This is a genomic window from Streptomyces sp. BE303, from assembly GCF_036290945.1.
Taxonomy (GTDB): domain Bacteria; phylum Actinomycetota; class Actinomycetes; order Streptomycetales; family Streptomycetaceae; genus Kitasatospora.
Genome location: NZ_JAQYWZ010000207.1, coordinates 1 through 42,518, shown reverse-complemented (window position 1 = coordinate 42,518; position 42,518 = coordinate 1). Strand labels below are relative to the sequence as shown.

At 75.5% G+C, this 42,518-nt stretch carries 36 protein-coding genes; 16 read left to right on the top strand and 20 right to left on the bottom strand.

What is annotated here, in order from left to right; genetic code table 11:
* Window positions 1–135 precede the first annotated feature (135 nt).
* Window positions 136–714: a GNAT family N-acetyltransferase gene (locus PUR56_RS01355; protein ID WP_329947500.1), complete on the bottom strand. Its 579-nt coding sequence runs from the start codon at window positions 712–714 to the stop codon at window positions 136–138.
* A gap of 151 nt (window positions 715–865) precedes the next feature.
* On the opposite strand from PUR56_RS01355, the gene PUR56_RS01350 reads away from it, so the two are divergent.
* From PUR56_RS01350 to PUR56_RS01340, 3 genes are all read left to right on the top strand, one after another.
* Window positions 866–1,387: a hypothetical protein gene (locus PUR56_RS01350; RefSeq protein ID WP_329947495.1), complete on the top strand. Its 522-nt coding sequence runs from the start codon at window positions 866–868 to the stop codon at window positions 1,385–1,387.
* Window positions 1,388–1,605: 218 nt separating this feature from the next.
* Window positions 1,606–2,139 (top strand): DinB family protein, encoded by a 534-nt coding sequence (locus PUR56_RS01345; protein WP_329947494.1) that lies wholly within the window; start codon window positions 1,606–1,608, stop codon window positions 2,137–2,139.
* 641 nt (window positions 2,140–2,780) lie between these two features.
* Complete coding sequence (locus PUR56_RS01340) at window positions 2,781–3,149, top strand: hypothetical protein (protein WP_329947493.1); 369 nt, start codon at window positions 2,781–2,783, stop codon at window positions 3,147–3,149.
* A gap of 160 nt (window positions 3,150–3,309) precedes the next feature.
* Here PUR56_RS01340 and PUR56_RS01335 read toward each other — a convergent pair whose 3' ends face one another.
* The 4 genes from PUR56_RS01335 to PUR56_RS01320 form a co-directional block, all read right to left on the bottom strand.
* Window positions 3,310–4,581, bottom strand: coding sequence for an MFS transporter (locus PUR56_RS01335; protein WP_329947492.1), 1,272 nt, complete (start codon window positions 4,579–4,581; stop codon window positions 3,310–3,312).
* A gap of 257 nt (window positions 4,582–4,838) precedes the next feature.
* A complete protein-coding gene (locus tag PUR56_RS01330) occupies window positions 4,839–5,222 on the bottom strand; it encodes a VOC family protein (RefSeq protein WP_329947491.1) in 384 nt (127 codons plus the stop codon).
* 142 nt (window positions 5,223–5,364) lie between these two features.
* The gene (locus PUR56_RS01325) at window positions 5,365–6,384 is read right to left on the bottom strand and encodes a helix-turn-helix transcriptional regulator (RefSeq protein WP_329947490.1); all 1,020 of its coding nucleotides are present in this window, start codon (window positions 6,382–6,384) and stop codon (window positions 5,365–5,367) included.
* Window positions 6,385–6,498: 114 nt separating this feature from the next.
* Complete coding sequence (locus PUR56_RS01320) at window positions 6,499–7,317, bottom strand: SDR family NAD(P)-dependent oxidoreductase (protein ID WP_329947489.1); 819 nt, start codon at window positions 7,315–7,317, stop codon at window positions 6,499–6,501.
* A gap of 215 nt (window positions 7,318–7,532) precedes the next feature.
* Between PUR56_RS01320 and PUR56_RS01315 the strand changes: the two genes are divergently transcribed.
* From PUR56_RS01315 to PUR56_RS01305, 3 genes are all read left to right on the top strand, one after another.
* A complete protein-coding gene (locus tag PUR56_RS01315; RefSeq protein ID WP_329947488.1) occupies window positions 7,533–8,024 on the top strand; it encodes a hypothetical protein in 492 nt (163 codons plus the stop codon).
* A gap of 263 nt (window positions 8,025–8,287) precedes the next feature.
* Window positions 8,288–10,135 (top strand): hypothetical protein, encoded by a 1,848-nt coding sequence (locus tag PUR56_RS01310; RefSeq protein WP_329947487.1) that lies wholly within the window; start codon window positions 8,288–8,290, stop codon window positions 10,133–10,135.
* Window positions 10,136–10,437: 302 nt separating this feature from the next.
* Window positions 10,438–11,571 carry a serine hydrolase domain-containing protein gene (locus PUR56_RS01305; protein WP_329947486.1) on the top strand — a complete coding sequence of 378 codons (1,134 nt, stop codon included), beginning with the start codon at window positions 10,438–10,440 and terminating at the stop codon, window positions 11,569–11,571.
* A gap of 94 nt (window positions 11,572–11,665) precedes the next feature.
* Here PUR56_RS01305 and galK read toward each other — a convergent pair whose 3' ends face one another.
* The 5 genes from galK to paaK form a co-directional block, all read right to left on the bottom strand.
* Window positions 11,666–12,805: a galactokinase gene (gene galK, locus PUR56_RS01300; RefSeq protein ID WP_329947485.1), complete on the bottom strand. Its 1,140-nt coding sequence runs from the start codon at window positions 12,803–12,805 to the stop codon at window positions 11,666–11,668.
* Complete coding sequence (gene galT / locus PUR56_RS01295) at window positions 12,802–13,968, bottom strand: galactose-1-phosphate uridylyltransferase (protein ID WP_329947484.1); 1,167 nt, start codon at window positions 13,966–13,968, stop codon at window positions 12,802–12,804. Before galT ends, galK begins: the two co-directional genes overlap by 4 nt.
* A gap of 235 nt (window positions 13,969–14,203) precedes the next feature.
* The gene (locus tag PUR56_RS01290) at window positions 14,204–15,565 is read right to left on the bottom strand and encodes an MFS transporter (protein WP_329947483.1); all 1,362 of its coding nucleotides are present in this window, start codon (window positions 15,563–15,565) and stop codon (window positions 14,204–14,206) included.
* A gap of 189 nt (window positions 15,566–15,754) precedes the next feature.
* On the bottom strand, window positions 15,755–16,111 hold the full coding sequence (locus PUR56_RS01285) for an ArsR/SmtB family transcription factor (protein WP_329876794.1): 357 nt from the start codon (window positions 16,109–16,111) through the stop codon (window positions 15,755–15,757).
* 136 nt (window positions 16,112–16,247) lie between these two features.
* The gene (paaK, locus tag PUR56_RS01280; protein ID WP_329947482.1) at window positions 16,248–17,594 is read right to left on the bottom strand and encodes a phenylacetate--CoA ligase PaaK; all 1,347 of its coding nucleotides are present in this window, start codon (window positions 17,592–17,594) and stop codon (window positions 16,248–16,250) included.
* A gap of 340 nt (window positions 17,595–17,934) precedes the next feature.
* On the opposite strand from paaK, the gene PUR56_RS01275 reads away from it, so the two are divergent.
* A complete protein-coding gene (locus PUR56_RS01275) occupies window positions 17,935–18,918 on the top strand; it encodes an ATP-binding cassette domain-containing protein (protein ID WP_329947481.1) in 984 nt (327 codons plus the stop codon).
* A 152-nt stretch (window positions 18,919–19,070) separates the two neighbouring features.
* Complete coding sequence (locus tag PUR56_RS01270; protein WP_329947499.1) at window positions 19,071–20,684, top strand: hypothetical protein; 1,614 nt, start codon at window positions 19,071–19,073, stop codon at window positions 20,682–20,684.
* Window positions 20,685–20,781: 97 nt separating this feature from the next.
* Here PUR56_RS01270 and PUR56_RS01265 read toward each other — a convergent pair whose 3' ends face one another.
* From PUR56_RS01265 to PUR56_RS01250, 4 genes are all read right to left on the bottom strand, one after another.
* Window positions 20,782–21,705: a LysR family transcriptional regulator gene (locus tag PUR56_RS01265; RefSeq protein ID WP_329947498.1), complete on the bottom strand. Its 924-nt coding sequence runs from the start codon at window positions 21,703–21,705 to the stop codon at window positions 20,782–20,784.
* Window positions 21,706–21,800: 95 nt separating this feature from the next.
* Entirely contained in the window at window positions 21,801–23,342 is a 1,542-nt protein-coding gene (locus tag PUR56_RS01260; protein WP_329947480.1) for an MBL fold metallo-hydrolase, read from the bottom strand.
* Entirely contained in the window at window positions 23,339–24,547 is a 1,209-nt protein-coding gene (locus tag PUR56_RS01255; RefSeq protein WP_329947479.1) for a sulfite oxidase, read from the bottom strand. Before PUR56_RS01255 ends, PUR56_RS01260 begins: the two co-directional genes overlap by 4 nt.
* Window positions 24,544–26,775, bottom strand: coding sequence for a BTAD domain-containing putative transcriptional regulator (locus tag PUR56_RS01250; protein ID WP_329947478.1), 2,232 nt, complete (start codon window positions 26,773–26,775; stop codon window positions 24,544–24,546). Before PUR56_RS01250 ends, PUR56_RS01255 begins: the two co-directional genes overlap by 4 nt.
* Before the next feature lie 220 nt (window positions 26,776–26,995).
* Between PUR56_RS01250 and PUR56_RS01245 the strand changes: the two genes are divergently transcribed.
* The 4 genes from PUR56_RS01245 to PUR56_RS01230 all read left to right on the top strand — a co-directional run bounded on the left by PUR56_RS01245 (window position 26,996) and on the right by PUR56_RS01230 (window position 30,874).
* Window positions 26,996–27,343 (top strand): GntR family transcriptional regulator, encoded by a 348-nt coding sequence (locus PUR56_RS01245; RefSeq protein WP_329947477.1) that lies wholly within the window; start codon window positions 26,996–26,998, stop codon window positions 27,341–27,343.
* Window positions 27,340–28,368, top strand: coding sequence for a DUF1648 domain-containing protein (locus PUR56_RS01240; protein WP_329947476.1), 1,029 nt, complete (start codon window positions 27,340–27,342; stop codon window positions 28,366–28,368). The genes PUR56_RS01245 and PUR56_RS01240 overlap by 4 nt, the downstream gene beginning before the upstream one ends.
* A gap of 250 nt (window positions 28,369–28,618) precedes the next feature.
* Window positions 28,619–29,629, top strand: coding sequence for a permease (locus PUR56_RS01235; protein ID WP_380362040.1), 1,011 nt, complete (start codon window positions 28,619–28,621; stop codon window positions 29,627–29,629).
* A 345-nt stretch (window positions 29,630–29,974) separates the two neighbouring features.
* Window positions 29,975–30,874 carry a TIGR03943 family putative permease subunit gene (locus PUR56_RS01230; protein ID WP_329947474.1) on the top strand — a complete coding sequence of 300 codons (900 nt, stop codon included), beginning with the start codon at window positions 29,975–29,977 and terminating at the stop codon, window positions 30,872–30,874.
* 138 nt (window positions 30,875–31,012) lie between these two features.
* Here PUR56_RS01230 and PUR56_RS01225 read toward each other — a convergent pair whose 3' ends face one another.
* Window positions 31,013–31,846: a LysR family substrate-binding domain-containing protein gene (locus PUR56_RS01225; RefSeq protein WP_443034419.1), complete on the bottom strand. Its 834-nt coding sequence runs from the start codon at window positions 31,844–31,846 to the stop codon at window positions 31,013–31,015.
* Window positions 31,847–31,904: 58 nt separating this feature from the next.
* On the opposite strand from PUR56_RS01225, the gene PUR56_RS01220 reads away from it, so the two are divergent.
* Entirely contained in the window at window positions 31,905–32,339 is a 435-nt protein-coding gene (locus PUR56_RS01220) for a DUF5997 family protein (protein WP_329876817.1), read from the top strand.
* Window positions 32,340–32,797: 458 nt separating this feature from the next.
* Window positions 32,798–33,526: a transglycosylase family protein gene (locus PUR56_RS01215; RefSeq protein ID WP_329947473.1), complete on the top strand. Its 729-nt coding sequence runs from the start codon at window positions 32,798–32,800 to the stop codon at window positions 33,524–33,526.
* Window positions 33,527–33,637: 111 nt separating this feature from the next.
* Here the strand turns inward: PUR56_RS01215 and PUR56_RS01210 are convergent, their stop codons facing one another.
* Window positions 33,638–34,111 carry an SgcJ/EcaC family oxidoreductase gene (locus tag PUR56_RS01210; protein WP_329947472.1) on the bottom strand — a complete coding sequence of 158 codons (474 nt, stop codon included), beginning with the start codon at window positions 34,109–34,111 and terminating at the stop codon, window positions 33,638–33,640.
* 69 nt (window positions 34,112–34,180) lie between these two features.
* Window positions 34,181–35,245 carry an MBL fold metallo-hydrolase gene (locus tag PUR56_RS01205; protein ID WP_329947471.1) on the bottom strand — a complete coding sequence of 355 codons (1,065 nt, stop codon included), beginning with the start codon at window positions 35,243–35,245 and terminating at the stop codon, window positions 34,181–34,183.
* A gap of 216 nt (window positions 35,246–35,461) precedes the next feature.
* Between PUR56_RS01205 and PUR56_RS01200 the strand changes: the two genes are divergently transcribed.
* Together PUR56_RS01200 and PUR56_RS01195 are read left to right on the top strand one after the other, a co-directional pair.
* Window positions 35,462–36,295 (top strand): helix-turn-helix transcriptional regulator, encoded by an 834-nt coding sequence (locus PUR56_RS01200; protein WP_329947470.1) that lies wholly within the window; start codon window positions 35,462–35,464, stop codon window positions 36,293–36,295.
* A 110-nt stretch (window positions 36,296–36,405) separates the two neighbouring features.
* Window positions 36,406–37,239 (top strand): GNAT family N-acetyltransferase, encoded by an 834-nt coding sequence (locus PUR56_RS01195; RefSeq protein WP_329876827.1) that lies wholly within the window; start codon window positions 36,406–36,408, stop codon window positions 37,237–37,239.
* 136 nt (window positions 37,240–37,375) lie between these two features.
* Here PUR56_RS01195 and PUR56_RS01190 read toward each other — a convergent pair whose 3' ends face one another.
* From PUR56_RS01190 to PUR56_RS01180, 3 genes are all read right to left on the bottom strand, one after another.
* On the bottom strand, window positions 37,376–38,683 hold the full coding sequence (locus PUR56_RS01190) for a M64 family metallopeptidase (protein ID WP_329947469.1): 1,308 nt from the start codon (window positions 38,681–38,683) through the stop codon (window positions 37,376–37,378).
* 160 nt (window positions 38,684–38,843) lie between these two features.
* Window positions 38,844–40,745, bottom strand: coding sequence for an amino acid transporter (locus tag PUR56_RS01185; RefSeq protein WP_329947496.1), 1,902 nt, complete (start codon window positions 40,743–40,745; stop codon window positions 38,844–38,846).
* A 365-nt stretch (window positions 40,746–41,110) separates the two neighbouring features.
* Window positions 41,111–42,518 (bottom strand): heavy metal translocating P-type ATPase (locus PUR56_RS01180; RefSeq protein ID WP_329947468.1); only part of this gene is annotated, 1,408 nt, incomplete at its 5' end.

Sequence of the window (42,518 nt, the reverse complement as noted above, 5' to 3'; positions counted from 1 at the left end):
TCCGCGGCACCGATGCGAACACCTCAGCCACGAACGCGGCCAACTCGCCACGGAGTTGCTCAATCTCCCCCAAGTTCACGCCGACCAGGATGCCCGACAGGCCGACCAAGATCAATACAAGTTAACGAAGTACTACTAGGGCTTGCGGATCGGCGGCCGGCGGATGGCGGGTGCGCCATGGGCCCAGGTGTGCCAGGAGTAGGTCCGGCCGTTCCCCTGCACGCGCTCCGGCTCGTCGCCGGTGGGGCGGAAGTCCAGGGCCCGGGCGATGGCAATGCTGGGGGCGTTGTCGCTCTCGATCTCCAGCAGCAGCCGGGGCAGTTGAAGGGCCTGGTGGGCGTAGTCGGTCAGGAGCCGCATGGCTCGCAGGGCCAGGCCCCGTCCACGGTGGGCGCTGCCGACGGCGTAGCCCATGGTGCCCCGGGAGAGGTTGAGATGCACTGCTCCCAGGGGCTGGTGGCCGTCGGCCGTGATCGCGAGATGAAGGCGTTGCCCTTCGGCACGACTCCGGTCGATCGTCTCCAGGTACGCGCACGCCGCGTCCAGGTCGAAGGGCGAGCGGAGCGTGGTGCGGGCGGCGACGTCGGGCTCGTCGAACAGCTCGACCATGGCCGGCAGGTCCGCGTGCACCCACTCCCGCAGGACGAGGTCGTTTCCGGTCAGCAGCACGGGCGAGGCGGGCAGCGGCATGGAGCACTCCAGGAGACTGAGCACCAAGTGCCGCCGGTCCGGCGCTCGGTGGGGTTCACGGGGTCGGTGAGGTCACACGGGCAGAGGGCCCCCGGTAGCGGTCCGGGACCTCTGCGGACGAGCCTGCCCCGATGTGCGGCCCGCCGTCCACCGCTCAGTCCACCAGAATGACCGCATGACGGAGAACGAAGCGGATCTACGGGCCCTGCTGCGCGAACTCGACGACCCGGACTGGCTGGAGTGGCCGCAGCACTACGACCGAGCCGCGCAGGCGGCCCGGCTGGGCGAGCTGGTGACCCGGCTCGACGGTGACTTCGCGACCCGGTGCGAGGCCGGGACCACCCAGGACTCCAGCGAGTTCGGCCGGGTCGTCGTGCCGGGCGGGGCGACGGCGTGCGGGACCCGGATCGTCGTCTGCCTCAGCAACTTCGGCTCCCTGGCCGTGATCTGCGCCGAGAACCCGGGGGCCTTCTTCGGGACGGAGGACGCCCGGGCCGAAGGAGCGCTGGACGACGCCGATCTCGCCACGGCGACCCGGGCCCTGGTCGACCTCGGCTACGTGGTGGTTCCCGAGGAGTTGATGGAGAGCGACTACGACGGCCCCAGTCAGCTGCCCTGTCACGTTCAGCGGGGCAGCTGGTCACACCGGTTCTTCGGCACCTACTTCGGCCCGTCCCTCCACGCCCACCCGCGATGACGCCCACCCCCGACGACGCCCACCCGCGACGACGCCCGCAGCGGGATCCTCCACGGTTGGCCCCCACTGCTTGAAGGCGCTCTTCGTCCAAGGTGGTTGGGCGTCATATGCGCTCCCTCCATGGTGACATCACATCCGGCGAGTCGGTCGGGGCGCCCCGACGGGCGGCAGCCGCCCTTCCCCCGCGAGACCCTCCTCCAGGCGCCTACACTGCCCGCATGTCGAACCAGAACCCGGTGGCCGGCTCCCTGGAGCGCCGTTGGCCGTCGACGGTGGCCGATGACGAACTCCGCCTGCAGTGGGAGTTCCTGTCCTTCCTCCGCACCACGGTCGTCAACAAGGTCGCGGGCCTGGACGCAACCCTCGCCGCCGCCACCCCGCTCCCGACGTCGCCGTTCATGAGCCTGGGCGGCATCGTCAGGCACCTCACCGCGGTGGAACGCTTCTGGCTGTCGATCGTCGGCGGCGGATCGGACCTGCCCTCGCTGTGGGTGAAGGAGGACGTCCACGCGGAATGGCGGCTGGACGGTCGCGGCACCCCGTCCGGTCTGGTCGCCGCCTACCGGGAGGAGTGGCTCCGGTCCGAACGGGCGCTGGCCCACAGGACCGCGGACGACCGCGCGGCCCGGAGCGTCGACGGAAAGGACTACACCGTGCGGTGGCTGCTCGGTCACGCGATCCAGGAGACGGCCCGTCACGTCGGCCACATGGACGTGCTCCGGGAGTTGGCCGACGGCGCCCGCGGCGAGTGACCGGCCGGCCGGGCCGGCCCCGGCGCCCTCGGCAAGCATCCACCGTCCACCCTCCGGAATGAGAGCTTCCGGCTCCCCGGATGCGTCTGCATTCTTGATCATGACGTGGAACGGGGGTGTCACGACGGGATTTCCGCCTTCGTCACGAAGCATGGACGTCGGACGGGGGAATTGACATAACTGCATCACGAAGTGCCGTGACACTTCGCAGCAACGGGTACAACTCCGGTTCCGCCGTTGAGTGATCCTGGATCCGCCTCGTTCTCGGACTGACCGCCGCGGCGCGCCCGCGCACAGGCCGCGGACGGCCCGGCAGGTGACGACCCGAACCCGGCCGGTTCCGGCGGCGACCCTTCGGACGGCGAACCCCGCACGGTCCGCACCGATCAGGAACTCCGGGGAATTCACCCGCGGGACTCCGCCCACCTGCCGCCCGATCGGCCCGGCCCGACAATTCGGCCCCATCAGGTCAACAGCTCTACGGAATACGAGCTTGACGCTCAGTCACCTAAAATTCGACACTCCGATTGATTCCAGCGCCCGGGGATTCCGTGGGGTTCGAATGGAGAGCACATCACCGATGCGCCGACCAAGCCCCCCTGCTTTGCACACCCATCGATCAACTGACAAGGGGATTTCCCATGACCATCCGCACGAAGGTCGCCGCCGGCGTGATGTCGATAGCCGCACTCGGCCTCGGCGCCGTCTCCGCATCTCCCGCAGCCGCGTCGAGTGGATACTGCGCCAGCTACGACGCCTGCCTGTACTACAGCCCCAACTTCCAGGGCGCCTTCTTCGGCGACGGTTCCGGCACCAGCCAGGGCTACGAGACCTACCAGGACGACTCCGCCTACACCTTCGGGGGCGGTGGCGCCGGAAACGGCCAGTACGTCAGGAACAACGCGGCCTCGGTCATCAACAACAACACCACCTACAGCCTGACGATCACTACAGCCCGGGCGGCTACGGCATCAGCCAGTACTTCAAGCGCGGCACCTGCGGAAACCTGATCCCGGAGCCGCGGAACAACAACGCTTCGCAGTACCAGGATGCGGAGGTCCGGACGAACCTGCAGCACCTGCAACTGGTCAGGAAGTCCATCGACACCGCGCTCAGGAATGCCGAGGCGGTCACCGGCGGCGGCGCGTCGCAGTCCCCGTGACACGGTGATCAGCCGGACGGGCGTGGGCGGATCGCGGAGCGCAGGAGGAGGGTGGTGGTCACACTGCTCACCCCGGTCAGGGCGATGGCGAGGCCGACCGGGAGGAACTCCGCGAAGACGCCGAAGACCAGGGGTCCGACCCCCTGGATGGTCATGGTGGTGGTGTTGAGCAGGGCGAAACTCTGTCCCTGGAGGTGGGACGGGACCGCCTCCAGGAAGCGCCGCTGAAGGCCGAGCAGGTAGGCGGACCCCACGCCGGTGATCACGTACGCGGCGGCGACCGCCGGATACGGCAGGTCCAGCACGAGCGTGACCGGGGGCGCGCCCATCACCAGCAGCAGGGGCAGGACGAGTCGTTCCCGGGTGGCGGGCGCGAACGCCCGCCCGACGACGACGTCGCCGATGAGCATGCCGACGGACGTGGCGGCCAGGAGGGTGCCGGTCTCCGTCGGGCCGAACGCGCGCTGCGCGGCGTACGGGATGAGCAGGCTCCCCGCCGCGGCCAGGTACGCGGCGGGCAGGCACTGGACCATGATCAGCTTGAGGACCCCGGGCGCGGCGACGAGCGCGGCGTTGCCCTGCAGGGTCCTCCGCACGATCGACCCGCCGGCCACCAACGATCCGCCCACCGCCGCCGACCCGGCCGCTGCCGACCCGCCCGCCGTGGACTCGCCCGTGCGGACCGCCTTCGGTCCCGACAGGTACAGGCGGCTGATCACCGACGCGATCAGGTGCGCCCCTGCGGTGACCAGCATCGTCCGCTCCACACCCAGCCACACGACCAGCGCCCCGCCGGCGGCCATGCCCACCATCTGCGCCGAGACCGCGACGAGGTAGGACAGCGAACGCCCCAGCACGTAGGTGTCGCCGGTGAGGATCTCCGCCAGGACGCGGCCCGCAGCCCCGGTGGTGACGGGTGTCAGGCAGGCCACGGCCGCGACGAGCGCCAGGGCCGCCGCGACCGGGAGGTGGCCGAACGCGAGCACCAGCCCGACTGCGCACTGGAGTGCGTAACCCGTGCTGATGAGGGTCCGCGGCGAGAACCGGTCCGCCATCGCGGCGAGGAACAGGCCGCCCACGGCCTGGGGGAGGAAGCCGATCGTCAGCGTCATCGCCGTCAGCAACGGCGATGCGGTCCGGTCGAACACCAGCACCGCCAGTGCGACGGACCGCAGGGTGTCCGACAGGACGCCGAGCAGCCGACCGGCGAAGACGGCACGGAACCGGGTGACCGCGAAGACCTGGCCGTAGGTGGCCTTCGTCGTGAACTCATCGATCACGAGCAGGATGCTCCCGTCCGTGCGTGCGCATCCGGGCGAGCGGCTCCTCGTCGGTGTCCTGGCACGCCGGGAACGGAATCAGCGCCACGTCGCCCTCCCCTTGTCCGTCGAATGGGAAAAGGATCAGTCGGAAACGTGACGCCTGCAACTGAGATATTCCCGCGGGGCCGGTGTGACCACGGCGCCGAATCGCTCCTTCACGGCCTCTCCCGATCAAGCCGTCTGACGATGCGTCGGTTCGAGGCGGCGGGACGGCCTCAGGGTTCGCGGTGGACGATCCGGCGGACCAGGTCCGGCACCCACTCCACGTACTCGACCTCGGCGCCGTCCGCGTGCCGGGCGTAGAGGAAGCGACCGGTCGGGGAGGCGGTCTCCGGCGTGGTGACGACGGCCCCGGCGGCGGTCAGCGTGTCGCTGAGCTCGTCGAGGTCGGAGACCACGACCGTCGCCGAGGCGTGCGCGTACTTGGCCCGTTCGGCGGGCGGTCCGGCGATGACCAGGAAGTCGCCGATGGCGGCCAGTTCGATCTCGTGGAAGCGGAAGAGCAGGTCGGGTTCGGCGCCGGTCAGGGTGCGCAGGAGGGGGAGGGCCTGGTCGAGGCCGTCGGACCAGAGGCGGGCGTAGGTCTTGAGGATGGTCATCGGTGATCCCTGGTAGCTGTCGGTTACCGGATCACCGTATGCGGGTGAACTCCCCCGCAGAAGAGCGCACTTTGGGGTGCGTGGGGTGCCGTTCGGAGACCGCGTGACCGGGCCGGGCCGGACCGGTCACGCGGTCCCTGGCCTACGCCGCCGGGCCGGTGCCGCCGTCGGGCCGAGCCAGGCCCGGGGCACGGTCGGCGGAGCGGGGGGCGGCGCGGTCGGCGAACGGGGCCCCGCCACGGGCCCGCTCCGGGTTCGGGGAGCGGTCGCGGTCCTGCACCGGCTCCCGGTCGGCGTTCCAGGCGATCAGCATCCGCAGGGCGTCGTCCGACGGGCTGCCGCGCTCGGCCGTGTACGTGACCAGGGCCTGGTCCGGGTCGTCCGCCGAGCGCAGCGTCTCGTAGACCAGTTCCATCCGCCCGACCAGCGGGTGCCGGAACCCCTTCCTGCCGGACGTCTTGTCGCGGACCGGGTGCTCGGCCCACCACTGGCGGAACTCCGGGCTGCGCATGGACAGTTCGCCGATCAGCTCGGCGAGCCTGGGGTCGTCCGGCCGGCGCCCGGCCTCCAGGTGCAGGAAGGCGGCGTTCTCCCGCGCGCAGCCGACCCAGTCCTCGTACAGCTCGCGCGAGGCCGGATCGAGGAAGGTGATGCGGGCGATGTTCCGCTCGGCCGGGTCGAGTGCGCCGTAGTCGCCGAACAGGGCCACGGCGGCGCGGTTCCAGGCCAGGATGTCCATGCGCCGGCCCATCACCACGGCCGGCACGTCGATCATGGCGTCGAGCAGCCGGGCGAGCGTCGGCCGGACCCGTTGCGGGGCCGCGGCGGCCCGGGCCGCCGACGCCCTGGCCGCCGACGCCCGGCCGCTGCCGCCACCCGGCGCGGTGCGGGCGAGCCGGTGCAGGTGCCGGGCCTCCTCCGGGTCGAGCCGCAGCGCGCGGGCGACGGCGTCGAGCACGGCGTCCGAGGGGTTGCCCACCCGCCCCTGTTCGAGCCGGGTGTAGTAGTCGACGCTCACGCCGGCGAGCTGGGCGAGTTCCTCGCGGCGCAGCCCCGACACCCGGCGGCGACCGCCGTAGTCCGGCAGGTCGACGTCCTCGGGCCGGAGCCGGGAGCGTCGGGTCCGCAGGAACTCGTTGAGGCTGATCGCTGTGCTGCTCATAGGACGATTCTCTCTGCTCGGGGCTCCCTCAGCCTGGTCCTGCCGGAACCAGGCTGAGGGAGGGGTCGGGCCTCCCCGGCGCGCACGCGGCCCGGGCCGCCCCCTGCAGCGGCCTCACCAACTGCCGGCGACCGCCACCACGCCGCCGTCCACCACGAAGTCCTGCCCGGTGATGTAGGAGGAACGGGACGAGAGCAGGAAGGCCACCGTCTCCGCGATGTCCTCGGCCTCGCCCAGCCGGCCCAGCGGCACCTGCGCCAGCACGGCGTCCTTCGCGGACTGTTCGGTGATGACCGCGTCGAACATCTCGGTGACGATGTAGCCCGGGCTCACCGAGTTGACCCGGATGCCGCGCCCGGCGAACTCGCTGCCCAGGGTGCGGGCCAGGTTGTGGACGGCCGCCTTGGTCGCCGCGTACACCGGGGCGTTGGGCAGGCCGCGGTGGAGCGTCCAGGAGGCGTTCAGGACGACGGACCCGCCGCCGGCGGCCTCCAGCAGCGGCAGCGCGTGCTGGACGGTGAAGAAGACGCCCTTGAAGTTGACGTCGACGGTGTGGTCGAAGGACTTCTCGGTCACGTCGGTCGGCAGCTCGAAGATGCCGACGCCGGCGTTGGCGAAGACGCCGTCCAGCCGCCCGTGGCGCTCCCCCACGAGGTCGGCCAGGCGGGCCAGGTCGGCCGGCTTCGCGGAGTCGGCGCGTACGGCGAACACCCTTTCCCCGGAGGCCAGTTCGGCTTCGGCCCGGCGCAGCCTGGCCTCGTCACGGCCGGTGATCACCACCTCGGCGCCGGAGGCGAGGAGGTGGCGGGCGGTGGCGAGGCCCATGCCGCTGGTCCCGCCGGTGATCAGCACGGTCCTGCCGTCGAATTCGCCGGCCGATCCGGGGGTGCGGTGGTCGTTGCGGTTGGTCTTGGATCCGTCGTTCTCGGTCATGGCTCCACCTTCGCGGCGACCCGCCTGTCCCAACCAGGCCCGATCCGACCCCGGGTCCGGCAGGACCACCCTCGCCGCCCGGACACGGGGTGACGCGGGACGGGTGACGTCGGCCCCGGGTACTACACCGGGGTTGGCCCCCCGGTGCCACGACGCAGGGAACCCGGGGACGGGAGGGTGAGGACATCAGCCGCACGAGGGCGAGGAGCCCACCGATGTCCCCGATCCGCCGTACCGTCCGCCCCGCCCTCAGCAGCGCCCTCAGCACTGCTCTCCGCCCCGCCCTCAGCAGTTCCCTCCGCACTGCGGCCGGCGCCTTCCTGGCGCTGCCGGTGGGCCTGGCGGCGGTCGCCCTGACCCTGACCGGTCGGCCCGGGCGGGCCGCCCACTGGCAGGGCCGGCTCTCCGGCGGCCGGGGGTGGACCGGCGGCCGGGTGCTGGGCCGCGCCGCGCTCGGGCTCCCGCTGGACGTGGCGGCCTTCGCGCTGATCGGGTACGCGCTGTTCAACTCGGTCCGGAACTTCGGCTACCCGGTCTGGTACCTGGGCAGCGACTACCACCAGGCCTGGGGCGGCCCCACCATGGCGGGCGTCTGGGCGGTGCACGCGGGCGGGTGGCTGCTCTGCCTGGCCGTGCTGCTGCACTGGCCCGTGCGGTGGCTGGCGCGGGGTCAGCGGGCCGTCGGCCGCCGGATCACGGGCGAATGAACGACGGGTGACGGGCCGGGCGTCCGCCCGTGATCCGTCGGCCGCCGCTCCGGGGCACTCCGCCCTGCCCCTTCGGGAGCGGCTCCGACCGCCGGTCCCGCCCGCCGCACCTTCCGGATCCGCACGATCCACATATGCAGGTGAACGACATATATAGTCATCCTGCGTACGTGGGCCGCAGAGGCCCGCGCTACGGTTCGACGCACCCGCCGTACCCCGGGGAGCGGGATACGGCCAGGTCGGCCTGGGAGGAGCAGAGTTCGATGGGGCAGGTCACCACACCCACCGCGAGGACCGCGGGAGCGGAAGGGACGGCGGACGCCGCCGAGGCGCCGCGGGAGACCCGGGACGGGTCCCCCGCCGCCGTACCGCCGACCGGACTCGCGGGCCGGGCGATACGGCGGTTGGCGGTGCTCCGCCTCCGCCGCTGGTTCTGGCCCGCCGCGCTGGCCGCCGGGTACCTCGTCCAAGTCCTCTTCCGACTCGTCCTCGTCCGGCACCTCGACTACCCGTCGGTCCACCCGGACGAGGAGTCGTACCTGATCCTGGCACGCGTCCTCGCGGGCCGCCCCACCACCGAGATGCCGGTCGGCGTGGTCATCCCCGGCGGCTACGCGCTGCTGATCTCCCCCGCCCTGCGGATCGCCGACGACCCGGTGACGGCGTACCACCTGGTCCTCGGGATCAACGCCCTGGTCAGCGCGCTGGTCCTCCCGCTCGCCTACGCCGCCCTGCGGCGCCTCGGCCTGCAGCGCGGCGCCGCGTACGCCTTCGGCGCCGCCACCGCGCTGCTGCCGCCGGTGGTCTTCTACTCGCAGTTCGCGCTCACGGACGCCGTCCTGCCCGCGCTGATCCTCGCCTGGCTGCTCTGCCTGCACGGCTGGCTCACCGACGGGCCGGCGCGCGGCCGTACCAGGTACGCCGCCGGGGCGGGTGCCGCCGCCGCCTACGCGATGGCCACGCACGACCGCGGCGGCGTGGTCGTCGCCCTGACGGCCGCCGTGTTCGCCGGCGTCCTGCTGTTCCGCAAGGCTCCGTGGCGCACGGCCGTCGCCGGCCTCGGGGCTCTGGGGGCCGGCGCGCTCGGCACCGAGTTGCTGGCCCGCTGGCTGCACGCGCAGTTCACCGTCGAGGACAGCGACGTCGGCGGCTTCCTGTGGAAGGGCCTCACCGACCCGGAGGCCACCCAGCGGACCCTCACCAGGACAGCCGGCCAGATCTGGTACTTCACCGTCTCCACCTGGGGAATCGGCGGACTGGCCGTCGTCGCCTGCCTGTTCGCCGTGTTCAGCCGCCGCACGCCGCTCCCGCACCGCATCACCGGCGGCGTCCTGGTGGCGCTCCTCGTCGGCACCGCCCTGGCCTCCGCCGCGGCCCTTCCGGACGACGGGCGCATCGACAACTGGGTCTACGCCCGCTACACCTCCTACCTCGTGCCGGCGGCCTTCGTGACGGGCGTCGCGGTCGTCGCCCGCTGCGGCCGGCGCGCACTCGGCAGGTCCGCGGCGGCGACGACCGGGCTGATCGCGCTCCTCGCCGTCCTGGTGATCGGCTCGGCCGGCTCGAAGCTGCGGACCCAGGGCTTCGTGCTCTGGACGCTGCCGGACGTGTCGTTCCTCACCGCGGACTGGGGCCGGCTCTCCATGGTCCGGGCCAGCACGGCCGCACTCGTCATCTTCTGCGCCGTCCTCCTGATCCGGACCGCCGGGGGCCGCAGGGCCTTCTGGGCGGTCGGCGTCTCCCTGGTCCTGTTCGCCGGGTTCGCCACCGCGACGATCACCGAACGCGTCTCCCAGCCGCACTCGGCCTGGCGCAAGCCCCTGGCCACCGGCTTCACCCACAGCGCGGGGCTGAAGCCCGACGACAGCGTCGTCTTCGTCTGGGACCTCGAATGGACCCTGCGCACCACCCAGACCTTCGAGGTCTACCGGGGCCGCGTCTGGTACCTCGACCCCCGCTGGCAGCCGCTCCCCCCGGCGGCCACCGCGGTCGTCACCCCCCTGCCCGGCCAGGGGCAGGAGCCCGAGGCCTACTGGCCCGCGCACCCCGCCGGCTGGTACGTCGACCGGACCGACACCCAGCAGAACTGGGCGCTTTGGCGCAAGCGCTGAGGCAGCGCCGCGGACGCTTCGAGGGCAGTCCCGGGGGTGCCGCACGCGCAGTCCCGAGACCGCTCCGAGGGCAGCCGGAGCCCCCTGCCGGGGGCATCGGGGGCCGCGGACACGGCGGAGGCCGTCAGCGGTCGTCGGGCTGCGGACCCTAAGGGTCTCCCGCACGCCCCGCCTCCGGGGCGGGTCGTCCGCGGGGACGGTTTGCGCGCGGACGGACGGCCCGCAGGAACCCCCGGTCCCTGCGGGCCGTCCACGTGTTCGGGGGCGGGGGACGAGGGCTACGGACCTCAGGAGAGATGCACATGACTCGGCACAGCGCGCTTCGGCGCGGGGTGGGCGTTGCGACGGCGGCCTCGGCGGTGGTGCTCGGAACGGCCCTGCCCGCGGCGGCGGCCGGATCGGGACGGGGCGGGGCGGAACGCGACGGGACGGTGGCCGCGATGGAGGCGGCCGTGCGGACCGAGGGATTGCCCGGGATGATCGCCACGGCGACCCGTCCGCACGGGAGCCGGTCGGTGGCGGTCGGGACGGCCGACACCGCGACCGGGCAGCCGCGGTCGGCCCGGGAGCGGTTCCGGATCGGGAGCGTGACGAAGATGTTCGTCGCGACCGTCCTCCTCCAGCTCCAGGCGGAGGGGCGGCTCGACCTCGACGACGCCGTGGAGACGTGGCTGCCCGGGGTGGTGAGCGGGAACGGGAACGACGGCTCGGCGATCAGCATCCGGCAACTGCTCGACCACTCCAGCGGGCTGTTCGCCTACGACGACGACCCCGGAATGGCGGCGGTGCTGTTCACTCCGCAGTTCCTGAGCCACCGCTACGACACCTACACACCGGCGGAACTGGTGCGGCTCGCCGTGTCGCACCCGCCCGTCTTCGCGCCGGGGACGAAGCGCGAGTACTCCAACACCAACTACGTCCTGGCCGGGATGATCGTCGCCGAGGTGACCGGACGCCCGTACGGCACGGAGATCGAGCGGCGGATCATCCGGCCGCTGGGGCTGGGCGGCACCAGCGTGCCCGGCACCGCGACCGCCGTGCCACGGCCGCACGCGCGCGGCTACTCGAAGCTGTTCGGCGGCTCGCCGACGCCCGTGGAGACGACCGAACTCAACCCGTCGATGGCCGGGGCCGCCGGGGAGATCATCTCCACGACCGACGACCTCACCCGCTTCCTCTCCGCGCTGATGCGCGGACGGCTGCTCCCGCCGGCCGAGTTGGGCGAGATGCTCACCACGGAGGGCGCCGGCGGGCTCGGCATCGGCGGCGGGACGCTGTCCTGCGGGGTCGCCGTCTGGGGGCACGACGGCGGCATCCACGGGTCGTCGACCCTCGCGCTGACCACCCGGGACGGCCGGCACGCCGTCGCGTTCAACGCCAACGCCGACTGGTTCACCGGCAAACTCAAGCTCGCCGAGGCCGAGTTCTGCGGCTGACCGGCAGCCGGGCCGCCGGCCTGCAGCGCAGGCCGGCGGCGCAGCGCGGCCGGGCGGCCCGGCCGAGGGGCCGTCGGCCGGGCCGGGCCGGGCCTCACGCCAACCGGCGGGCCCCCTCCGAGGGGATCACCGTGTAGAGGTGCGGCTCGGCATGGCCGGCGGCCGCGAACGCCGCGACGACCTCCTTGGCCACCGCCTCCGCCACTCCCGTCTCCACCAGGGCGATCACCGAGCCGCCGAAGCCCCCGCCGGTCATCCGGGCCCCGAGGGCCCCGGCGGCGACGGCCGTGGCGGCGGCGAGGTCGGTCTCGGCGCAGGACACCCGGTAGTCGTCCCGCAGGGAGGCGTGTCCGGCGGTGAGGATCGGGCCGAGGGCGGCCGGGCCGTGCCGCTCCAACTCCGCGACGGCGTGCTCGACCCGCTCGTTCTCGGTCACCACGTGGCGGACCAACGGGCGCAGCTCGTCCGGGAGTTGTTGCAGTGCGAGCGGAAGGTCGAAACCCGAGAGGTCGCGCAGCGCCGCCACCCCGAGCAGGACGGCCGCCCGCTCGCAGCCCGCCCGCAGCGCGGCGTAGGCGCCGTCGGCGAGGTCGTGCTGCACCCGCGTGTCGATGACGAGCAGGGCCAGGCCCGCACCCGCGAGGTCGAGCGGGACGTGCCGGACGGAGAGGTCGCGGGCGTCCAGGTGGAGTGCGGCCCCGGCGCGACAGGCCATCGAGGCCATCTGGTCCATGATCCCGCACGGCACGCCGACGAACGCGTTCTCGGCCCGCTGGGAGAGCAGCGCGAGCCGGCGCGCATCCAGGCCGAGCCCGTACAGGTCGTTGTAGGTGAGGGCGACCGCGCATTCGAGCGCGGCGGAGGACGAGAGGCCCGCGCCGGCGGGCACGTCGCTGTCGATCAGCAGGTCGGCGCCGCCGACGGGGTGACCGGCCTCCCGCAGGGTCCACACGACCGCGGCGGGGTACGCGGCCCAGCCCGCCACTCCGCCGGGCTCCAGCGCGGCCACGTCCAGCTCGACGATCTCGCCCGGGGTCCGGGAGGAGTGCAGGCGCAGCAGGGTGTCGGGGCGGCGGCGGGCCTGCACGCGGACGGCCTGCGGCAGGGCGATCGGCAGGACGAACCCGTCGTTGTAGTCGGTGTGTTCACCGATCAGGTTGACCCGGCCGGGCGCCGCCCAGGCGCCGTCGGGGGCGTGGCCGAACAGCTCGGCGAAGAGGGTGGTCGTGGTCATCGCTGCTCTCCACCGGTGGTGGACGCGACCTCCCGCAGACGCCGGGCGGCGTCCTCGGGGGCGACGTCGTTCATGAAGGCTTCCATGCCGGACTCGGTGCCGGCCAGGTACTTGAGCTTGTCGGCGGTCCGCCGGACGGTGAACAGTTCGAGGTGCAGGCCGAGTTCGTCGCCGCCGACGACCGGGGCCTGGTGCCAGGCGGAGATGTACGGGGCCGGGACGCGGCGTTCGCCGTCGCCGAAGAGGCGGTCGAAGCGGCGCAGCAACTCCAGGTAGATACCGGGGAGTTCTTCGCGTTCGGCTTCGTCCAGCCGGGTGAGGTCGGGGACCCTGCGGTGCGGGTGGAGGTGGACCTCGTAGGGCCAGCGGGGCGCGAAGGGGACGAAGGCCGTCCAGTGCTCGCCGGCGAGCACGACCCTCTCCCCGTCGGCGCGTTCGGCGGCGACGAGGTCCTCGAAGAGGTTGCGCCCGGTGGCGGCGCGGTGCCGGGCGGCCCGGTCGATCATGTGGGCGGTGCGCGGCGTGGTGAACGGCAGCGCGTAGATCTGGCCGTGCGGGTGGGCGAGAGTGACGCCGATCTCGGCGCCCCGGTTCTCGAAGCAGTAGACCTGCTGGACGCCCCCCAGGGCGGAGAGTTCGGCGGTGCGGTCGGTCCAGGCGTCGAGCACCAGCCGGGCGCGGTCCTCGTCGAGGTCGGCGAAGGAGGCGTCGTGGTCGGCGGTGAAGCAGACCACCTCGCAGCGGCCGGCCCCGGGGCGGGTGGCGTGCAGCGGGTCGCCGAGACTGGGTCGGACGGGGTGCGTGTCGGGGTGTCCGGCCAGCGAGGGGAACCGGTTCTCGAAGACCGCGACCTGGTAGTCCGAGGCCGGGATCTCGCTGAGCCGCCCGTCGCGCGAGGGGCAGAGCGGGCACTGGTCGGCGGGCGGGTGGTAGGTGCGGACCTGGCGGTGCGCGGCGACGGTCACCCAGGCGCCGGTCAGCGGGTCGAGCCGCACTTCCGAGGACGGCGCGGCGGCTTCGAGCGGCCGCCGGTCGACCGCGTCCCGGCCGGCGGGGGCCGCCCCGCGGTCGAAGTAGATCAGTTCGCGGCCGTCGGCCAGCGTGGCGACGGTCCTGGTGGTCGAGCCGGCCAGGTCGGTCTCCCCGGTCACCGTTCCGGCCATGTCCTGCTCCCTTGCATGGAACTCCCCTTCAACAACATGGCCAAACAATATCGAACATTTACCAACATTGCTGCACCCATCGTCGCACGATCCGGTTTCACCTCGGGCAAGGGCCCGTGGCGAAGGCGCACGGACGGGACGCCCGGCGCGACGGGGCCCGCCGGTCAAGACGTTCCGCACGCCAGGGGGCGAGGGAGGAGACGGGTAGCGCGGCCGGGCCCCCACCGCAAGACGCTCAACGCGGGAGCGACGCGCCGGACGCGGGCCGGTGGCGGTGGACCGGCCGGACGGCGCGGGCCGGACCGGCGCTCACGCCGGGGCGAGCCGCCGCGACCGGGGCCGGGCCGGTGACCGTGGCGGGCCGGGAGTCCCGGGCGGGGCGCCAGGCACGGACCGCCAGAAAGGCGGCGGCCAGGGCCAGGGCCGCGAGGGCGAGGACGGCGGCGGGGAGGCCCGCGGTGGCGCCGAGCCAGCCCGCCAGGGGGTAGGCGAGCAGCCAGCAGCCGTGCGACAGCGAGAACTGGGCGGCGAACGCGGCGGGCAGCTCCGCCGCCGGCACCGCGGCCCGCAGCAGCCGCCCGCCGGGGGTGAGGATCAGCGAGCCCGCCGCACCGAGGCCCGCCCAGACGGCGAGCAGCACGGGCCAGCGCCACCCCCCGCCGCCCGTCGAGGTGAGGACGGCCAGGGCGGCGAGCAGCCCCGCGATGCCGAAGGCGGCCGGGACCATGACACTGCGGTCGGCCACCCGGTCCAGGACCCGGGGCAGCAGCAGCGCGACCGCCATCGACCCGCCCCCGTACGCGCCGAGCGCGATCGGCACGTCACCGGCGGGGCGGCCGAGCTGGTCGCGGACGTAGACGACGGTGTTGACGATCACCATGGCGCCGCCGGCGGCGACCGCGAGGTCCAGGGCGAGCAGGGCCCGCAGGCGCGGGACGGAGAGGAAGAGGCGCAGTCCTTCCAGCGACCGGGCCGCGACGGACGGCGCCCGCGAGCCGCGCGCGCCGCCCACCGCCCCGCGCGCCGCCGCGACCGGCAGGACCACCGAGACCACCAGGACCGCCGAGGCGAGGAACCCGATCACCGTCCCCCAGAACAGCCAGCGGTAGCCGACCAGGGCGAGCAGGCCGGCGGCCAGGGCCGGGCTGACCAGGCTCTCCGTGTCGTAGGCGAGCCGGGAGAGGGAGAGCGCGCGGGTGTAGTCGCGCTCGTCGGGCAGCACCTCGGGGATCACCGACTGGAACGCCGGCGTGAACGTCGCGGAGGCCGCCTGGAGGACGAAGATCAGCAGGTAGACCTGCCAGACGCCGGTGACGAAGGGCAGTGCGAGTGCCACCGCCGCGCGGGCCAGGTCGGCCGCGACCAGCAGCCGCCGGCGGGGGATCCGGTGGGCGAGCACGGCGACGACCGGGGCGATCCCCACGTACGCCGCCATCTTGATCGCCAGGGCCGTCCCGAGCACGGCACCGGCCGAGGCACCGGCCAGGTCGTAGGCCAGCAGGCCGAGCGCCACCGTGGCCAGGCCGGTCCCGGCGAGGGCGACCACCTGGGCGGTGAGGAGGTGTCGGTAGGTGCGGTTGCGGAGCACGGAGAGCATGGGAACCCCGATCGACTCGGCGCGCAGACGGGTACGGCGCGAACCAGGGACGTCTCCTTCAGGATAGGACAACATGTGCATACGTGTGCACTCATTGGAGAGGGGGAGGCCACCGAAAGCCCGGCACCCGGCCGTCGGGCCGTTCCACCGGCCGCTCCACCGACCACTCCGGCCGGTCCGCCGACGGCTCTAGTCGTGCGGCGGCAGTCCGCTGATCTGGTGGTCGGCGACGTTCAGCGCCTCGTGCACCAGCCGCCGCAGGTGGCCGTGCCGCAGCGTGTACACCACCCGCCGACCGTCCTTGCGGGTGGCCACGAGGCCGGCCAGCCGCAGCTTGCTCAGGTGCTGACTCACCGACGGCCGCGCCGCGCCGCAGAACTCGGTCAGTGTCGTCACGTCCGCCTCGCCCTCGCTCAGCCGCTGCATCAGGGCGAGCCGGGTCCGGTCCGCGAGCAGCGCCAGGACACCCGCGGCCACGTCGAGCCGCTCGTCCGTGCCGGACGCCTGCGACACGTGCGCACCTGATACCTGGAGGCTCCCGCTCATGGCCTCATCGTAGAGGGCGCGCGGCCCGCCCTCACCCGCCGTGAGGCCACTGATCCGCGCCGCACCGCGCGCCGCACGCCGCTCCCGCACGCCGCTCCCGCACGGCCGCCGGCCACGGGGCGCGCGGCCCACCCCCTCACTCCCCCCGGAGGTCGGCGACCCGGCGGATCTTGCCGACCGACCGCTCCAGGCTGTACGGATCCACGACCTCGACGTCCACGCTCACCCCGACCCCGTCCTTCACGTCGCGCGCGATCGCCGCCACCGCCGCCTCCCGCTGTCCGGGCCCGGCACCGGGCCGCGCCTCCACCCGGACGGTCATGTGGTCCAGGCGGCCCCGGCGGGTCAGCCGGAGCTGGAAGTGCGGCGCGACGGCCGGGGTCCGCAGGACGATCTCCTCGATCTGGGTCGGGAACACGTTGACCCCGCGCAGGATGATCATGTCGTCGCAGCGCCCGGTGACCTTGGCCATCCGGCGGAACGCGGGCCGGGCGGTGCCGGGCAGCAGCCGGGTGAGGTCGCGGGTGCGGTAGCGGATCACCGGCAGCGCCTCCTTGGTGAGCGAGGTGAGGACCAGCTCGCCGCCCTCACCGTCCGGCAGCACCCGGTCCGTGAACGGGTCCACCACCTCCGGGTAGAAGTGGTCCTCCCAGATGTGCAGGCCGTCCTTGGTCTCCACGCACTCCTGGGCGACGCCCGGACCCATCACCTCGGAGAGGCCGTATATGTCGACGGCGTGGAGGCCCGTCCGCCGCTCGATCTCCGCCCGCATCTCCTCCGTCCACGGCTCGGCGCCGAAGATGCCGACCCGCAGCGAGGTGGCCCGCGGGTCGACCCCCTGGCGATCGAACTCGTCGAGGAGGGTGAGCAGGTAGGACGGGGTGACCATGATGATCTCGGGCCCGAGGTCCTGGATCAGCTGCACCTGACGCGCCGTCATGCCGCCCGAGGCGGGGATCACCGTGCAGCCGGCCCGTTCGGCACCGGCGTGCGCACCCAGCCCGCCGGTGAACAGCCCGTAGCCGTAGGCGATGTGCACCGTCTGACCGGGGCGCCCGCCCGCCGCACGGATCGAGCGCGCCACCACGTCGGCCCAGACGTCGAGGTCGTGCTCGGTGTAGCCGACCACGGTCGGGCGGCCGGTGGTACCGCTGGAGGCGTGGATCCGGCGCACCCGCTCCCTCGGGACGGCGAACATGCCGAACGGATAGGTGTCGCGCAGGTCCGCCTTGGTGGTGAAGGGGAACCGGGCGAGGTCGGCGAGGGTCCGGCAGTCCGCGGGCGCCACACCGGCGGCGTCGAACCTGCGGCGGTAGAGCTCGACGTTGTCGTAGGCGTGGTGCAGCGTGGCCCGCAGGTGCTTGAGCTGGTGCGCCTTCAGTTCGTCGGCGGTCATCCGCTCCCCGGCGTCCAGCAGCGCGTCCGGGAGCGGCTCCCCCAGGCGCGTCCGCGAGGCGGCCGGACCGGCCCCACTGCTGCTCATCAGGTCTCCTCCGCGCCGTGACGCCCGCCGCCCTGCCGCCTTGCCGCCCTGCCGTCCTGCCGCCCCGCCGCCTCGCCGCAGGGGGGAGGCGACCCGCGGGCGGGCCGACCGATCATTCGGTTGCCGCCGGGCACGGCCATTGACTCAGCACCCGAACCACGTGTCAAGGCTCGCCGCGCAGGCCGGGACGGCCGACCGGGCCGGAGGCCGGCTGCCGGGCCGGTTCGCCGCGTTCCGCGTGCGGATCTCTGCCGAACGGCAGATGGCAGCGGCCCGCCGGTCCGGAAGGCTCGACCACGTCACCTTCCCCACCCTCCGACCGGCCGGGAGAGCGGAGCCCATGCCCCATCTCGCACACGAACCAGCACTCGACCTGATCGACGTCACCAAGGTCTACCGGGGCGGCCAACGCGCCGTCGACGGCCTCACCCTCCGGCTCCGCCCGGGCCTGCTCGGCCTGCTCGGCCCGAACGGGGCGGGCAAGTCCTCGCTGATGCGGATCGTCGCCACCGTCACCCGGCCCACCGCCGGCCAGGTGCTCTACCGGGGCGCCGACGTCCTCGCCGAACCCGACCTGCTCCGCCGCCAACTGGGCTTCCTCCCCCAGGATTTCAGCGTCCACCCGAACCTCACCGCACCCGCGTTCCTGGCCTACCTGGCCGCCGCCAAGGGCCTCCGGGCCCGCGCCGCCCGGGCCCGGATCGACGAGCTCCTCGCCCTGGTCAACCTGACCGGGGCGGTCCGACGGCCGCTCGGCGCGTACTCCGGCGGCATGCTGCGGCGCGTCGGCATCGCCCAGGCGCTGCTCGGCGACCCGCAGGTCGTCGTCGTCGACGAACCCACCGCCGGGCTCGACCCGGAGGAACGGGTCCGCTTCCGCAACCTGCTGAGCACGCTCGCCACCGACCGTGTCGTGCTGCTCTCCACCCACATCGTCTCCGACATCGAGTCGGTGGCCGGGGACATCGCGGTCGTCGCGGGCGGCCGGCTGCTGCGCCGGGGCACCCCCGAGGAGTTGCTGGGCGACCAGGCCGGCCGGGTCTGGGAGGTGGCGGTCGACCCCGCGGCGGTGACCGCCGTCCAGGAGCGGTACGTGATCAGCCGGATGGTGCGCACCGCCGACGGCCGGGTCCGGCTGCGGCTGCTCGCGGACGGCGCGCCGTCCGCCGACGCCGTGCCGGTCGCGCCGGACCTGGAGGACGCGTACCTGGCGCTGGTCCGCCCGACGGGCGCCGCCGGCGCTCCGGGCCGGGGCGCGGGAGCGTTCCCGGACCCGTCGTCCGGTCCGGTGGCCGGGCCGCACGGGCCGGAGGTGCGGCGGTGACGGGGCACGGCGGACGCGGCGGACGCTCCGGACGCTCCGGGCTCGGCGGCGGAGACGGCCCGGGCCTCGGGCTCCGCAGGGGCGGCGGGCAGGACCGGCGGCCGGGAAGAGACGGCCCGGTCGGGTCCGGTACGCCGGGCCGGCTCGCCCGGCTGGCTCTCGGCGACTTCCGGGACCGGGTCCGGCGCCCCGCCTACGCGGTGACCCTGCTCGCCGCCGTCGGCCTCGGCCTGCTCGCCGTCCCGCCCGCCGACGGGCACTGGGCGATCCTCGCCCTGGGCAGCCACCGGGGCGAGTACAACAGCGCGTACGTCGGCACGGCGACCGCACTCGCCGGGGCGCTCTGGCTCACCCTCGGCGGGTTCTACGTGGTCCGCAAGGGCCTGGGCCGCGACGAGGAGACCGGCGTCGGCCTGCTCCTCGCGGCCACCCCGCTGCGGACCGCCGACCTGCTGCTGGCGAAGTTCCTCGGCAACCTCCTCGTCCTCGGCTCGATGCTCGGCGTCCTCGCGCTCACCACGCCCGCCCTGCAGCTCGTCCGGGGCGAGGACCGGGCCGTCGACCCGCTCGCCCTGCTGACGCCGTTCCTGGTGCTGACGCTGCCCCTGCTGGCGATGACGGCGGCCGTGGCCGTCCTCTTCGAGACCGTGCCACTGTTGCGGACCGGCCTCGGGAACGTGGCCTGGTTCGTCCTCGCACCGGCCCTGCTGATCGCCGGAGAGTCTCCCGGCGCGCCGTTCGGCGGGCTCGGTCTCGGCCCGGCCGCGGCGTCGCTGAGCGACGGTCTGGCGGCGCGGGGGGTCGAGCTCGGCGGCGAGGAGTTCAGCCTCGGCCTGACGAGGGTGGACGCGCCGCTGGAGCCGTTCCCGTGGGACGGCGCGGCCTTCGGGGCCGGGTTCCTGACGCAGCGGCTGCTGCTGGTCGTGCTCGCGGTCGGGGTCGCGGTGCTGCCCGCGCTCTGGTTCCACCGGTTCGACCCGGCGCGGGGCGCGGGCCTGGGCGCGGACCGCGGCGGTCGGGTGCCCCTCGGCACGGGGGCGGTCCCGGCCGGACCGACCGCGCCGGCCGCACCGGCCGGCGCCCCCGTCCCGGCACCGGCCCTGCGGCCGCCTGTCGGGACGGGGACGACGGCCGACGGATCCGGCAGCGGGTTCGGCGCCGGGTTCGGGCGCCTGCTCGCCGGAGAGGTCCGGATCCTGTTCGGCGACACCTCGCGCTGGTGGTGGCTGGGCGCCGCCGTCCTCGGCCTCGTCGGGCTCGCGGTCCCGCCCGAGGTGGGCGTCGGCGTGCTGCTCCCGGCCGCCTGGGTCTGGCCGGTGCTGCTCTGGTCCCGGCTGGGCAGCCGGGCGGCCGAGTACGGGCTTGAGGTCCTGCTCGGCGCCTACCCGGCCGCCCGGTCGAGGCTGGTGGCCGAGTGGGCCTCGGGCGTGGTGCTCACCGCCCTGGTCGGCGCGGGGGTGCTGGTCCGCCTCGTCGCGGCCGGCGACGCCGACGGGACGGCGGCCTGGGCCGCGGGCGCCCTGTTCGTCCCTTCGCTGGCCCTCGCGCTGGGTGCGCTCTCCCGGACCCACCGGCTGTTCCAGGCGCTCTACCTGCCGCTCTGGTACTTGGTGGTGAACCAGGTCGCCGCGCTGGACTTCATGGGAACCGTCCGGCGCGCGGGTCAGCCGGCGGGGCCCTCCCCGCTGCTGGTCGCCGCGGCGGCACTGGTCCTGCTGGGCGTCGCACTGCTGACCTCCTCGGCCCGGCGCGCCGCCCGCGCCTGATCCGGCGGCGGCCCTCCACCCCCGCGGAGGGCCGCCGTCCGGGTCTGCGGCGCCCGCCGCCCCCGGGGACCCGACCGGGGACGGCCCGCCGGACCGCTCACCACTCCCGCGCCGAGGCCAGCAGCCGCTCCCGGACCAGGGCCACCGCCGGGCCCACCACTCCCGGGCGCTGCACGAGGTAGGCGGTGTTGATCGGCGGGTCGACCGGCTCGTCGAGCAGAACCAGTGCCCCGGACGCCAGCCCGGACGCGCCCAGGTAGCGCGGCACGACGGCGAAGCCCGCGCCCGCCGTGACGGCGGCGATGACACCGCGCAGGTCGGGCACGGTGAGCGCCGGGCGACAGCTGAGACGGCGGCCGAAGACGTGGCGCCAGTACCGGCGCACGATGGGCAGGTCCTCGGCGTAGGCGACGAGCGGCACCCCGTGCAGGGCGGAGGGCCCCTCGACGGCGAGCCGGCCGGCCAGGCGGTCCGCCCACACCGGTGCCGCGACGAGGACGAACTCCTCGTCGCCCAGCGGTACGGCGGTCAGCGCACGGCCGCGCGGGCGGTCGGTGGCGATCACCAGGTCGTGCCGGCCGGCCCGCAGCTCGTCCAGCAGCGGCTCCGTGAGGCCGGGCGTCACCCGCAGCCGGACGCCCTCGGCGATCAGCGGGGCGAGGGCGGGCAGCACCAGGGTGCAGAGCAGTTCGGCCGGGCCTCCCAGGTGGACGGGCTCGGCGGCGGACGGCGGCCCGGTCCCGGCGCCGGTGACGGCCGCGAGCGCGTCGAGCGGATCGGCGATGCGGGCGGCGAGTTCGTCGGCGGCGGGGGTGGGGGTGACGCCGCGCGGCTGTCGTTCGAACAGCTCGCGTCCGGTCTGGCGCTCCAGCGCGCGGATCTGCGAGGTCACCGTCGGCTGGGAGAGCCCGACCAGCCGGGCGGCGGCGGTGAACGAACCGGACCGGTGGACCGCCAGGAAGGTCCGCAGCAGGTTCAGGTCGGCGGGCACCACGGTGTCGGCTGCATGACCCGGGCTCACACGATTCCGGCTCTGGCTCTGGCTCTGGCTCACGCCGTCAGCCTAGGCCGCCGCACCTGCCCGCAACCGCCGCCGGGCGGGGCCGGCCCCGCAGCTCACGCCCAACGCACCAGGTCCGCCGCACCTCCGCTGACCACCGCGGTGACCGGCAGACCCGCCGCCGCCAGCAGACCGGCCGCGACCGTCGCCCGCCGGCCCCGCCCGCAGACCGTCCAGTACTCCCGGTCCGGCGGCAACCCGGTTATCCGGTCGGGGAGTTCGGTGAGCGGGACGGCGAGGGCGCCGGGCACCGGCGGGTCCGGGAGCGCGCGGACGTCGAGGACCTGCACCGGTCGGCCCGGGACGGCCGCGCGGGCGCCGGGCACCTCGGAGACGTCGGCCGTCCGCAGCGCGGCGAGTTGCCGGCCGGTGGCGTGCCAGCGTTCCACCCCTCCGGTCAACTGGCCGACCAGGCGCGCGTCGTAGCCGATCCGCAGCAGCTGGACGACAGCCTCCCGGGCGGCGTCGGCGGCCGGTTCGGGCAGCACCAGCACCAACGGGGTGCCGAACGGGACCACCTCGCCGATCAGGGCCGCGAAGGAGCCGTCCAGCTCGACGCCGAGCGATCCGGGGAGATGGGCGTCGGCGTACGCCCGGCGGTCGCGCGCGTCGACCACCGACGCGCCACGCCAGCGCGCCTGTTGGACCTCCTCGGCGGTGAGCGGCAGCAGCGGCGGCGGGCCGCCGAGGACGGGCGGGCCGGACCGGTTGAGCGGGCCCATCCGCCGGTAGTAGGCGGGCGGCGGGGGCAGTCCGCGCAGCCGGGCGGCCACGAACGCACCCTCGTCGTCGACGAGCAGCGCCGGATTGGCCCGCCGCTGGTCGCCGACGGTGCTGGTCCTGGCGGTGCCCGAGGCGGTCGCACCGGACACGGTCGTGCCGGACGCGGACGCGGACGCGCCGGGCCCGGACGGACCGCGGGCCGGGGCGGAACCGGGCGGGGGCGCGCCGATCGCGCAGGAGCTTCCGGCCCCGTGCGTGGGCAACACCCGGGTGTCCCCGGGCAGTCGGGAGAGCCTGCGGATCGACCGGTACTGGGCCCGGGCCAGTTCGGCGGTCCGGTCGGGCCCGGACAGGTCGGTGCGGCCGGCGCTGCCGACCAGCAGGCTGCCGCCGGTGAACACCGCCACCGGACGGCCGCCGTCCGGGCCGTCGTCGAGCACCAGGTAGGCGGTGTGCTCGGCGGTGTGGCCGGGCGTCTCCAGCGCCTGGACGCGTAGGCCGCCGACGGTGATCTCGTCGCCCTCGGCGAGCGGGAGGTGGTCGAAGCCGTACCGGGCGCGGGCCGGTCCGGCGACGGTGGCGCCGGTCGCGGCGCGCACCTCCAGGGCCCCGGAGAGGTAGTCGTTGTGCACGTGGGTCTCCAGGACGTACCGCAGCCGCAGGCCGCGCGCCGCGCAGGAGGCGAGCAGCGGCCAGCAGTCCCGCTGCGGGTCGACCAGCGCCGCCTCGTCGCCGGACGTCAGCAGGTAGCTGGTGTCGCCGAGGGCCTCGGTGGTGACCGGTTCGACGGTGTTCCCGCTCGGAGCCGCGTTCGCCGTCGCGTCCGTCGTTGCCTTCGTCGTTGCTTTCGTCGTTGCCTTCGTCGTTGGGTTCATCGCCGCGCTCCTCGCCGCCCTGCCCGGCCCCCGACGACGCCGTCGCCGCTCCGGTCGCTTCCGTCACCGTTTCCGCCGCCGCTTCCGTCACCGTTTCCGCCGGGCCGGTCGCCGTCCCGTTCCGCCGGCCGCTCGCCGTCCGGGGCCGCGACGACCTCCACCGCCACCCCCGTGACCGGGTTGCAGCCGTACCCCTGCTCGTTCCAGGGCGCCCGCATCGGCTGGGTGTGCCCGTCGGCGTCAGTGGCCCGGGTCTGGAGGACGCGCCGGCCGGGCACCCGCGGGGTCCACTGGTACCACCACTCGGCCCACGCGTACCGCCCGCCCGCGGGTACCAGCACGGCCTGCCGCCAGTCGGCGCCGCCGATCCGCACCTCGACCTGGCAGACCGGTACGCCGCCCGACCAGGCCCGCCCGCGCACCACGCAGGCGCCGCCGGCCGGCAGCCGGGCGCCCGGCGAGGGGGCGGTGATCAGCGACCTGACCCGGATCTCACCCACGGGCCCCTCGGGCGTGCCGTCCGGCATGCCGCGCGAGCCCCGGTAGAGGTACTCCTCGGCCTGGAACGGCCCGTGGAACGGTTCGGCCACCGCCCGCACGCCGACCAGCCACTTGACGTCCGCCACCCCGTACCGGCCGGGGACCACGAGGCGGACGGGCGCACCGTGGCCGGGGCTGAGCAGGGTGCCGTTCATGCGGGTGGCGAGCAGGGTGTCCGGGTGCCGGGCGAGGTCGACCGGGAGGCTCCGCTCGAAGGCGGTGCGGCGGCCGTGCAGTTCGCCGAAGTCGGCTCCGGTGAAGACGAGTTCGACGGCTTCCGGGCGCACTCCGGCGCGGTCCGCCAGCACCGCGAGCGGCACGCCGGCGAACCGGGCGCAGCCCACCGCCCCCTGGTCCCAGGGGAGCCCGGGCGGCCGGGGCCGCATCAGGCTGCGGCCGTTGCCCGCGCACTCCACCACCACGTCCAGTTCGCGCACCGGGAGCAGCTCCAACTCTGCATAGGTGAGCGAGAGTTCTCGCTCCACCAGGCCGTGGATCCGCAGCCGCCAGCGTTCGGGGGTGAGCCGGGGCACGCCGAAGTGGTCACGGACGAAGAACGCGCCGGTGGGGGTGAGTGGTTCGGCCAGCGCGGCCGGCGGTGTCTGTGCGTTGTAGGGCCGCTCGGTGACCGTGTCGGGGCGCCACCGCGTCCGGCTCCCGCTCATCGCGTCCCACCGCCCGCCCCGACCCCGGGCGCACCCGCCACGCCCTGCCTGCCCGCCACGCCCGGCGCGCCCTCCCGGAGTCGGGCCAGCGCCCGGTGGGCGCCGAGCGCCTCGAAGACCGCCGCCGCCTCGGCCCGCAGCACCCGGTCCGGCTCCGCCGCGCCCGGCCGGGCGACCACCGCCCGGGCCTTGGCCCGGGCCGCCCAGTACGGCTGCCGGGCCCGCTCGTACAGCGCGGCCGCCGCCAGATGGCGGGCCCGGGCGCCCCGCGGGTCGCCGCGCGCGGCGGCCAGCGAGCCGAGCGCCGACTCGGCCATCGCCCGCCACGCCGAGCCGGCGGACCGGGCCGCCACCCGCCGGGCGGCGGCCGCGTGCTCGGCCGCTCCCGCCGGGTCGCCGAGCGCCGCGAACGCTTCGGCCGCCACCGGGTAGAGCAGCGCCGTGCAGGTCGGGCACTCGCCGCGCAGGGCCGCCGACGCGGCGGCGGCGTGTGCCGCGCGGACGGCCTCGCCGGGCTCGCCGCGTTCCACCGCGTCCAGCGCGGCCGTCGCGTACAGCCGCCCGACGGCGTGCCGGGCCGCGGCGGACGGGGCGGACTCGGCGGCGGCCGTCCCCAGCCGGAGGTGGGTGGCGGCGTCCGCACTGTCGCCGCGCGCCGCCGCGTACTCGGCGAGCCGCTGCCGGGGCAGCGCGCCGGAGCGGCCGCCCAGTTCCTCGTACAGGTGGGCGCTGCGTTCCAGGCAGCCCGGCGCCTCGTCCCAGCGGCCGCGCAGCAGCAGCGACTCGCCGAGCAGGCACCAGGCGAAGGCCTCCGCCCGGCGGGCGCGCCGGGCGTGCGCGAGGTCCAGGGTCTGCCGGGCGTACTCCTCGACGCTTCGGCTCGGGCCGTCCCCGTACAGCTGGTACTGGGCGAGGCAGGAGTGGATGTCGAGGGAGCGGGCCAGCCTGCCGTCCTCGTCGGCGGCGGCGCCGAGCCGCTCGATCTCCCGGTGCAGGCCCTCCCGCCAGGTGCCCCCGGCGTGGTGGACGGCGGCGAGCGCCTCCCCGGCGGCGGCCAGGTCCTCGTCGTCGCCGTGCTTCTCGGCGAGGGCCAGCCCCGCCTCGGCCGCCTGCCGCGCCTCGTCGAGGCGGCCGGCGCCGCGGAGCCGGTCGGCCCGCGCCCGCAGCAGCCGGCCGGCCTCCGCCGGGTCGCCGCCGGCCGCCGCGAGGGCCCGCTCGGCGGAGCCCAGGTGCGGTTCGGCGGCGGACGGGTCGCCGCCGCCGGCCAGCAGCGCGACGGCGGCCTTGCGGTGCAGCCTTGCGGTGCGCAGGCCGTCCCGGCCGGACGGCGGGGTGAGCACCCCCGGGGAGGCGGGCAGGTCGACCACGGCCGGCTCCAGCGCCGACCCGTACGCGACGGTGGCACCGGCGGTGTCCCCGGAGCGCATCCGCAGGTCCCCGACGTTCTCCCAGAGTTCGCCGGAGAGTTCGGCCCGGACCTGTCCGCCGGTGCGCACCTGCTCGCGCAGCCGCTGGGCGGCCGGGCCGGGCCGCTCGGTGCCGTCGGAGGCGCGTTCCAGCGCGGCGGCCAGCCGGTCGTACGCGTGCAGTGCCTCGTGCCGCCGGCCGGCCAGCGTGTGGACCCGCATCAGCGCGAGCGAGGCCTCCTCGTGCAGCGGGTCCGCGGCCACCGCCCGGCGCAGCGCGGCGGCGGCGCCGTCCAGGTCGGCGTGCGCCTCGCGCAGGGCGCCGAGCTCGACCAGCAGGGCCAGGTACTCGGCGTGCAGGGCCTGTTCGCGATCGGCCGCCCACTCCTCGTAGCGGTCCTCGGGCAACAGGTCGCCGCCGTACCGGGCGACCGCCCGCTCGTACGCGTCCGGGTCGCGGGCGCGGCGGGCGTGCAGGGCGGCCTGTTCGAACTCCTCGACGTCCACCCGCAGCGGGGCGCCGCGCAGGGTGAGCAGTCCGCCACCGGAGTCGAGGTGGGCGCGGGCACCGGCCCGGTCGGGGCCGAGGACGCGGCGGGCCTCCTGCACGGCCCTGCGGAGCTGGTCGGCGCCGGCCCCGGGGGCCTGGTCCGGCCAGAGGCGGCCGAGCACCTGCTCGCCGTGGAGCCGGTGGCCCGGGGCGAGCGCGAGCAGCTCGACCAGGTTCCGGGACTTCCGCAGGCGCCATCCGCCGTCGGCGATCTCCCGATGGCCCACGTGGACCCGGAAGCCGCCGAGGAGCCGGATGCGCAGTGCGTGCATGCGCCGGTGCCTTCCCCGTGCGGACACTTCGAACGTACGTCGGCAGCGGCCCGTCGGCGACTTCCGGGCCGGTCCCCGCCCCGTCGTGGTCCGTCCGCGGGCGGACCGCGGGCCGCCCGCGAGCCGATCCGGGGGCCGTCCGCGGCGGGGCGGGGGGCCGTCCGGTGGGGCCCGGGGCCCCACCGCCCCGTTCCACGATGGTGCTACTGTCGCTAGCACCATGCTGCTGAAGCCGGACGCCGCGGACTCCCGCCCGCTGCACGAACAGGTCGCCGGAGCAATCCGCCGCGCCGTTGCCGAGGGCGCGTGCACCCCCGGGGAACGCCTTCCGCCCGCACGGGAGTTGGCGCGGGCCCTGGAGGTCAACGCCAACACCGTGCTGCGCGCCCTGCGGGTGCTGCGGGACGAGGGCGTGCTGGAGTTCCGCCGCGGTCGCGGCATCACGGTCGCCCGGGGCGCCGACCGGCGCTCCGAACTGCTGGACTCGGCACGGCGGTTGGTCGCGGACGCGGCGAACGCCGGCTACAGCAGGGAGGAGCTCGTCGAGATGATCAGGGGGCTGAAGTGAGCGACGGCGTGAACGGCGACAGGCAGGGAGCCGGGGCCGGAACCGGCGGGACGGGCAGCACGGACACGGCGAAGCGGGCCTCCCGGGCCGCCGCGGCGCTCTGGGCCGCCACCGTGGCGGTGCTGCTGCTCGCCCTCCCGTGGGTGGCGCACGGCCGCCTCCCGGACCCCCTGGCCACGCACTGGGACGGCCGGGCGGCCGACGGCTCGATGTCCCTGACCGCGTCCGCGGCCTTCCCGGCGGCGTGCTGGGCGGTCGCGCTCGCCGCGGCGGCCGTCGCCCGGCGGTGGGCCGGAGCGCCCGCGCGGACCTGGGTGGGCGCCGGGCTGGGCTTCGGGGGCGTGCTGCTCGTCGGCGCACAGGCCGCGATCGTCCACGCCAACCTGGACCGCCCGGACTGGCAGCACGCGCGCCCCCTGGGCCCGGAAGTGGCGGCGGTCCTGGCGGCGGCGGTCGCGGCGGGCCTGCTCGGCCCCTGGCTCGCCCACCGGGGCGGCCGGGGACCACGGCCGGCGACGGCCGCCGACGGCCCGCGGCTGGACCTCCCCGCGGGACAGCGGGCGGTCTGGCTCTCCCGGACGGTCAATCCTTGGCTCGGACTGCTCGCCGCCGCCTCCGGGCTCGGCGCGGCCGGGTCCGCGCTGGCCGCGCTCGGCGGGCTGGGCGGCCCGGCGTGGGCGCTCTTCGCCCCGTGCGCGGTCGTCGCGGTCACGGCGGCCGGCTGCTCCTCGGTGCAGGCCCGGGTGACCGAGCGGGGTCTGGACGTGACGTTCGGCCCGTTCGGCTGGCCGGCCCGGCACTGGTCGCCGGCCGACGTCGCGGCCGCCCGGATGGAACGGCGCACCCCGGCCCAGGTGGGCGGCTGGGGCTACCGGCTGAGCGGCCTGGGCACGACGGTGATGCTGCGGCGCGGCGAGTGCCTGGTGGTCCGCCCGCACCGGGGAGTCGAGTTCGCGGTCAGCGTGGACGACGCCGAGCGGGGCGCCGCGCTGCTGAACACCGTGGCCGCCCGCCGGGCCGGCTGACCGGCGCACCCGCAGGACAGCCGTCGTCCCGACGGCCCAACCGGCAACCGGGCACAGCAGGTTGACGCCCCGCCGGCTTCCCGGAGGAGCCCCTCCGCGAACGGGACACTACCGGAGCGGGGCCCCCGGGTGAAGACCTAGATGAAAGTGATTATCAACGCTACTCTGCCTCCGGGCTCGCCACATGACGGTGAGCAGACAGGACTTGCCGCGCACCCCGCGGCGAGCGGGCTGAGGGGCGGTCACCGTGGTGGAGACGAGTCTCGGCAGCGTCCGGAAGACCCCGGTACCGCAGGCGGCGACCTCGCCCCCGCGCCGGGGCTCCGGCCTGCTGACCGGAGCGCTGGTCGTCGCGGCGGTCACCGCCCCGGTGCTGGCCTGGACGTGGGACTCCGGCGGCGTGCGCGCCTGGCGGACCCTGCTGGTGGCGATCGTGGTGCAGGGGCTGCCGTTCCTGGTGCTCGGCACCGTCGTCTCGGCGGCGATCGGCGCCTTCGTACCGGCCCGGGTCTTCACCCGGGTGCTGCCGCGCAACCCCGCGCTGGCCGTCCCGGTCGCCGGGGTCGCGGGCGCCGTGCTGCCCGGCTGCGAGTGCGCGTCCGTGCCGGTGGCCGGGAGCCTGATGCGGCGCGGGGTGGCTCCGGCCGCCGCGCTGGCGTTCCTGCTCTCCGCGCCCGCCATCAACCCGGTCGTCCTGGTCTCCACCGCCATCGCCTTCCCCGACGCCCCCGAGATGGTGCTCGCCCGGCTGGCGGCCTCGCTCGGCACCGCACTCGTCATGGGCTGGCTCTGGGTCGCCTTCGGCCGTCCCGACTGGCTGCGCCTGCCCAAGGGACCGGCCGAACGCGGCGCCGGACGCAACCCGCTGGACGAGTTCCGGCGCGGCCTCCAGCACGACTTCCTGCACGCCGGCGGCTTCCTCGTGGTCGGTGCGGCGGCAGCCGCCACGTTCAACGTGCTCGTCCCGCCGTCCGTGCTCCGCACCTTCTCGGACTCGCCCTGGCTGGGCGTCCCGGCGCTCGCCGTGCTCGCCGTCGTCCTGGCCGTCTGCTCGGAGGCGGACGCCTTCGTCGCCGCCTCGCTCACCGGCTTCTCCCCCACCGCCCGGCTGGCGTTCATGGTGGTCGGCCCGATGGTCGACCTCAAACTGATCGCCCTCCAGTCGGGATCCTTCGGCCGGGCCTTCGCCGTGCGCTTCTCCTCCGCGACCTTCGTGGTCGCCGTCGTCGCCAGCGTCCTGACCGGGGCCGTCCTGCTCTGACCCCGCCGACGCCCTCGTCCGTGCCCGCGCCCGCTCCGGCGGGCCCGAGCACCCGGGGCCGACGACGGACCGACGCACGCCGAACCGCTCACCGCTGCCCCAGGCCGAAGACCGCAGACCCCGGGCCCGGACCCGCATCCTCCACCGGGACCGCCCGCCCGGGCCGCGCCGGCGAAGCGCGCCGGCCCGGCGAAACGCGCCGACCACGCGTCGGCCAGATGCGACAGGAGTACCGAAGGTGCACACCATCGACCCGCCGGGCCGCACCGCCCGGCGCCCGCACCCCCACGCCCACGGCCCCGACCCGCTGCACGCCTCCCCCGCTCCGGGCCGGGGAGGACGGCGGTGAACGCCCCCGGCCGAACGCTGCGCGCCCGCGTCCGAGGGCTCGCGCCGTCGCTCCTGCTGGCTCTGGTCGGCACCGCCCTGCTGCGGATCACCGTGGGCAGCGACGTCTTCCTCCAGTACGTCAAGGAGGAACTGCGGATCCCGCTGGTCGCCACCGGGGTCATCCTGCTCGCGCTGGGCATCGCCGGGACGGCGGTGCGGCTGACCGAGCGGCGCCGGGAGCCCGTCCTGGAGTTCCGCCGGGACGCCGAGGGCAACGCCCAGTGGCACCGGCCGGCCTCGGGCCACGACCACACCGGCCGGGACGGCACCGGGGGCGGGGACGACCCCGGGCACGAGCACGCCCACGGCCACAGCCACGAGCACGGGCCGCGGGTGGCCTGGCTGCTCACCGTGCCGGCCGTGCTGCTGCTCTGCTTCACCCCGCCGGCGCTCGGCTCGTTCACCGCCTCGCGCGAGGGCACCGACGCCGCCGTCGACGCCGCCGCCTACGTCGCGCTGCCCGACCCTCAGCCCGCCGTGGCGGCGGCGGTGAACGTGCCGACGCCGATGGCGCTGGCCGAGTTCATCGCGCGCAGCCGCGACCCCCGGCAGGGCCTGGCCGACCGCCCGGTCCGGCTGACCGGGTTCGTGACCCCCGGCACCGCCCCCGGCGAGTGGTACCTCAACCGCCTGGTCGCCAGTTGCTGCGCCGCGGACGCCCGGCGGCTGCGGATCCTGGTGCAGGCCGAGGGGCCGACTCCGGCCACCGACAGCTGGGTCGAGCTGACCGGCGTCTGGCACCCCACGCCGGACGCGTCCGCCACGGCGGCGCCACGGCTCGACGCCAGGGAGCAGCACGGCGTCCCGCAGCCGCGGGCGCCGTACCGGGACACACCGCCCTCCTCGGAGAGCTGAGGCACCACGGCCCGCCGTGGCGGGTCCCGGCGGTGGGCCGTCGGTGGCGGGGCTCCGGGCCGGGCCGCGGCGGTCCGGCCCGGAGCCCCCGCCACGGCGGTTCGACCCCGTGTGCCTCTCACGCTCCGGTCCGGCGCGTCAGCCCTTGCGCTTCGGGCGGCCTCGCCGGGCCACCCCGGAGCTGCCGCCGGAGCCCGAACCCGAGCCGCGCGGACGCCCGCCGGCGGCCCGGTTCCCGGCCGTCCTGGCACCGGCACCGGTACGCCCCGCGCCCGCCTTGCCCCCGCCGGACCTGCCCGCGCCGGACTTCCCGCCGGCGGGCGACTGCTTCGCCGGCGCGGCGGCGGCCGGAGCGGTCTGGCCCCGGCCGCGCGAGCTGTTGACCGTCCGGCCCCGGACGATCCCGATGAACTCCTCCACCAGATCGGTGGTCTGCTCCTCCGGCCACGACAGCGCCACCTGGGACTGGGCCGCGTCCGGCACCGGCCGGAAGGTGAGGTCCCGGCGGTGGTGCAGCCGGGCCAGCGACTGCGGGACGAGCAGCACGCCCACCCCGGCCGCCACCAGCTCGATCGCGTCGGCCGTGCTCGCGGGCCGCTCGACGGCCGCCCGCCCGGGCAGCGCGTCCCATGCGAGGGTGTCGTCCAGCGGGTGGAAGACCACCTCGTCGGCCAGGTCGCCGAGGCCCACCTCCTCCGCCGCCGCCAGCCAGTGGTCCTTGGGGAACACCACGACCGTCACCTCGGTGTACAGCGGGATGGCGCTGAGGCCGGTCCGGTCGACCGGCAGTCTCACCAGGCCGGCGTCCGCTCCCCCGGCCCGGAGCGTCGGCTCGGCCTCGGCCGCCTCCACCGCGACCAGGCCGAGCGGGACGTCCGGCAGCCGGTCCGCCCAGACGCGCGCCCACTTGCCGGGCGTCACGCCCGGGACGTACGCCAGCCGGAACGAAGGTGTCACCTGCATCTCTGTCACCCGGGTAAGGCTACCGACCGTGGCAGGGGGTGCCGTCCGCTCGCTTACCCTGGTGACCATGACATCGCTCAAGCAGAAGACCACGCAGACCATGAAGCCGGCGACGGCGGCGAAGAAGCTCGGGGTCTACCTCGGCGCCACCCCTGCCGACTTCCAGTCGGGCGTGATCTCCCGCGAGGAGCTCACCGCCCTCCAGTCCGAGCCGCCCCAGTGGCTCCAGGACCTGCGCCGCAACGGCCCGCACCCGCGGTCCGTGGTGGCCAACCGGCTCGGCGTCTCGGTCGCGGGCCTGGCCCGCGGCGGCGTCACCGAGGCCATCACCTCGGAGCAGATCGACGCTCTGCGCGAGGAGAACCCGGACTGGCTGCAGCGTGAGCGCACCATCCAGGCCGAGGTGCGCCGTGAGACCGTGCGGGTCAAGGAGAAGCACGAGAAGGAGGAGAAGCAGCGGCAGAAGGCCGAGGCGGCGGCCCAGCGCGGCCAGGCCCGCTGACCGGCGGCACTCCGCTCCTTCCCGTCGCTCGTTCGGCCCTGTCCGTTCGTTCGAGTCCATCGCCCGTTCGGCCCTGTCCGTTCGTTCGACCTCGTCGGTCGCCCGGCTCCGGCCGGCCGGCCGGCACCGGTTCGGCACCCGCCGTCCCCCCGGCCCTCCGGCGTTCGCGCCGGAGGGCCGTCGCACGTCCGGAACCGGCTCCGCCGGGAGGGCCCCGAGCACCCGCAGGTCGCACACGGCCGACCCGCCGTACGCCGTCGCACCACCCCGACCGACGAGAACGGCCCCGGCGGCCCGAGCGGGGCGGGCGGGCGGACCGCCGGCCGGGTGGCAGCACGGAGCCGAGCGGGTGACCCGCCCGACGTGTCGGCGGCGACACGGCGACCCCGGCGTGCGTCGGTGGGAACGCGCCGCTCTCCAGCGGCGTGCGCCCCTGTCCCCGGACCTGAGAGCCGCCGATGCCCCCCACCGCGCAGCTGCGCCGCCTGCTCCCCACCGCCGTCTGCACCCTGGCCGCCGTCCTCGCCGCCCCGGCCGCGCACGCCGCGCCACCGGGCCCGGGAGGCGGAACGAGTGCGAACCGGGGGGCCGGGATCGACTGGGACCGGGTGGCGGCCTGCGAGAGCAGCGGGAACTGGCACGTCAACACCGGCAACGGCTACTTCGGCGGCCTCCAGTTCGACCAGCCCACCTGGCGGGAGAACGGCGGCCTCGCCTACGCCCCCCGCGCCGACCTGGCCACCCGCGAGGAACAGATCGCCGTGGCCCACCACCTCGCCGGGAAGCGCGGCCTCGCCCCGTGGCCGGTCTGCGGGGCCCGCGCCGGCCGGACCGGAGAGCGCCCGCCCGTCACCACCCGACCCGGGACCGCCCCCGCCCCGTCGGAGTCCGCCGACGCCGCCCCGGCCGACACCACCGCCTCCGCCGGCGCGGCGTCCTCCGTCGACGCCGCAGACCCGGCCGACTCCACCGACGCCGGGACGGGCGCCGCCTCCGGTCCCGCCGCGCCGCCCCCCGCCGACCGTCCCGCCACCTGGACGGTGCGCGACGACGACACCCTCGACACCATCGCCGGCCTGCTCCGGCTGCCCGGCGGCTGGCCGGCCCTGTACGAGCGGAACCGCACCGCACTCGGCGACGACCCCGACCTGATCCGGCCCGGGCAGCAACTGGTCCTGCCGCTCTGACGCCCCGCAGCCGGCCGGCGCCCCCTCACCGGGGACGCCGGCCGCTCCCGTTGCGGCCCCCGCCGAAGGGCGCGCGGCGCCTCTGCGGACGCCGGAGCGCTCGCGCCGCCGTCAGGCCGCGGCCCTCGGGGCGGCCGGACGGGCGGCGAAGGAGACGGCCTCCATCAGCCGCCGGTGCCCGGTCTTCTGGACGGCGGCGATCCGCCAGACCGCCTCACCGCTCGTCCACGCGCGGACCAGCGTGTAGGTGGCGACCTTGCCCAGCCGGCCCGGGCGGCCCTTGTAGGTGTCGCCGACGGTGACCACCACGGCGACGTCCGGCCCGTAGAAGCGGACCTCGGTGATCTCCAACGCCAGCCTGGTGCCCTTGAGGAAGGTCTCGAAGAGCTCCTGGTGGGCGCGCCCGATCTCCGCGCCGCCGCGGTAGACGGTGCCGAGGTAGGTGACGTCGGTCGCGTCGGAGGTGAACAGCTCGCCGTACGCCGTACCGTCGGCGCGGTCCCATGCGTCCCGGGCGCGCTCCAGCACGGCGCGGACCTCGGCGAGCTCGGTGCGGTCGGTGCGGTCAGCAGGATCGACGTTCACAGGTGCCCCCCATAGAAACTTCCCAGAAGAAGCTACTTCTTCAAGGATTTATCTTCCCTGAAGAAGGGATTAGGCAGGGGAGGTCCACCCGTCAACCCGCGGGCGGACGAACGGGCGGTTGAGGTGCGCGGTGGCGAGGACGGCCCCGGTACGGCGGGCGTCGTCCAGAAGCCGCACACGGGTGCGGCGGGCCGTCGCGGGATCCGCCTCGAAGGCGTAGCCGACCTCCGGGGCGGCCAGCTGCACCGCGTGGACCAGGACGTCCCCGGTGACCAGCAGCCGCTGGCCACCGCCTTCGACCAGCACCGACTGGTGCCCCGGGGTGTGCCCGGGCGTGGGCAGCAGGGTGACGGCGCCGCCGGACCCGCGCCCACCGGCACCCGCGAGCACCGTCCGACCGTCCGCCTCGTGCAGCAGTCCGGCCCGGCGCAGCGGCTCCACGACGTACGTCATCGCCGTACGGGTCGGGGCGAGCGCCGCGATCTCGGCGCGCTGCACCACGTACCGGGCGTTCGGGAAGACCGGCACGCCGTCGGGCAGGACCGACCAGCCGAAGTGGTCCTCGTGCAGGTGGGTCAGGACCACGGCCTCGACGTCCGCCGGCCCGATCCCGGCGGCGGCCAGCACCCGGGGCAGCCGGCCGGGAACGGGCGCCCAGGCCGACGCCGGGCTGCCGACCGGCCCGACGCCGGCGTCGACCAGGGTGACCCGGCCTCCGGGCCGGCGGACGGCGAAGCAGCGGAAGTCCAGCTCCCAGGTGTCGCCCGGGCCGAAGGCCGCCGGGTCGAGGTCGCGGGCCCGCTCCCAGTCGGCCGGGGAGGCGGCCGGGAAGACGGCCTGCCGGGTGCCGGGGAACGGGCCGTGCGCGTCCAGCAGGGCCAGCACCTCGTACCGGCCGAGCCGCCGCGCGGCTGCGCCGCCCCCGGCGGAGGACGCCACCGCCGAGGTCCCCTCGGCGAACGGCCCCGCACCGGACGACTCGACCCCGGACGGCTCGGCCCCGGACGGCTCGGCGGCGGACGCGGGCGGGCCGGCGAGCGACCAGAGGGCGGCGGTGCCGGCGGCGGCGAAGGCGGCGACGAAGGCGCCGCGCAGGACCTGACGGCGGGCGGGGTGGTCGGACGGATCGTTCACCGGTGCTCCTCGGGGCTCTGGTCGGACGGGCCGGTGGCGCGGGACGGGACGGGGTCCACGCGGGGGCAGGTGGGCCGGCGCCCTGACCCCCGTCCGGGGCGCCGGCAGGACCAAGGCTCCCGCCGCGAGCCGCCCCGCGGCTTGTCGTTTCTTGCGCGATCCGTCCGTGCCCGCGCAACCGGCGACAGCCGCCGCCCGCGCGAGTAGGGTGCGCGCATGCCGGTCGACCGCACCTGCCTGCTGAACGGCGACGACCTGTACGTCGCGGACGTCCGCTGCCAGGACCCCCCGCACGGCTGGACGGAGCTGCGACCGGCCACCGTGTTCGGCCTGGTGATGGTGCGCCGGGGGCTGTTCCGGGGCCGGATCGACGGCGTCGAGCAGCTGCTCGACCCGGCCACCGTCTACGTCGAGCGGATGGGCAGCGAGCAGCAGTTCGCGCACCCGTGCGGTGGCGACGCCTACACCGAGCTGGTGTTGTCCGAGCCGCAGGTGGCGGCACTGCTGGGCGGCGACCCCGAGGTGCCGGAGGGGCTGGTGTTCACCACTCCCCGGACGGCACTCGCGCAGCGGCTGCTCACCGCCCGGGCGCGCGACGGCGCCGACTCCTTCGAACTCGCCGAGCGCGCCGTCGCGTTGGCCGCCGAGGTGCTGACCACGCTGGCCCCGGCGCGGGTGGCGAGCGGTCGGCCCGGCCGGGACGCGGACCGGCGCCGGGTGGTGGACGCCGCGCGCGCCGCGCTGGCGGCCGATCTCGGCCTGGGCCTGGAACAGCTCGGGCGGGCGGTCGGCTGCTCCCCGCACCACCTCAGCCGGATCTTCCGGGCCTCCACCGGCGAGGGCCTCGCCCGCTACCGCAACCGGCTGCGGGTCACTCTGGCCCTGGAACGGCTGACCGAGGGCGAGACACGGCTGGCCGTGCTCGCCCAGGAGCTCGGCTTCGCCGACCAGGCGCACCTGACCCGGGTCGTCGGTCGCACCGCCGGTCTGCCGCCCGGGAGGCTGCGGGTGCTGCTGGGGCCGGTCGGCTCGGTCCCGTCGTCCGCCTGACGGCCGCACACCGCTTCGTTCCGCGTCCCCTCGCCCGCGTCCCCTCGTCCCGTCGGCCTCCCGTCGGCCCGGCCGGGCGGCGCACGGGGCCGGGCGCGTAGGCTCGGCGGATGCCCACGATGCCGCCCCCGCTGACCCGCCTGCACGACCGCGAGGCGCTCGCCGACCGGTTCCGCCACGACCCGGAGCTGCACCTCTTCGAACTCGGCGACCTCGACGATCCGTTCTGGCCGCACACCACCTGGTACACCCTCGCGGACGGCTCGGACGACGGCTCGGACGAGGGCACGGGGGAGGGCCCGGTCGCGCTGCTGTACGGAGTGGGCGAGTTGCCCACCCTGCTCGGCCTCACCCGGCCCGAGCGGCACGGGCACCTCACCGAGCTGCTGCGCGCGATGGGCCCGGTGCTGCCGGACCGGTTCCTCGCCCACCTCACCGGCGGCGGCGCGGAGGCGCTCGCGCCCGGGTACCGCGTCGAGCACCGGACGGCGATGCTGCGGATGGCGCTCACCGACCGCACCGCCCTGGGCACCGGTGCCGGTTCGTGGCAGGTCGGCCCGCTCGGCGCTCCGGACCTGGCGGACCTGCTCGCCCTCTTCGCCGCCGGCTACCCCGGCAACTGGTTCGACGAGCGGATGTTGACGACCGGCCCCTACGTCGGGGTCCGGGACGCCGACGGCCGGCTCGTCGCGGCCGCCGGCGTGCACGTCCACTCCCCCGCCCACCGGGTCGCGGTGATCGGCAACGTCACCACCCACCCGGAGTTCCGCGGCCGGGGGCTCGCCGCCGCCTGCACCACCCGCCTCTGCGAGGTGCTGTCGCCGACCACCGACCACATCGGCCTCAACGTCCGGGCCGACCACCCGACCGCCGTCTCGCTCTACGGGCGCCTGGGCTTCACCACCGTCACCGCCATCGACGAGTGCGTGATCGCGGCAGTCTGACGGGCTGCCCGCACGCCGCCCGGGCCCGTCGGCGCGTCCGCGCGCGCGTCCCCCGTGCGTCCGTACCTGTGTGCGCGGGAAGTCGGACCGGCCGACTTCCCGCGCACGGGCGCACGGGTCTTCCCGTGTCAGGGCGTCAGCGGGTCACCGGCCAGGAGAGGGCGGAGGTGAGGCGGACCCGCAGGGCGGGGTCCAGGACGGCGGGCGTCGGGTCGGTGGCGGTGGCGGTGAGGGTGTGGACCCGGCCGCGCGGGCCGGGGAGCGGCACGGTGACGAGGTCGACGGCGGTGCGGCCCCGCAGCTGCCGGAGTTCGCGGCCGTCCAGGGACCACCGGACCGCGGTGCCCGTGACCGGGAGGTCGACGGTGAGCCGGTCGGCCCTGGTGAGCGGGGCGCCGGCGGGAGTGGGGCTGGTGAGCGGGACGGCGTGCCGGTAGAAGCCGGCGATCATCGCCTCGCGGCCCGGCAGGTTGAACTCGCGGCCGAGCGACCTCATGATCGAGTTCTCCGTCGGCCGGTAGAGCCCCCTGGGGTAGTACCCGCCGCCCTCGTACGCGCCGACGACGCCGCCGTCCGGCGAGGTCCGGCCGAGCCAGCGGTACCACTTGGCGTGTTCGCGGGCCAGCCGGTCGGCGAGCAGGGTGCTGATGTTGGGCTCGCCCGGCTCCCCCTCCTCGGCCGGGTAGGTGTCGGTGCCTTCGTAGAAGTACTCGTCGGCGAGCTTGCCCAGCGAGTGGCCGGTCTCGTGCACGGCGATCTGCCCGGACCTGGCGTTGCTCCCGGCGACGGTGGCGATGCCGTCGTAGCCGAGCGGGGACGCCACGTTGTAGCCCGCGCCGCCGTACTTGGCGGTGTTGGCGACGACGAGGACGAGGTCGGCCCGGGGCGCCTTGGCGGCGTACCTCTCGACCGCCCCGGTGTCGACGCAGAGCAGCCGTTCGATGTCCTCGCACCAGAAGTAGGAGCCCAGCGCGGTGTTGCGGACGGTGGCGCGGTCCGGGTCCCCGGTGATGCCGGAGTCGGTGGAGACGGTGGAGACGGCCCAGACGTTGAAGAGGCCGCGATAGGCGGCGTACGGCTCGACGGCGCTCGTCTCCTGCCACTTGGCGACGGCGTCGGCGCGGAACTTCTCCTGCTCGGCGGCGGTGTAGCCGTCACCGATGACGACCACGTCGAGCTTGTCGGCGGTCGCGCCGCTGCGGAGGATCGGGGTGACCTCGCCGTCCCCGGCGGCGGGTGCGATGCCCGGCCGGGCGCCGGCGAGGTACGGGGAGGTGCCGGGCACGGTCGCGTGGCCGGCGGGGCCGTCCTCGCCGAAGACCTCGACCCGGTGGCGCGGGCCGCTGCCCGGCTCGGCGGCGGAGCTTGCGGCCGGGACCGCCCCGAGGGCCGCGAGGGCCAGGGCGCCGGTCAGGACGATCGAGCCGAACCTTCGGTTGCGCACGGGAGTTGCTCCTCTGAGGGGGAGGGCCGATGATCCGCCATGCTATGCACCTGACAACCCGTCGGCACAAGGCCCGCGCACCCTCGCACCCTCCCCCCTCGCGAACCGGGTGCCGGGTCCCGGGTCCCGGCGGCGCCCGGGTTCCCGGCCCGCGTGCGTCTCAGCCCACGTGGACACGGGGCCGGCGCGAGCGGTCGGGCTCGGCCTCGCGCAGCACCTCGCGGGTGACCGGCGCGACCTCGCCCTGCCCGAACAGGAAGAACCGCAGGAACTGCGCGAACGGGTTGCCCTCGGTCCACTCGAAGTAGATGTGCGGCTGCTGCCCGGTCCGGTCCCGGGCGGTGAGCAGCAGCGCGGCCAGCGCGTTGGGGACGCTGGAACTCTCCAGCCTGAGCACCCGGTAGCGGTCGTGCAGCACCTCGCCGTGGACAGTCAGCACCGACTCGAACTCGGACGGGTCACGGACCGTCACCTCGACGAAGACCAGGTCGTCCTCGGCGGGGATGTCGTTGTCCGTCCGGATCTGCCGCTTCTTCTCCTGGTACTCCGCGAGGTCCCGGCGGTGGGGCTCGTTGGCGATCAGCCGCAGCGGCCGGTGGGTGTAGTCGCGGACGAAGCGCTCGGCGGCCTCGTCGAGCACGACGTCGGTGACCCGCAGCTCGAACGCGCGCTTGAGCCGGGAGAGCAGCGAGACCAGCACGATCGCGGCGATGAAGCAGGCTCCGATCTTCACGCCGTCGGGCCGCTCGGCGATGTTGAGCGCCGTGGTGTAGACGAAGACCGCCGCGATCACCGCGAAGCAGGCGGTCCGGCCCCGCTCGCGGGCGGCGTGGGCGGCGATGGTGACGGCGATGGCCGCCGAGCTGATCAGCACCAGCACGCCGGTCGCGTACGCGCCGCCCTGGGCGTCCACGCTGGCGTCGAAGATCCAGGTGACCAGGAAGGCGATCAGGGTCAGCACGATCACCATCGGGCGGACGGCGCGGGCCCAGTGCGGGGCCATGCCGTACCGGGGCAGGTAGCGCGGCAGCAGGTTGAGCATGCCCGCCATCGCGGAGGCGCCGGCGAACCACAGGATGGCGATGGTGGAGAGGTCGTAGACGGTGCCGAAGGCGTTGCCGAGGTACTCGTGCGCCAGGTAGGCGAGCGCGCGGCCGTTGGCCTCCCCGCCGGGCTCGAACGCCTCCTTCGGGATCAGCAGGGTGGTGATGAGGCTGGTGGTGATCAGGAAGACGCTCATGATCAGCGCCGCGGTGGTGAGCAGCTTCCGCGCACCGCGGATCCGGCCGGTGGGGCGTTCCTCGGTGTCGTCCGGGTCGCCCTCGATGTGCGGCATCACGGCGACGCCGGTCTCGAACCCGGAGAGGCCGAGCGCCAGCTTCGGGAAGGTGATCAGAGCGACGCCGACCATCGCCACCGCGTTGCCGTGCTCGGCGGTGAGCGCCTCCGTCCAGTCCGTCACCAGGGTCGGGGACTCGACGACGTGGTAGAGGCCGGTGACCACGACGACGACGTTGAGCGCGAGGTAGATCCCGACCAGGACGACCGCCACCCCGATCGCCTCGCTGAAGCCCTTCAGGAAGACGGCGCCGAGCAGGCCGACCAGGATCAGGGTGACCAGGACGTGCCGACCGGCGAGGGCGTCGGCCAGGTGCGGGTTCTCGACCATGTGGGCGGTGGCGTCCGCCGCGGACAGGGTGATGGTGATCATGAAGTCGGTGGCCGCGAAGCCGAGCAGGGCGAGCACGAAGAGCTTGCCCTGCCAGAACGAGAGCAGCCGCTCCAGCATCGCGATCGAGCCCTCGCCGTGCGGGCTCTCCCGGGCCACCCTGCGGTAGACCGGCAGCGCGCCGAAGAGGGTGACGGCGACGAGTACCACGGTCGCCACCGGGGAGAGCAGACCGGCCGCGAGGGCCGCGATGCCCGGCTGGTAGCCGAGGGTGGAGAAGTAGTCGAGACCGGTCAGGCACATCACGCGCCACCAGGGGCGGCCCTGCTCGACCGGGAGCTGGGCGTGCGGGCCCGGGTGCTGCTTGGCCCGGTCGGCGAGCCCCTCCAGCAGCCAGGCCCGGCAGCGCTGCCGGGCCGATGCCCCCGACGCCCCCGGTGGCCCCGACGCCCCCGGCGTCCCGGCACTCCGCCGGGCGGCGCGCCCCGCGCCGCCGGCCTCGCCACGGCCGCGGGCCCGGCCCTCGCCCCCTCCTTCGCCCTCGCCCGACCCGACCGCACCCGACGAAGCCACCCTGCACTCCCGTCCACGTCCCGAAGCCGCGCGCCGCCGGGGCGACGGCCAGCCGCAGGCTACGCGACCGGCCCCGTCACCTCCGGGAACGCCTCGGCGGAGTCCCCTCGTCGGTCCAGTCGTGAACGCCCGCGGCCCCGGAACCGGACGGTTCGGGGCCGCGGGCGGCCGGGCGGCGACCCGGCTCAGCGGAAGGTGCGCAGGCGCAGGCTGTTGCCGACCACGAAGACCGAGGAGAACGCCATCGCCCCGCCCGCGATCATCGGGTTGAGCAGGCCGGCGGCGGCCAGCGGGAGCGCGGCCACGTTGTAGCCGAAGGCCCAGAACAGGTTGCCCTTGATGGTGGCCAGGGTCCGGCGGGAGAGCCGGATCGCGTCGGCGGCCGAGCGCAGGTCGCCGCGGACGAGCGTCAGGTCGGCGGCCTCGATGGCGGCGTCGGTGCCGGTGCCCATGGCGAGGCCGAGGTCGGCCCGGGCGAGCGCGGCGGCGTCGTTGACCCCGTCGCCGACCATGGCGACGACCCGTCCCTCGGCCTGGAGCCGCCGGACGACGGCCACCTTGTCCTGCGGGAGCACCTCGGCGATCACGTCCTCGGCGGCGATGCCGACCTCGGCGGCGACGGCCTCCGCGACGGCCCGGTTGTCCCCGGTGAGCAGGACGGGCCGCAGACCGAGCGCCCGCAGGTGCGCGACGGCCTCGGCGCTGGTCGGCCGCACCGCGTCGGCGACCTCCAGGACGGCCCGGGCCGCGCCGTCCCAGCCGACCGCGACGGCGGTCCGGCCGGCCGCCTCGGCGGCGCGCTTGGCCTCGGCGAGCGGCGCCGGAAGGTACTGCGCCCAGTCGGCCAGGAGGGCTTCCCGGCCGGCCACCACGGCGTGGCCGTCGACGACGCCCTGCACGCCGAGCCCCGGGATGTTCTCGAACCCTTCGACGGCGGGCAGCGGGCCCACCTTCTCGGCGGCGGCCGCGGCGACGGCGGCGGCGATCGGGTGCTCGGAGGCGTGCTCCAGCGCACCGGCCAGCCGCAGGACCTCGGTCTCGGTGACGCCCTCCGCGGTGCGGACGGCGAGCAGGGTCATCCGGCCGGTGGTGACGGTGCCGGTCTTGTCCAGCACGATCGTGTCGACCCTGCGGGTGGATTCGAGCACCTCAGGGCCCTTGATCAGGATGCCGAGCTGGGCTCCGCGTCCGGTGCCGACCATCAGCGCGGTCGGGGTGGCCAGGCCGAGGGCGCACGGGCAGGCGATGATCAGCACGGCGACCGCGGCGGTGAAGGCCGCGGTCCAGCCCTCGCCGGTGCCGAGCCAGTAGCCGAAGGTGGCCAGGGCCAGGACGATCACGATCGGGACGAAGACGGCGGAGATCCGGTCGGCGAGCCGCTGGGCGGCGGCCTTGCCGTTCTGGGCGTCCTCGACCAGCCGGGCCATCCGGGAGAGCTGGGTGTCGGCGCCCACCCGGGTGGCCTCGACCACCAGCCGGCCGCCCGCGTTGACGGTGGCGCCGGTGACGGCGTCGCCGACCGCGACCTCGACCGGAACCGACTCGCCGGTCAGCATCGAGGCGTCCACGGCGGAGGCGCCCTCGACCACCACC

Coding starts and splice junctions, on each gene's coding strand:
- PUR56_RS01255 (WP_329947479.1), bottom strand. CDS start 24,547: ATGAGCGGGAGCCGGACGCGGTGGCGCCCCGACACGGTCACCGAGCGG.
- PUR56_RS01345 (WP_329947494.1), top strand. CDS start 1,606: ATGTCGAACCAGAACCCGGTGGCCGGCTCCCTGGAGCGCCGTTGGCCG.
- PUR56_RS01320 (WP_329947489.1), bottom strand. CDS start 7,317: ATGACCGAGAACGACGGATCCAAGACCAACCGCAACGACCACCGCACC.
- PUR56_RS01310 (WP_329947487.1), top strand. CDS start 8,288: ATGGGGCAGGTCACCACACCCACCGCGAGGACCGCGGGAGCGGAAGGG.
- PUR56_RS01260 (WP_329947480.1), bottom strand. CDS start 23,342: ATGAACCCAACGACGAAGGCAACGACGAAAGCAACGACGAAGGCAACG.
- PUR56_RS01195 (WP_329876827.1), top strand. CDS start 36,406: ATGCCCACGATGCCGCCCCCGCTGACCCGCCTGCACGACCGCGAGGCG.
- PUR56_RS01340 (WP_329947493.1), top strand. CDS start 2,781: ATGACCATCCGCACGAAGGTCGCCGCCGGCGTGATGTCGATAGCCGCA.
- PUR56_RS01200 (WP_329947470.1), top strand. CDS start 35,462: ATGCCGGTCGACCGCACCTGCCTGCTGAACGGCGACGACCTGTACGTC.
- galT (WP_329947484.1), bottom strand. CDS start 13,968: ATGGCCGGAACGGTGACCGGGGAGACCGACCTGGCCGGCTCGACCACC.
- PUR56_RS01275 (WP_329947481.1), top strand. CDS start 17,935: ATGCCCCATCTCGCACACGAACCAGCACTCGACCTGATCGACGTCACC.
- PUR56_RS01285 (WP_329876794.1), bottom strand. CDS start 16,111: ATGAGCGGGAGCCTCCAGGTATCAGGTGCGCACGTGTCGCAGGCGTCC.
- PUR56_RS01315 (WP_329947488.1), top strand. CDS start 7,533: ATGTCCCCGATCCGCCGTACCGTCCGCCCCGCCCTCAGCAGCGCCCTC.
- PUR56_RS01220 (WP_329876817.1), top strand. CDS start 31,905: ATGACATCGCTCAAGCAGAAGACCACGCAGACCATGAAGCCGGCGACG.
- paaK (WP_329947482.1), bottom strand. CDS start 17,594: ATGAGCAGCAGTGGGGCCGGTCCGGCCGCCTCGCGGACGCGCCTGGGG.
- PUR56_RS01250 (WP_329947478.1), bottom strand. CDS start 26,775: ATGCACGCACTGCGCATCCGGCTCCTCGGCGGCTTCCGGGTCCACGTG.
- PUR56_RS01325 (WP_329947490.1), bottom strand. CDS start 6,384: ATGAGCAGCACAGCGATCAGCCTCAACGAGTTCCTGCGGACCCGACGC.
- PUR56_RS01245 (WP_329947477.1), top strand. CDS start 26,996: ATGCTGCTGAAGCCGGACGCCGCGGACTCCCGCCCGCTGCACGAACAG.
- PUR56_RS01290 (WP_329947483.1), bottom strand. CDS start 15,565: ATGCTCTCCGTGCTCCGCAACCGCACCTACCGACACCTCCTCACCGCC.
- PUR56_RS01305 (WP_329947486.1), top strand. CDS start 10,438: ATGACTCGGCACAGCGCGCTTCGGCGCGGGGTGGGCGTTGCGACGGCG.
- PUR56_RS01350 (WP_329947495.1), top strand. CDS start 866: ATGACGGAGAACGAAGCGGATCTACGGGCCCTGCTGCGCGAACTCGAC.
- PUR56_RS01215 (WP_329947473.1), top strand. CDS start 32,798: ATGCCCCCCACCGCGCAGCTGCGCCGCCTGCTCCCCACCGCCGTCTGC.
- PUR56_RS01330 (WP_329947491.1), bottom strand. CDS start 5,222: ATGACCATCCTCAAGACCTACGCCCGCCTCTGGTCCGACGGCCTCGAC.
- galK (WP_329947485.1), bottom strand. CDS start 12,805: ATGACCACGACCACCCTCTTCGCCGAGCTGTTCGGCCACGCCCCCGAC.